The following is a 51,464-nucleotide window of genomic DNA, read 5'->3' on the forward strand; positions in this document are numbered from 1 at the left end:
TAATGCAAAAATGGTGTTGATGGATTTCTCTATCAACACCAAATATCATAGAACCCAACAAACTGCCTCGTGGTCCACGTTTCGGCGCCATAATGGCAAAAAAATCGGTTATTTCAGAACTTAAACGTTTCTGAAATAACCGATTTTTGAGTTATATCCCGGACCCTTTGTATTGACTTAAGTATTTAACAACTCTGCCCGATCAGCTAATCTGCCGCGTCCAGAGGTTTCATGGCATAAGTGCAATCGTCGGCTTCATCGAAAAAGGAAATTGGTTGGTGTTCGTTGGCGTGAATCGTCAGGTGATAGCCGAACTTATCCTGAAAAGTAAGCTGTGTGTCGTTAAGGTTCTTTACGGAAACCTGTAACTGGTGGTTATCAATCTGCACGTCAAGATTAGGACTAATTTCTAACCGGTGACGCCGCTGGTTGTGGGGGTCAACAAACTGCCACGTTCCGACATAAAATAACGGCGACTCGCTGGGCTGGGGCTTTTTCTTTCTGCGTAATGAGAACCCACCTGTTAGACCAGCCACGAGTGAAATGCCAAATAATGCGATCTCCCGACCTTTCACCGGTAATCCCTCCCTTGAATTTTGTAGTTACTCTCAATATACCATCTTTGGACAGAAAACAGGTGCTTTTTCTCCCGGATTTTAAGAAATTTAATTCATTGCTATCCCTAGCGCGGCCTGACTGTTAGAATAAAGTTAATGACAGATAATTGATGGAGGGATTGCAATGATTCGCATTGGAACTGTAGGAACGAACTGGATTACGCAACAATTGGTTGAGGCGGTTGCTTTATCGAAGCGTTACACGTTAGCAGGGGTCTTCTCCCGGCACCAAGACACGGCAGATGCCTTCGCTGACAAGAACCACGCTGAGAAGAGCTATACCGATTACGCAACGATGCTCGACCAGGCTAATCTGGATGTCGTTTACATTGCGTCACCAAACAGTCTACACTTCAAGCAGGCTATGGCCGCAATTGATCAGGATATTTCCATTATCGTTGAAAAGCCGGCTTTTAGTAATCGGCGGGAAATGGCCGCAATCATGGCCGAATTGAAACAACATCCGGCGGTGAAATACTTTGAAGCCGCTCGGCACGTTCATACCCCTAACTTCAAGGCTATCGAGAAGGCACTCACGGCATTACCAACCGTTCAGGGGGCCGCACTGACCTACATGAAGTATTCATCCCGGTATGACAATGTTTTGGACGGCGAACGGCCAAATGTCTTTACCAAGGAATTCTCCGGTGGGGCACTCCAAGATCTGGGGGTTTACCCGATCTACTTGGCCATTGCCCTGTTTGGCCAGCCTGAAAACGTGGCCTTCTTCCCAACGATCATTGCAACCGGCGCCGATGGCAAGGGCTTAGCCGTTCTTCGTTACGGTGACTTTGACGTGACCGTTAACTTTGGGAAGACCAGCAATGCCTATGCCTTATCTGAAATTTACGGTCTGAAGGAAACGATTACGATTGACAGCGCGGGTGAATTGACGCACGTGGAAGAACGTGACGCTAAGGGACAAGCCACGGACCTGAGTGCTGCTGACTTAGCTAACCCGATGTTGCCAGAAGCCGAAGACTTTGCCCGGATTCTGGAGAATCCAGATGACCAGCAAAACGTCGTTGACTATCAGCGGTGGTTGCAATGGAGTTTAACGGTCAACCAGGTACTCTTCGATCTGCGGGTTTCCGCTAATCTGAAATTCCCAGCTGATCAACACTAGAAAGAGGAAAATACATGTTAAAACAATTTGAGGCGCATTTTAAGGACTTGGGCTACACTGAACCGACTGCCATTCAAACGGCCGTCTATGAACCGTTAGTGGGAGACCAGAACGTCTTGGGCCTTGCACCGACCGGTTCGGGGAAGACGGTCGCGTTCACGCTACCAGCCTTGGCGAACCTGATGCCCGGAGAAGGGACCCAGCTGATTGTGCTGGAACCCTCACAGGAATTGGCGATTCAGACGAGTCGCGTGATGCGTGACTGGGCCAAGTTACTGGATTTAAAGGTGGTAGCCCTCACCGGGGGTGCCAATGTTAAACGGCAAACGGAACGACTGAAGAAGCGGCCAGAAGTGGTCGTGGGGACGCCCGGACGGGTTCTCAATCTCGTGACTGACCGAAAGCTCAAGCTGCACTTGGTGTCACTCCTGATTGTGGACGAAGCCGATGACTTATTGACCGGAGACACCTTGGATACAGTGCGTTCGATTGCTCAGGATATGCCAGCAGATGTGCAATTGGGCTTTTTCTCAGCAACTGATACGCCCATTTTACATGAGCTGGAGCAGTGGTTCGGTCAAGCCGTTAACCGGATTGACGTGCGGCAAGAAGATCAGACACAGGGCGTGGTGCGCCACGGCCTGTTGCAAGTGGGGATGGGCAAACGCGATCAGATGTTAAAGCGGATGCTCGCCATGCCTAATTTCCGGGCGTTGGTCTTCTTTAAGCAAGCCAATACGTTGCGGCAGACGGCAACGCGATTCTATCACGAGCACATGTCCGCAGCGAGTCTGACTAGTGATCTCCGGCAGGTTCAACGGGAGAAAGCCCTACAAGACTTCCGATTGGGTCGGACCCGGTTGTTACTGACGACGGATGTTGCGGCGCGAGGGTTGGACATTCCCAAGCTGCCAGCCGTCATCAACTATGATCTGCCAACTTCCGTGAATGAATACGTTCACCGGGTGGGTCGGACTGGCCGAATGGGTGAACCGGGTCAGGTGATTAGCCTAGGTGATGATCATGACCTGCGGGATTTAAAGAAGTTGCTTAAGGATACCGATTATGACCTGGTGCCCCTGTACTTTAGCGGTCGCTCGCTGACCACGGAAAAGCCCGTTGCAACGGTTGCGCCTCAAGCCAAGGCGGCGGAAAAGCCGGTCAGTGTTTCTGCTGAGGTTACCCAATCCAAGGGCGATCGGCAGCCGGTCGTGGTGGGCAAAACAACGCAGGCAAGCGGTGCCGCACAACCACAGAAACAACAGCCAAATCCAACGAAGAAAAAGAAGCATAAGAATCGTCATACCAAGAACAAGGGAATGCGTAAGAAGTGGCGCGATCGCGACGCTCAGCAGTAATTGTTCTTTAGAAATAAAATAATCCGTGGTAAACTTAATAGCGGATTATTTTTATTGGCCCTATAGCACAACTGGATAGGGCACTCGCCTCCTAAGCGAATGATCCCGGTTCGAGTCCGGGTGGGGCCATTTTTAAAGCGTGCAGCCGGCTACCTGAGGATGCACGTTTCGACACGGTCGCCTGAAAACCGATCAGAAGACAACAATAAAGGTGCGACCGGGAATATGATTTCCCTGGTCGCACCTTTGTCTTTCAATTAGGCGCCTTTAGTGTTGGGCATGATCAATGATCCAGTGGCCGCTGTTAGCTAATCGATACCAGTCATAGAGGGGCGTGTCCCGACCGCCGTAGTTGTATAGCCAATATTGCGAGGGGTAGACGTGCGTCTTGGCCTTTAACATGACCTGACTAGGGTGATTGGGCTTAACGGTTGAGACCAGTTTGTGACCGCTGCGCCAAGTATTGTAGCGGTAGAGATGGGTATCGTGGGTATTCATGTAATAATATTTCTTTTGATAGATGACTTCATAGACCTTTTTATCTGCAGTCTTGCGGGCGTAAAAGACCTTCTGGTTTGAGACGACGCGCCCGGTGGCTGTTTTCTGATGCTTAGCCGTTGTTGCACTTTTGTATAATTTCATATATTCATAGTTACCGTACATAAAGGCGCGGGCAAAGGTCTTATGCGAGAATGAATTGGTTGGTGTCACGGCGTAGTGCCAGGTCTTAGCCTCGGCCTGACTGGGAATTAAGAAGAACAATGCGATCATTGCGGTTACCAGTAGCCCAAATTTTTTAAGTGTCAAGATACAGACCTCCCTTGTATGAGTTAAGCATATCAAAGTTTTGGGTATTTATCATTATTTTTCTATAATCATTTTCTTAACTGGTGGGATTGCAGCTGGTTGCGAGTAGTCAGTTCTGACGAAGTGTAACGGTGAGGGGCTCGCGAATGGGCAGTGAGCCCGGCGTGATCCCATAAAAGCGCTTTACATTTGAAATCATCCGTGCCAGAATATATTATAAGTTTTGTTATAAACAGGGATAATTTCGTGCACGGTTATCGACTTAGTTATGACTGTATACATATAGAAGAAAAAATTATTGAGAGAGCGGGTTATTTAACATGGGTGTTGGTTATAAATTACTATTTCGGGCGATCTTTTGGTCAGCCTTAGCCTGGTATTTCTGGTTCTTCAGTGGGGCACAGGCCTCGGGCGGCGTTGGGATCATTCAAATGATTTTTGCTGTCTTATCCACGATCGCCGCGGCCTTCTACATCGTGATGTTCCTGATCGGCTGGATGAAGAGTTGGGGCATGTTTCAGGGAAAGGGCGACAAGAAAGATAATTAGCATTCCTGGGGAGGAATTGAATGTTTCATAAAGCGATGAGTGATGCCAATGCGTGGCTGAGTCTTACCCTGATTTTCGGAGTCATCAAGGACGTCATTGGCCTGTTTCAACACCGTGAGTTGCTGGTCGTTTGGCTCTGGCAGTATCATGATTGGCGTGTCTGGGGCTTATTTATCGGAATTCTAGCCGTGTATTGGGGACTGTGGGTGTTGATCTTTTGGGGATTGCGTAAGCTTAAACAGGTGATGGGCCGGAACGATCCCCCCGTCACAAAACAATAAAACGGTATCGAACGGGAAAATCCTTCAGAAATTTCGCGTTTGGTACCGTTTTCCTTTATAATAAAGATATTCAAACAAGAGGAGGATTTTCGATGGAAAATTCAGAATCAATGAATCCTAAAAAATTTAGTCGAATTTTAGTTGGGGTAGACGATTCCCCCGATGCACAGCTGGCCTTCCGCTACGCGATGAATCGGGCCAAGTTTGACAACTGCGAGTTGGTCATTTGTTCCGTGCTGGAGTCAGATAACATGAATATCTACCAGGCTTTGAGCAAGAACTATGTCCATGGACAACGCGCGGATCTGCAAAAACACTTACAACAATATCAAAAATTAGCAGAACGCTTTGGGATTACCAAGGTTACCATCATCATCGGGGAAGGGGACCCTGGTGAAACGATCGTGAAGAACATTATTCCCGAAGTTAAGCCAGATCTACTAGTGATTGGGTCACTCTCTCAGACGGGTGTTCGGAAATACTTTGGGAGTCAAGCGGCCTATATGGCAAAATATTCTCCAGTTTCCGTGATGATTGTTCGTTAGGCGGCTCACGGGGCTTTTCACGACTGCATGTGAAAATAATATACAAGTAAGCCCTTGCATTGGGAAACTTTTTTTCATACAATGGGTCTTATGCAAAAAGTTTCTCCCAGCTCAGCTGGGGTGGGAGAATCTGAATCGAGCATAGGAAAAGAGAGAAATTAGCATGCAGTTCGTCGTTTTGATTTTAGGTATTTTACTTTTACTATTTTTAATTATTCGCGTGAAGTTAAACACCTTTGTTTCACTGATCGTTACCTCAGTGCTGGTAGCGTTAGGGTTGGGAATGAACCCTGCCGACATTGCGACCTCGATTAAGGACGGGATCGGTAGCTCTATGGGCGAACTGATCATTGTCTTTGGGTTCGGGGCGATGATCGGTCGGTTAGTTGCTGATGCTGGTGGGTCGTACCGGATTGCCCGGACATTGATCAATATGTTTGGGAAGAAACGGCTTCAGGTGGCCATTGTGGTGGCTTCCTTCCTGATTGGGATTTCCTTGCTATTTGAAGTAGGGTTAGTTCTGGTCACACCAATCGTCTTCGCGGTTGCGTTGGAAGCTGAAGTGCCATTCCTCTACCTGGGGATTTCCATGGCTGCCGCACTGTCGGCAACGCAAGGGTTCCTGCCGCCACAACCAGCACCAACGGCCGTGGCCACGGTCTTGGGTGCCAACATTGGTGAAATGTTACTGGTTGGGATTATCGTGGCTATTCCCTGTGTGATCGTTGCCGGACCAATCTGGACGCGGGTCATCCGTCGGTTTAATCCAGATCTGTTCGTGATCAAGAAGTCCCTGCCTGCCTTTGGTGAGGTTAAGGAATTCGATTTGAAGGAAACGCCAGGTTTTGGGTTATCCGTTTTGACGTCACTGTTCCCAGTGGTCTTCATGGCAGCAGCCACGATTTACCAACTTGTCGCGGATGGTGGGGCAGCACCGAAGCATCCACAAGGCTTAGATGCCATTGTGGCGATGCTGGGTAATCCCGTTATTGCCATGGTGATTGCGTTACTGTTTGCCATCTGGTCCATGGGTTTCCACCGTCAACGGACGATGAAGGAAATCAGTGTGACCCTGGAAGATGCGATCAAGTCAATTGCCATGTTACTGATGGTCATTGCTGGGGGCTCAGCCTTCAAGGAAGTCCTGATTGATGGTGGTGTCGGTAAGGCCGTGCAACAGTTGATGATGCACTCTAGCCTGTCACCAATCCTCTTGGCCTGGTTGATCACGGTTATCTTGCGGATCTCTTTGGGTTCCGCAACGGTTGCCGGGATGACCTCCGCTGGGTTGGTCTTGCCACTGATGAACACGTTGAGTGCTGATCCCGTCATGGTTGCTTTGGCAATCGGTGCCGGCTCATTAGCGGCTTCTCACGTGAACGATGCTGGGTTCTGGATGTTCTCAGAATACTTTGACTTGAGTGTTAAGCAGACGTTCCAAGTCTGGACGACGCTGGAAACCGTTATTTCCGTCGTGGGTCTAGGCATGGTCATGTTGATGAATACGATTATTAACTAGTCATTTAAAGAAACCGGATTGCCCATACAGGGTGATCCGGTTTTTTAGTCGAATTGAATTGTAAGTCGTAACGAGGCAGTACATAAATTGAAAGGTATAAGCGGGAGCTAATTGTCGATTAACTTAGCGGCATGCTTGACTGCAAAAGGACAGCAAAAAGGGAGCTGGCTCACGGCCGGTTCCCTTAAAACTTACTTTTCTTCACGAATGATGTACATTGGACGGTGCTTGGTTTCCAAGTAGATCTTGCTAATGTACTGTCCGAGGATTCCCAGGCAGAACAACTGAATTCCCCCGATGGCCAGTAAAATCACCACTAGGGAAGGCCAGCCGGCAACGGAACCCCCAACGGTCAGGGCCCGAACGATCACAAAGATCAGGGCCACAATCGAGGCTAGGAACGAAAGACTCCCAACCCAGGTGGCGAGCCGTAACGGCGCGTTGGAGAAATCAATGATTCCCTCAATGGAATAAGCAAATAATTGCCGCAAACTCCAATGCGTCGTCCCGGCAGCGCGGGGTTGGCTCTCGTACGTCAGGTAGGTGGTCTTAAAGCCCACCCAGCTGAAAATCCCCTTGGAGAACCGGTTGAATTCTGGCAATGAGAGCACAGTGTCTACAAATTGCCGCGTCATTAACCGGTAGTCACGGGCGTTAGGTTCGATCCGCACGTCCGACAACCAGTTGATGACACTGTAGAAGCTCCGGGAGAGAAATGCCCGCAGGCGACTCTGACCACGACGTTCCTGCTGGATAGTACCAACACAGTCATAGTCACGATTTTCGATTAAATCGACCATTTCTGGTAAGAGCTCCGGTGGATCTTGCAGGTCAACGTCCATTACGGCGACCATTTCCCCGGTCGTGGCTTGTAACCCCGCCGCGAGCGCTGACTCTTTCCCAAAGTTTCGGGAGAACGACCGGAAGTGGACGGTCTCCGGATGTTCTTCGTGTAGCTGTTTCATTTCTTCTAAGGTGTGGTCGCTGGACCCATCATCCACAAAGATATACTCCGGTGTTACAGTGGGAGTAGGGGTGTTCATGGACTCGATCACCTTGCTAACGGTTCGGTAAAATAATGGAATAGACTCCTCCTCGTTATAGCAAGGAACGACCAGACTAAGCTTTTTCATCACAGACATTCCTTTCACACAACGATACCATCTTACCTCAAATATAGGGGGCTTGCCATTAAATTTTGCTTACAGACGGAAGTCAGGGAGAATTGTGACCTAATCTCCGGGATTAAAGCGCCTGTCACAGCAAAGGCGGGGGCGACATTTTGACAGCCAATTAAGACGTTTGAGCGGCTAAGTAGTCCGGGACGAGGACAATTGTTTCACTAGATACGATTAAGGTTGTCGCGGCTATGGGAATCGGGTAGAGTTCTCTGTAACCCCTCAGAAATGGTGTGGTTCTTTTCCGGATCAAGTGAGCGATCGCACGGGTGACGCGCGGCTTTAACGACTCGGCTGGTCAGTGATGCCACTGTCTGGGACGTGACCTCACTGAAATTGTTACCGTTTCAAAGTACAATCGGGCGCGGTTCTGCTATAATTGACCGTAATCAAACAACGATAACCTGGAGGAAATATAGTGACGAAACCAATTAAAGTAATGACGGTGTTTGGAACCCGTCCAGAGGCCATCAAGATGGCCCCCATTATCTTGGCCATGCAACAGCGCCCCACGGAATTTACACCAATTACCGTGGTCACCGCGCAACACCGCGAGATGCTTGATCAGGTGCTCGAGATCTTTAAGATCACACCGGATTATGATTTGAATATCATGCGGCCCCAACAGACGCTGAGTGGGATTACGACCCGCGTGTTGAACCAGCTCGATGACGTCTTGACCGAGGCCCAACCCGATATTGTCCTGGTTCACGGGGATACCACGACCACTTTTGCGGCCAGCGTGAGTGCTTTTTATCATCAAACCATGTTGGGCCACGTGGAGGCTGGTCTGCGGACCTGGGACAAGTACTCCCCTTATCCAGAGGAAATGAACCGGCAGTTGACGGATATCCTGAGTGACTTGTATTTTGCCCCAACGGACCTATCCAAGGCTAACTTGTTGAAGCAGGCACATCCCTTAGAGAACATCTACGTGACGGGGAATACAGCCATCGATGCATTGAAGCAAACGGTGGATGCTAACTATCATCACGCGGTCTTGGATCAGGTTCAACCGGGCCACCGATTAATTCTCTTGACGATGCATCGGCGTGAAAATCAGGGGGCACCCATGCACGCGGTCTTCAAAGCGGTTCGGGCCGAAGTGGAAGCTCATCCGGATGTGGAAGTGATTTACCCCGTACATCTGAGCCCGGCCGTGCAAACGGTGGCTCGCGAAGAATTAGGCGGCATGGCACGTATTCATCTGATTGATCCCCTGGACGTGGTGGACTTCCACAACCTGTCGGCGAAGAGCTACTTTATCATGACTGATTCGGGTGGGGTGCAGGAAGAGGCCCCATCACTGAACAAACCGGTTCTCGTTTTGCGTGACACGACCGAACGGCCAGAAGGAGTCACCAATGGCACCTTGAAGCTGGTCGGCACTGATCCGCAACGCGTGACGGCGGCCATGGAAAGCTTGTTAACGGATCAAGCAGCTTATGATCAGATGGCGCAGGCCAAGAATCCTTACGGGGATGGCCATGCGTCAGAACGGATCCTGGCAGCGATTCAAGAAAAATTCAATGGAGGCAATGCTAATGGCTGAGACGGCGTATGACCGAGCCGAAATCAAGACGACTGAACAATTGTATGAAATTATGCGGGAGATTCACCAGCACGCGGCTAAGCACAATGAACGGTTTGATTATAAAATCTTGCGCAACGTTCATTTTGCCAATAAGGTTAAGAATCCGGTCACGCAGGAAATGAATGACGGTGATTCGTGGCGGGTGATGCAGATTGATAATCTCCTGGTCACCTCGTTTGGGGTGATTAACGTCGAGAGTAAGTACTGGCGGGGCATGATCTTCCATGACCTGTCGGAAGAAATCTTCTCGTCAAGCCTGGATGACTTTTCCGGTGTGAACTTGAGCGGACGGGAAAAAGAGGTGCCTAAGGCCTTAGCCAGTCATTTGGATCGTTTCTTCTTGCCGAACCTCTCCGAAGAAAATGAATCTTTGACCCAAGGCTATACAATGAGTCTAGAGCAGGAGGGCCGGGGGCAGCGCTCGATTACGCTGCATACGGGAATCAGTAATCCCGCAACCCAGGCGGAGCTCTCCTCAAAACTGCTGGTGCGTTACATTAACAGTGAGATTACCATGCACCGGCAATTGGAAAATAAAAACGATCGAATTATCGACTTTGTTAAGCCTTTGGTTTACTATAATTACTACGACCGTTACAATCACAGTAACTCATTAGTGGTCGGTAATAAAACCAAGCTGAACCCGCACGATGCGTACAATTGTACGGCTGTCGCCAATTACGATGACCTCGCAACCTTTATCGAAACTTTTCGGCAGGCCAAACGCGTGCGGTTCAGTAAAAGAACCCTAGAAAAAATGATTGGGACGCTGAAGTTCGCTGAGGACTACGGGTCGTTTTAGGGTTCACGAAAGGGGCCACAACTTGTGTGGAAGAAATGGCGTCCGCATTTAGCGGGAATTAACCGGATCATTCAAACCATCAGCAAACACTATCAAATGGCGAACGTGTCCGATTCAGCGGCCGTCTTGGCATACTATACGCTACTGTCGCTGTTCCCAGCGTTACTGGTTCTCGCCAGTCTATTGCCTTTTTTCCATATCGAGACGCGAACGGTCATGGATGGCATTGAGCCTTTTTTACCGGATAACATCTATGATATCTTGGCACCAATTATTCATTCATTTTTAAATAATCGAAATGGGAGCGTGCTGTCCATTGGGGTAATTGTGGCCATCTGGTCCTCCTCACGGGCGGTCGCGGCCTTTCAACGGACCGTTAATGGCGCGTACGGCGTGGTGCGTAAGCAAAATGCCATTGTGAATCGGATCGTGGCTTTCTTTTGGATGGTTGCCCTGATTGCCTTCCTGTTCCTCATGATGCTATTTTTCAGTGTCGGTCAGGTTATTTTGGAACGGTTAACGCCATTGCTCCACCTACCGACGCAGCTTCTGTCCTACGTGAATGCCGCCAAGTGGCCGGTTACCTTTGTGATGACCTTCTTTATCCTGATGATTCTGTTTTACTTTGTGCCGAGCGTGAAATTAAAATTACGTTACGTCTGGCCTGGATCACTCACGGCGACACTCGGCTGGTTGCTCCTATCACAAGCATTTAGCTGGTACTTGAAGTTTTTTGTGCACAATATCGATAGTTATAAAACGATCGGAACCTTCATTGTCTTGATGTTCTGGTTGGACTTTACGGCGTTGATCCTGATGTTCGGGGCGGTGCTGAACGCCGCCATTCAGGACCTGGTCGAGGGCACCATTGAGGAGCAGGCGGTCTTCACCTATATCCTGCGGAATCGTCTGAAACGCAACAATAAAGGGGACTAACCGTATGTGGCCGTTTCTTTACCACAACGGCTTGCAGGTCGCCCGAGACCACTTTGATTTAAAAAAGTAGACAAAAAGAGTACGTCCCATCAAATCCCAATCGGCTTGATGGGGCGTACTCTTTCATTCAACTCACCGTTTGGCTTGGGCGTGAGCGACGAGTTGACTGGCAAAGTCATCCAACTCGTCGATAGCGGCTTGGTCGGGTTCCAGGTTGATCTTGACGCTGGTAGCTCCCTGCTGGGCACCGGTCAGCTTGAAGGCCGCCTCGAAGTGATCGACGGTCGTGTTGTAGAACTCGCCGTAGAAGGTGTCCCCGGAACCGGCGACGCCAAAGGTTTTACCGTGCAGGTCGAGTGCCTGCAGATCCTCGTAGAAGTCGAGGCCTTCATCGGGCAGCGACCCCTCATCGTAAGTGTACGCACAGACCACACAGATATTGGCCTGTTGAAATTCGGCTGCATCCGTCTGCGAGATTTCAGTCTCCGTGACCTGACACCCTAGGTCTTCCAGTTTTTCCGTGACGATGTCCGCCACGTCTTCGTTATTACCGGTGATTGTTGCAAAGACAACGTGTGCTGTTAGCAAAAACACTCACTCCTTTGGTCATGTTGGTTGCCGTTAATTATAGCAGGCCAAGGTGATGGTGACTAGGGATGGTTCGGCTGGGGGATGATGGCGGCGGTGAAAAGATGATTGACTAACTAAAGCGTCATTGGGGTCGTCATCTGGGGGAGAGAACTGGTAAAATAATGACAGAAAACGAGAAAAGGATGTGACCTGAATGGCCGTAATTACCATGATTGAAGCGCAGAAACGCAGTGGTCGGTTTAATATTTACGTTGACGGGCACTATGCATTTCCCGTTAGTGACAGTGTGTTGGTTGATTTCCGCCTGTATAAGGGGATGGAGATTGATAAGACGCTAGAAGAGCAGTTGACCGCCGCCGATGACGTGGCGAAGGCGTACAATCGGGCGCTAGATTATCTCTCGCACCAACTGCGAACGGAAAAGGAAGTTGCCGATAAACTGGTGACTTTGGAAATTCCGGAAGACACGATTGATCAAACCCTCAAAAAATTGCGTGACTTTGCGCTAGTGGATGATGCGCATTACGCCGCCAGCTATGTGCGTACTGTGATGCATACGGGAGATAAGGGCCCCCGTGTGATTCGCCAGCATTTGCGGCAAAAGGGTGTTGGTGAGAAGGTTATTGACGATGCGTTGGTCTTGTATACGCCAGCCGATCAACTGGCCGTGGGGACGGCCGTTGCGGAGAAGCTGGCCAAGCGTTACCAGCACAATTCCACACGTAATCAGGAACAAAAGATGCGGCAAGGTTTGATGACGCGGGGGTTTGGCGGTGATGAGATTAAAGCCATGCTCGATGCGGTTGATCTCACACCCGACGTGGATGAGCAACAGGCGTTGTTGGCCAAGCAAGGCGAGAAGCTGCTACGGCGTTATCACGCTTTGAGTCAATCAGAGCAACAGTATAAGACTAAGCAAGCCTTGTATCGTAAGGGATTCAAGCTTGATGACATTAGTCAATGGCTAGCTGATTTAGGGGAATCGGCTGAATAGATGGTCATCGTGTTTTCAGAGTAAGGGGGAGTAGCCATGAATTCTAAAGTATGGGGAACAGTTCTGGCATTTGCTGCAGTTCTAGGAATCAGTGGGGGTCTGGCTTGGTGGTTCAACGATCAAGCGAAGACGCAAGCGGAACCTAGGGCCAGCAGTAGCTCGATTGTGCGGCAGGTCCAACCCAAGAAAGTCAAAAAGGTAAAAAAAGTCGCTAAACCACGCCCGACCGCGGCGACCCGCGAAATTGATGCCGTCTTGCGGGCTAACCGGTTTGTGGGGACAGCACTGGTTGTGCATAACAATCAGGTGATTTATCAAAAGGGTTGGGGGTACGCGGATGCGGCCGCCCACAAGAAGAACGGTGCACACAGCGTGTATCAACTAGCTTCCGTACAGAAGTCCTTTACGGCTGGGCTAATCATGAAGCTGGCTAGTGAGGGGAAGCTGAGCCTGACCGATCCACTCGCCAAGTATTATCCATCGATTGCGGGGGCCAACGAGATCACACTGCGTGACATGCTGGATATGAAGAGCGGCCTCACACTATCGGCTTTTCCGGCGAAGCTGCGTTCGGAGAAGGGTATGATCAAATTCATCTTAGCCAATGTGGTTAGTCGCCCCGCACAGATTGGCAAGTGGGATTATTCGCCCGTTAACTTCATGCTACTATCGGGGATTATTGAAAAAGTCAGTCATCAAAGCTACCGTCACTACTTCAACGAGAACATCACCAAGGCGTGGAAACTGAAGCACACGGGGTTCGTCTTCAATATGGCGGACCAGGCGACCTATTCTCAGGGGTATCAAAATGCCAATAATGGCGATGTGACGGCCAATTATGGCCTGCGGTTTGGCGAGTCCACGGAATCCATGTACTATCAATTTGGAACCGGGCAAGTTTACATGTCCGCTCGCGATCTCTACACGGCACAACGTAATATGTTGCAAGGAAAATTGTATCCTGAAAATGACGTTAACGTGCTTCTGACACCGGGCACGTCGTCCATGTACGGTGGTGGGATGTATGACTATCCTGGATACATTCGGACACACGGGTTGGCCTATGGTTATGAAGCGACCTCGCTGTTGAGCAAGAATGGGACGGACGGCGTGGTTCTGTTAAGTAATTATTACCGCGTCAATCAGTTATCGCAGACGCCAGCTATTCAGATTTGGAATCTTCTACAAGCCGGCGAATTGGGAAAGTAGTATTAACACAAAAACAGGGACACGCGTCTTCGAGCTACCAGTCATTGCTGGCAAGTCAGAAGGGCGTGTCCTGTTTTGGTGGTTTAAGCGCTGAGTCAACTTGGGGGATCAGGGGTTCAGAGGTGTTGCGTAGGGCTTGTGCCAGGAGTATCTCCACTCGGTTAGTGATTCTTTTAGTTTCGTTTAAATTTACGGGATACCTCAGGATTTTGTCTAGGAATGTCACGCTTACTATTCAATAATACGGCCGAATCTGGTATAATATTGATTGAATTTTTATAGTTACCCGTTACTTAGAAAGTAGGGTTAATACATGACGCGCGAAGCTAGAGGACCTAAGGAAGGCGACTTCATTACGATCAAAAGCTACAAGCACGACGGAAGTTTGCATCGAACTTGGCGCGACACGATGGTACTCAAAACAAGCGAAAATGCCCTCATCGGCGTTAATGACCATACCTTGGTCACGGAAGACGATGGGCGGCGGTGGGTGACGCGAGAACCCGCTATCGTTTATTTCCACAAGCATTACTGGTTCAATATTGTTGCAATGATTCGGGATAACGGGGTGTCGTATTACTGTAATCTGGCTTCCCCGTACGTTTTAGATAAAGAAGCGCTTAAATACATTGATTATGATCTCGACGTGAAGGTCTTTCCGGATGGTGAGAAACGCCTACTCGACGTTGATGAATACCAAGATTTCAGTCAACGTTGGCAGTATGGTGAGGAGACCGACCGTATTTTGAAGGCAAACGTCTTGACCCTCGTCGATTGGATTAATCATCACAAGGGCCCCTTTTCTAAAGCCTATGTCGATCTATGGTATCAACGGTATCAGGAGCTGTTACGTCGCTCAAACTAGTGCGGCGCAGACCTGTAAGAGTTGTCTTCCGCATCACACAGGAGCAAGTCATTCGTGGCTCGCTCCTTTTTTTAAAAACACAGCGTTGCTGCCCGTCACCATGGTGAGGGGCAAGTAACGACTAAAAAATTAAAATGTCTGATGAAAGGGGCTTGCCCATGAAGTGGTTTGCCAACTCCCGACTGATGTTTTGGTCCGTGGAACTGTTGATTGTCGCTGCGCTGATTTGGGTGTGTACGCAGATTAGCTTTCTGTTTTCACCTATTGGGATTTTCTTGTCGACGATCTTTGCGCCACTGCTGATTTCGGGGATCTTGTTTTACTTGTTGAATCCGGTGGTTAAGTTACTGGAAAAGGTGCGGTGGAAGAAGTTCCATATCAATCGCACGGGGGCTGTGGCCCTGGTCTTCTTGTTGTTGGTATTGATATTGGTTGCGGGTGCGATGTGGCTGATTCCCCGGCTGGTCACGCAGGTGACAACGTTAGTGGGCAATATTCCTGACTTTGCTAAGTCGAGTGAAGCGGTTTTAAACAAGCTGATTAATCATCCCTTGCTGAAGGATATCGATTTTTCCAAATATCTGACGCAATTGCAAGCGGCACTCTCTAAATACGCACAGGGCTTCATGAGTGGGCTGACGAGCGGCATTGGCAGCATCATCGGTACGGTGACGACGGTCACGGTGACGGCCGTGACGGTTCCCGTCATGTTGTTTTACATGTTGAAGGATGGCGACAAGTTCATGCCGGCCATTCGGCGGTGGTTGCCTAGCAAGCACGGTGAACAGACGGCGGAGTTGTTGGGACGGATGAACAACACGATTGCCCGGTACGTGGGTGGTCAGATTGTGGAATGCCTCTTCGTAGGGAGCTTCACAGCGATTGGCTATTTCTTGGTCGGTGAAAAGTACGCGCTGTTATTGGGCTTTTTCGCGGGAATTTGTAATCTGATTCCTTACGTGGGCCCTTACATCGGTATTTTACCAGCCTTGATCGTGGCCTTTGCAACGAGTACCAGTCTGATTGTGTACGTGATCATTGTGGTGGTTGTGGTGCAACAGATCGATGGCAACCTGGTTTACCCCAACATCATTGGCAAGAGCCTGCAGATTCATCCCTTAACGATTATTATCATCCTGCTAGCGGCGGGAAATATCGCCGGGCTCTTGGGGATGATTCTAGCGATCCCACTGTATGCGGTGGTCAAGACGGTGGTGCAGTACCTCTACACCATCTGGCAACTCGAACATGCCGAAAAGAAGACACTGTAGCGGTTGGTCAGCTAAACGGACTTTTGGCGGCAAGATTAGTCAGCGACCTTCACCTGCGGCTGCCAGAGATTCCGGCGCTGTGGGGACCGCCTGCGGCCTGTGGAGCGGTCCTCCGGCTCGGTTTGAAGCCCGGCCAAGTTCACCGGTCTCCAAACACGTCCCACGCTGTAAGCCGAAAAATCGGCTAACACCGTTGTCACGGCTGCCTCCATCTCTGGCCGCCTCCGGTTAAGAAAGTTCTTACCCCAACATTGGTGTGAACATCGCTGAGCTGGCAACGTTCATCCCGGGTTATGGGCAACATTCTGTGTAGCCGTGAGTGAGTCAAATTTGGGCTCAGCCGTGGGATTTTCCAAGTGGGCTACTTGGAAAATGGCGACTTTGAAACGATGGTTTTTTCGGTTCAAAGCGAGGGAGAAGACCGCTCTATAGGCTTCTCCCGTCCTGCCCACCGCGTTCCAGCCCAAATTTGGCGAACGGTAAGGCGGCATTTTTCCACAATGTTACCGATTGAAACCGGCAGTTAGTAAGGTCGCATGTCTAAAGCGATGTGGGTGGACGCAAGGGTAAAGTTGGCAGAAATTATCAAGAAATGACTAACGTTTGTGGTTTGAAGTTGACGTGACCGCTGAATATGCTACTATTTAGTTTGTTATTGGATTTTTTGAAAAATAGAGCCCCGGGCATCATATTGGGGAAAATTAACCAGATAAAGTAGGAGATTCTACATGAAAAAAGTAATTACTTATGGAACGTTCGACCTGATACATAAGGGTCACATTCGGTTATTGAAGCGGGCCGCAGCCTTGGGTGACGATTTAACGGTCTGTGTTTCCTCCGACGAATTCAACGCGGAGAAGGGTAAGCGGGCATACACCTCTTACGAAGACCGGAAGTACATCCTGGAAGCCATTAAATACGTTGACCACGTGATTCCTGAAACCACTTGGGATCAAAAGATTCGCGACGTTCAGGAAAACAACATTGACGTTTTCGTCATGGGCGATGACTGGAAGGGTAAGTTTGACTTTTTGAAGGATTACTGTGAAGTCATTTACTTGCCACGGACTGAAGGAATCTCCACGACTAAAATCAAGCACGACCTTGGTCTTTCCGATGAAGAGACTTGGAAGGAAGACGAGAAATAGTGCTGGCAATGAAATCCTTAGTCGCAGACTAGGGATTTTTTCTTAGGGACACGTAGACGGAGGCAAATAAATGCAGCAGTTTATCTTTTTATTGACATCATTAAATGGCATGCACAAGCCAAACTTTTCCACACAATTGCTGAAGGCCCTCCAACGGGATGCTCAAGTCAGTGTGTTGGTGGCAATGGTTGACTTTGAATCAGTCTGGACGGTACGACAGTATTTGAACCAGTTAGCGCGAAAAGATCAGCGCATCAAACAGGTCCGGCTATTGACGCTGGCAGAAATGTTTGCGGATGAACCTGGCTTGGCCTTAACGGCTGAAGAACGGCATGAGATGAACCTAGAAAACGACGAACAACGACTATTTGCGGATAACCAGGAACAGGTTAAACGCTACCTAGATGCCGGACACATGGTTGCTGAGTTGCGGCAGATCGATGATGAGACACCAATGGTTCTGCGTCAGTACCAGGCCGATCAGTTGGCCCAAGTCGATACCTATGGCTTGGATGGGCAGATTGTGGGCATCGAAAAGATTGAAAATGAAGTGGCCCAAACTAGCTATCTGCTTAATCGGCACGGAGAAGCCGTCTTACGCTTTGTTCGTCATGAGCGGCCCGTTGAGCACATTTACAATTTAAGTGCCACCTCGGCGATGCTAGCTACCCAATTTGACGATGCTAAGCAGGTGGCGAGCGCAGCGACATTATCCAAGCGGCAATTGGAAAAGGCGGCTTCGGATGCCATTGATAAGACACAGGTGGTAACGGCGACAGAAGCTTACTACGGCGTCTTAGCCTACTCGAACTACCGGCGGTTTAATGACGTTTTTGCCTTTTACCAGGCGGTCTTAAGCCGGTTGTTGACCCCGGAAACGCGGTTGTACGTTGATCTAGCAGTCAATGCGCACTTCTCACCGCAAATGCCAAATCAGCTGATTTTTAACTACTAAGGAGTTTTTCCATCGTGCGTGCGATTTTATCTGGATTACATCATAAAAAGAATTTACAAGAACTTGAACTCGAACTGATCGATGTGCCGGAACCGTTTGACGATCTCGCGGTAACCTTCTTGGAAAAACAAACCAAGGCATCGATCACGATTCCAATCAGCAAGGTTGTCAGTGCACAGGTTGTACGCCTGCGTCTGAATGCCAGTGACTTACAATTTCCGGCGGAAGGGCAGAGCGAATTTAGCTGGGAACTATACCTTAACCTCCAGCAACAAAACACGCGGGGCCTGATCCAAGTCGAGAGTGAATATTTAAGCGACCGGCATCAATTGACCCTGACCAGTTACTATCAACTCAATAGTGACGCAAATGGGATGGCGTTGTTTAACATGCATACGGAGCAGGCGGAAGATGAGTTTGCGATCAACGCCATTAACCTGCAAGACGATGCACTTCAAGTGATTGGACCCAGTCGGATCAATAACCAGCCAATTACGAATCAACGACTGGTCCTGAAAAACGTTCAGGCGGATAGTTCAGCCGAGTGGCCCATTACCCACATGACGTTGCATGGCTTGTTTACGGGGACGATTCCGCTGTCCGATTTAGCGGCCGATAGCACCCAGCAACTCTTTATCCGGTCGACCGTGGGCAATCAAGACCTCGAACAACGGGTGGTCTTGGCCAAATCCCTAGCAGGTCAAGTGACACAAGCCATTACGGTTGGCCATCGCCTGGTCATCATTGATAAGCGATTTGATAACGGAATTCGGGTTCAGGAGATGGCTGCGCCGACCCTGCCTCAGCGTTTGGCCAATGTCCCATCCAAGGTTGGTGGGGCCACCAAGCTGTTGTCCATGCTGATGGACAAGGCCAACCTGTTCTACATGCGGCGCTTGTTCAAGCGGGGGCACCGCGCTTTTGATCAGCCAACCCTGATCTTTGAAAGCTTTGGCGGTCGGCAAGTCAGCGACTCCCCTTACGCGATTTACCAGTTGTTCACGCAACTTTATCCCGGGTTTACCTTCATCTGGTCCATCGACCGTTCACAGAAGAAGTTCTGTAAGGAAAATGGGATTCCCTATGTGATTCGGCGGACGTCCAAGTGGGTTCGAACCCTGGAAAAGGCTAGCTTCTGGATCAGTAACGCGCGGTTCCCATCATGGGTGAAGAAACCCAACTACGTGACCTACATTCAGACGTGGCATGGGACCCCGTTGAAGAAACTAGGATTGGATATTGAAAATGTATCGATGCCCGGCACCACGACCACGAAGTACCATGCGAACTTCGTGCGTGAGGCTAACCGGTGGGACGCACTGGTATCGCCCAACGATTATTCGACGCGTATTTTCCGGTCTGCCTTTGGTTTTAACAACCAGATCCTAAAAGTGGGTTATCCACGTAATGATGAACTCATCAACAGTACGCGTGAGGATGTCACGGCAATTAAGCAACAGCTGGGCATTCCGTTGGATAAGAAAGTGGTGCTCTACGCGCCAACTTATCGGGACAATCAATTCGCGGAGAAGGGGAAGTATACCTTTGAGTTGCCTTTCTCCCTCGACGAATTCCGGACGCGTTATGGCAAGGATGCCGTGTTGGTCTTACGGATGCACTATTTGATCTCGAATGCGTTGGATATTAGTGGTTATGAGGGGGTCGTCTTTGACTTCTCTAACCATCCTAACATCTCGGATCTTTATCTCATCAGTGACATGCTGATTACGGACTACTCATCCGTCTTCTTTGACTTTGCCTACCTGAAGCGGCCAATCCTGTTCTATCCGTACGATTACCACATGTACAAGGACGAACTGCGGGGCTTCTACTTGGACTACGAGAAGGATTTGCCGGGTGAAATTGCCCACAATGAAACGCAGTTACTCGATATGATTGGTGACAAGCTGAAGACGCCGGACATGAGTGACAATCAGAAATTTATGGCGTTCTACCAACGTTTCTGTTCGATTGACGATGGGTTAAGTTCCCTGAAGATTGTGAACTACGTCGTTCAACAAATCGAAAAGAACGGTTAGGCCCACTCTGTGAACGGACACTGGTCGTGAAGAACCAGTGACGATATCAGGGGATAAAAAAGCGAAGCCCAGTCGGCTTCGCTTTTCTGTCAATTAGTGGTCACGAGTTAGGTCTAACGTGGTGGCATTACCGGTGCATCTTGGTGGCTTGCCGATAGGCGTGGTGGCTGAGCCGCTGCGCAACGGCGCCTGGACGCACGGTATCTTTGAAATAGTCATCTAAGATCAGACGATAATTTCGCTTGATGAGGGTGACGTCCGGGTGTTTGTGGGTCGTCAGCTGTTGCTGCGCAGCCTGCGCTAGACGCAACGAAGAAGTGGCCTGATCCGTGTGCTTGATCAGGTAGGTGACATTCTTACTGGCCTTCTTGGCGTTCGGTGTGACCGGCTGATTGCGAGCATGACTACTGGCTAAAGAGGCATTCATGTTAGCCGTGAGACTGACAATCTCGTAGTACTGGTCCTTCTTGACCTGAACGTGGTCATAGGTCTTGAACAGCAAAACATTTAAGAGGGCCGCAATAATGACCAGACCAGCACCACTAATGATGATGGCCATGGCGGGACGCAGACCGCGCCGCTTGGCTTTAGCCACAAACAGGCCGACCAGTCCACCCACGGCCACGAGGGCGCCTAGACTAAATACAATTTCAATAAGCATCGCTTCGGTACTCGCCGACATTTTTTCACCCGTTTCTCAATGAATTCATTCCTTAATCATACCACGAAATGACCGGGACGCGGGTTAAAATGGGGCGGGGCCGTGAATTGTCACGGTAAATGTGTTAAAATCAAAACGCTGTGCAATTCAAATTTAACGGACAATTTAATTAAAATAAGAAATTTTGTGAGGACAAACAATATGAGTGAAAATAAGTTAGCAGCCGCGGTGGATAAACGCCGGACCTTTGCCATCATCTCTCACCCTGATGCCGGGAAGACGACGATCACGGAACAACTCCTGTTATTCGGGGGAGTCGTTCGTGAAGCCGGAACCGTTAAGGGGAAGAAGAGCGGTAATTTTGCGAAGTCCGACTGGATGGAAATCGAACAGAAGCGGGGAATTTCCGTGACGAGTTCCGTAATGCAGTTTGACTATCAGGGCAAGCGGATCAATATCTTGGATACCCCAGGACATGAGGATTTCTCTGAAGATACGTACCGGACGTTAATGGCCGTGGATTCCGCGGTCATGGTGATTGATTCCGCCAAGGGGATCGAACCGCAGACCAAGAAGCTGTTTCAGATCTGTAAGATGCGGGGCATTCCCATCTTTACCTTCATGAACAAGCTGGATCGGGATGGTCGGGATCCGATGGACCTGATCGCCGAATTGGAAGACGTTCTGGGGATCGAAGGTTACCCCATGAACTGGCCAATTGGGATGGGTAAGGAATTGAAGGGTCTGTATGACCGCTATCACCAACGGGTGGCCTTGTTCCGTCCGCAAGATGAGGCTCACCGCTACCTGCCATTGACTGACGATGGGGAATTGGTGGAACACAACGATTTGGAAGAAGACGGTTGGTACCAAGATGCCCGTGATAACATGGAATTGATTGGTGAAGCGGGTAATCAATTTGATGAAGCCAAGATTGCCAGTGGGGATCAAACCCCCGTGTTCTTTGGCTCCGCGTTGGCTAACTTCGGGGTTAAAACGTTCCTGGAAACTTATCTGGAATACGCCCCACAACCAGCGTCTCACCATACGCAAGAGGACCGCGACGTTGCCCCAACTGATCCTGAGTTCTCGGGCTTTGTCTTTAAGATTCAGGCTAACATGAACCCCAAACACCGGGACCGGATTGCCTTCGTGCGGGTCTGCTCCGGGGAATTTGACCGGGGGATGGATGTGACCCAGGAACGGACAGGAAAGAAGTTACGTTTGTCTAATGTGACGGAGTTCATGGCCGATACGCGTGAAAACGTGGAGAAGGCCGTTGCCGGTGACATCATCGGGTTGTACGATACCGGGAACTTCCAGATTGGGGATACCATTTATACGGGGAAGCAGGCTGTGAAGTTTGAAAAATTACCACAGTTTACGCCAGAACTTTTTGTCCGGGTTGCTGCCAAGAACGTCATGAAGCAAAAATCCTTCCACAAGGGAATCAATCAGTTGGTTCAAGAAGGGGCCGTTCAGTTGTACACCTCTTATTCAACCGGTGATTATATCCTGGGTGCCGTGGGACAATTGCAGTTTGAAGTCTTCCAATTCCGGATGCAGAACGAATACAATTCGGAAGTCATCATGGAACCTATGGGTAAAAAGACGGCGCGGTGGATTGATCCCGCTCAGCTGGACGAACGGATGTCTTCATCCCGGAACCTGCTGGTCAAGGACAACCACGGGGAGCCTTTGTTCCTATTCGAAAACCACTTCGCTGAACGGTGGTTTAAGGACAAATACCCTGATGTTGAATTAACGTCTAAACTATAATCTGAATTACTGAGGGAGTGAGACGTCAGACGGTTTGCTGGATCCAGCTGCCTTTTGCCCCCGCCTTTCGGTAGCATAATAGTAAAACAAGAATCGGCTTTTTTTCAGAATTCTGAAAAAAAACCGATTTTTGATTGTGCATTGGTTGTTTTTTGAAGATCCCGATTGGTAGATTGAAGTTGCAAGATCACAGTATTTGAACGAGATAACAACGAAAATCATGGACGGTAAGTAATCGTTCATGATTTTTAAATGGGTGAAAAAAGGCGGGCTGAACCGGATTAATGCGAGTTTGAAGTTTAGATGACTAAGAAATAGCGACATGTGGAAATTAAGACAGTTATTGCAAACTTTTGTAGCTGAATCACATGTGTAAGCGTTACAATTACTTGTGAGGTGGGGAAATATGCATAATAAAAAAAAGCATGCACTGCTTGTTTTCATTAGTTTACTAGTACTTTCAATATCGATTGGAATATTTTCAACAAAAACAATTGATGGTTATGCTCAGGAAAAGGGCATACTTATAACTGGTAGCGCAGTTTTTAAAGAAGAGAATAGTGACAAGCCATCACAACTAGTTCGTACATGGACCGTTCCTTTTGACAGAAATACCATTTCTGGAATCACTTACGATCGGTTTTTTCAAAGAGCAACTTTGGACTATTACGTTAAGCCATATACCTTTTATGATGAATTGAATATTCTTTTCCAATGTGGAAATAATGTAATTACGCTGGATCAGGCTATGGAAAAATACAAATCAATTTCTGCAAGAGAAAGTTATGAAGAAAGCCCCCAAGAGTTTGCCGATGACGTTAATTCGATTACTAACATTATCCCGCAAACGTCGGTTGACTACTCCAAAACTAAATTAGGTGCTAGTCAATCAGTTATTCCAATAGCTGATGGAGCTGATGGGACTACTATCGAACAATATAAGATACCTGATTTTGTCATCTATTTAGTTTCCAATGATTATACAATGACTATCAAATATGTTAAGCCAGATGGTTCGTCAGCAAAAGATGATCGCGTTGTTTCAGGATATGTAGGTGAAGATCCCACAATAATTGATAGTCCAGCCGTTCCTGGCTATGTACCTGATCAAAAGAGTGTCAAAGTCGACTTTGACAAAACTGGTGACTATAGTACGATTGTGCACTATACCAAGCAAAGTACGAATGCCGGTTCAACACCGGCAGCCGATCAAACTAGTTTAACGGCTAACAAAACAGCAGCGATTTCGGTTGGCCAATCGGTTGACGCTGCGACATTCAATGCTAAAGCGACTGATCGTGATGGTAAAGACATCCCTGTGATGATCGATACTAGCAAAGTGAATTTTAAAGTTGCCGGGACCTATCCCGTTACACTCAGTGCGGAAAATGGCAAGTCAGTAACGGCAACGTTGATGGTTAAAGCCGCAACGGCGGATTCAGAATTTGTTGCGCAAAAGAAGTCAGCAATTCTTGCTGTAAAGCCAATTTATTTATACCAAAAGTCGACGTTAAATAAACAACAACGACTCACAAAATATGCGAAAGCACCGCATGGCGAGAGGCCAATGTTTGTCGTCTTAGGCTATGCACACTCGAAAAGCGGATTATTACGTTACCACGTGAAAGACGTTAACCATGAGAGTAAGATTGATGGGAAGACTGGCTATGTAACTGCTAATTCAGACTTTGTGACACCGGCTTATTATCAGAAGACACTCAGACATGTGAAGATTTTAAGCAAGTCGGGCGTGAATGCGTATCGGAAGGTTAACTTAACGGGTGAGACTAAGCATCTAAAGAAGAATCAAACCGTAAAAGTCATTGGTTTAGAGCATCACAATTTAACCACCAGATTTAAGTTAAGTAATGGGAATTACATTTCCGCCAATAAGAACCTAGTGGAGACAGTTAAATAACTGATTCATAAAATCCCGGAAGTTGTTGCTAAGATTTATAGATATTTTGTTTAATAAGACCGAATCAAAAGAGGAGGTCTTTTTATATGTTTCAATAATACAGTAGTTTGTATGATGACATGTCCAATACCGTATGATAGTCAAAGGGCTACAGTTGAACATGTTATCATCGAACTTATTAGCTAATGGGTAACAAATTGAATTTAACAGTCATCAAAAGTTAACGGTAATCCCGGTCTTGTAAAACAAGCGGATTGCTATAGTTTACGTCATAAAAAAGACGTTAATGTCTTCAATTCATTCTCCGTTGTGGGACAAGAAAAAAGTATGATGTGGTCAATTTCAAATTGATAGCGCAAAGCTAGCCTCAAGAGAAAGTTGACGACTATCAGCGTTTGCCTTAGCATTAGAAAACGGCCGATTATCACACGAAAATCTAAGCCAGCTGTTATTAAAATTACAGGGGATTGTATTGTCTCTCATATAAACTAATAAAAGCGCCTTCAAATGGGCAGTTTAAAAGGTTTGGGGAGAAATATAATGGCTGAAAATAATAATAAAATCACGCTAATGGCGTTAGTCATGATGATTTTTACCACCGTGTTTGGTTTTGCAAATAGTACGGTGGCCTATTTCTTGATGGGATATTCATCGATTCTATTTTACTTAGCGGCAGCGGTGCTATTCTTTATTCCGTTTGCCTTAATGATGGCCGAATATGGTGCCGCCATCAAATCCGATGAAGGGAGTGGGATGTACCAGTGGATGGAAGTGAGTGTCAATTCACAGTTCGCGTTCATTGGGACCTTTATGTGGTTCGCGTCCTACATCATCTGGCTGGTCTCGACCTCGGCTAAGGTGTGGATTCCCTTCACCACGTTGTTCTTCGGGACGGATCAGACGCAGAAATTTGCGATTGCTGGGCTGAACGCCACGCAAGTCATTGGGATCTTATCCTGTTTATGGATGATCCTGGTCACGTACGTCTCCATCAAAGGGGTCAAAGGCATCGTCCGGGTCACCAGCCTGGGGGGAATTGCCGTGATGAGTCTAAATGCGATCCTGCTGGTCGTCTCTGGGGTCGTGTTGGCCTTGCGTCACGGTCATATGGCCCAACCACTACAGCACTTCATGACCTCACCACATCCCAATTACCAACAACCGATGGGGATTATGAGTTTTGCCGTATTTGCCATCTTTGCGTATGGTGGGCTGGAAGTCTTAGGGGGCATGGTTGATAAGACCAAGAACCCGGAAAAGACGTTCCCAAAGGCCATTGTCATCTCAGCGATTGTCATCACGCTGGGCTATGCGATTGGGATTCTCTGCTGGGGGATCAGCACCAACTGGAATGCCGTTCTGTCGGACCCCTCAACGAACATGGGGAATATCAGTTACGTCATGATGCGGAACCTGGGGGATGTCTTGGGTGAGTCGTTAGGCTTGAGTGCGGCGACGAGTACCACGATTGGGCTGTGGTTTGCGCGCTACACCGGGCTGGGCATGTTCCTGGCATACTCCGGGGCCTTCTTTACGTTGACCTACTCCCCCCTGAAGACGTTGATCCTCGGGACGCCCAAGTCAATGTGGCCGAAGAAGTTTACGGTGCTTAACGAAAACGACATGCCAAGCTATGCCATGAAGTTACAATGTGCCGTCGTGATCGTGATTATTCTGTTGGCCTCGTTTGCTTCTACGGATGCCTCGGCCTTCTATAACATTTTGACGCTGATGGCCAACGTTTCCATGACGTTGCCTTACCTGTTCTTGGTCTACGCCTTTCCTAAATTCAAGCATAACCACGACATTCAAAAGCCGTTTGAAGTTTACAAGTCACCGGCTTGGACGACCGTGATTAGTTGGGTCGTCTTCATTGTGGTGCTGGGGGCCAACACCTTCACGCTGATCCAACCTATCTTGGAAAATGATGATATTCAAAGTACCATTTGGATGCTGGTTGGGCCAATCCTGTTTGGCCTGCTCGGGGTGATCTGGTACCACGTGCGTCAGCGGAAAACGACGCAAGACTAACATTTCTGAATAAGTGAGAGAGACCGTGTGATCCTTTGGGGATGCACGGCCTTTTTGATGTGGAGAAAGAATAGGGAAGGGTATGTTCAAATTTAGAAGCGATTCCTTGAAAAATTGATTCATAATCCGATAAAAGATAAAGGCGTGCTATTCTTTAAAGGTGGAATAAGAGAATCATCTAGGAAATTTAGGGCCAACACCGTTTGGGGGCGGAAAGGAGCGGTTACTGATGAAATGGAGAACTTGGTTAGGACTATTTTTAGGACTGGGGACCGTCCTTCTTGGGGGAGGAACCATTCAGGCCGACACGGATTATGACAACGCGCTGAAGTCAGCGCCGCAGGGGATTTCCCTGGAGAATATCTTTACACCGGGGACGACCACGAATAACCAAGCAACGGTTGTCGAGACAGCGACTGCCGGCACCCAGGCTGCCAAGGTGAATAATGGCAAAAAGCAATTTGGGGCGTTGTGGTCGACCGCGGATAACGCTTTTGATTTAACTAAAAATGAAACGGCCTCGATGTGGCTGTACTTCGGAAATACGGGTAAAAAGGCGGCTGACGGTATGGCGTTAGTCTTTCAAAATGATGATCGGGGCCTCGCCGCCACGCCGACCTTTGGCAAGAATGTTTCGGGTGAGACGCTGGGAGTGTGGGGCGTGGATACCGATAAGAAGCAAGACAATGCGACCAAGCTCGCCGCAAGTGCCATTCAGAGGAGTTGGGCGCTGGAATTTGATACGCACTTGAATAACTCGACTAGCTATTCGAATGCGGGCGATGCGGATTCTTTTGACGGCAAGTTAGCGGGTCCCCACATTGCTTACAATTACCCTGGGGAAGTCGGCACGTATCAGATGGTGAAAGCCTCACAGCTTTTCCCGCTACCAGCGTCAGGCTACTACGCGACGCAAACACATGAAGGCACGATTACGGGGGACTATACGCTGTTAGCTAACGGTTCCTGGCACCATTTAACTTTAGATTGGAATGCAGACAAACAGCAGATGACGTATACCTTTGACGATAAAGATCCCGCGACTGGCCAGGAGAAGACCGGTGTGAGCAAGACGGCCGATCTGGATCTGACCAAGATTGATCCGAATCACTCGGGACAGATTCGCTGGGGCTTTACCGGCGCAACCGGGGACAGCTATGAAAACAATTTGGTTGTGATGGAAAAGATTCCGGGCTTGGTTGATGCTAAAGCCAAGACAACGTTGACGGATTTAACAACGAATCAGGCCGTGGCCAATGGGGACGTTCTAAAGGGGACCCATAAGTTCCGTTTGGATTATCAACTGAACTATCGTGATGGTAAGCAATCGTGGAAGGATGTTGCCGCGAACCTGAATTTACCAACATCGCTCGATTACGATAGTACGGCAACCATTCGCTATCAGAATGGGACGTCAGCAACGGTCAGTTTGGCGGATATGACGGCGGACAACCAACTGAGATTCACATTAGGTGAGGCGTTGGATGCCGATAACACTGCCGCGACGATTTCATTTACAGGAAAAGCAGACGACTTGAAGGGCGCAACGACGGTGCCCGCTAGTTCGAGTACCTTTTCGGCGGTCAATGGGGTCGTGACCACGGATACGCCGACATTTACGATTAATCCCACCTTGGAACTCAGCTTGTTCTCGTTGTCAGGCAGCAGCGTGCAAGTAGAGGCGGGAGAAGATGCAACCTTTAAGGGCCTCGTGGTGATTCCTGAAGGGGTCAATCTAAACAATACGGATATGACGGTTCATCCGACTCTGAATGGCGAGGCGCAACCCAAATTTGTCATGGCAGCGGGGGATGATAACAGTAGTGGCCGGTTCAATTATACGGTCAGTGCCGATCAACTAAAGGCTGGGGCCAATACTCTGAAGCTCAACGTTGAGGATCCGTATGGCAACATTTCCAACACCGTGACGTATACGATCAATGTTCCGGGACAACTCATTTTCCAGGAGGTTTCGCCGCAAAGTACGTTTGAAGAGACGGTCTTAACGGGGCAGAGCCAAAAGGTCAAACGGACGAAGGACTGGCAAGTTAAGATTCTTGATACCAGAGCGGCCGGTGCGCAGTGGTCCTTACAGGTGACGGGGACCGAGTTCAAGACCAAAGATGGTCGGCCCTTGGCTGGCAAGCTGTACTACCATGATAGTGACGAAAAAAGTCCCGTGACCACGACCCCAATGACGGTCATGAGCGGGGTGTCCAGTACACAAGATGACGTGACGGATGTTGTTGGCGGTTGGGATGATGAAGCAGGACTGATCCTTGAAGTCGGTGGGGATGCCATTCAAGGACAGTACCAAGCAGAGATTACCTGGACACTGAACAATGTTCCCTGACTAGGGCAATTTAAAAACGTGGTGACGGGTCGATGACCGGTGCCAGTACGAAAATAGAACGTGACGAAGAAGGCCGGGGTTTCCCGGTCTTCTTTTGCGTTGTTTTTTGACGCCGATTGTTTGTAGAGTAAATGAATTTTAAAACGGATAAGGTCTCACCGAAAAGGGATAACTCGCGCTTAGTGATCATAAAAAGACCCATTGTTACGTTCAAATACGCACAATGGGTCTTCGGGGGAGTTCATTTCAGTTATTTAGCGGGCGTCAGCTTGGCAGCCTGCGCTTGCGCCGCTTGTGCCACAATGTTGAGGTAGTTAAATGGGCGGTCGAAGTTTGGCTGGAAGAGCATATCAACCATGGCGAGGTCATCAATCGTGTTTTCGTTTTGGATGCAAACGGAAAGGGTGTTGGCTGATTGTGACACGTCATACTTACTCATCAATGCGCCGCCTAGAATTCGACGCGTATTTGGATCGTAGACCAGAGACATCAGGACGGGTTCGGTCGTAGGCATGAATTCTGGCCGGTAATTATCTTTGACGATGACTTGTTCAGCAGGGAGACCCTGTTGCTGAGCTGCAGCTAAGGTTAACCCCGTGGACACAATGGTCCGACCATAGAGCGCTAGTCCAGATGACGATTGCGTTCCCATGTATTTAACCGTGGGCTTAACCAGGTTCTTGCCCACCAAAATACCTTGCCGAACTGCGTTTGTGGCGAGTGGAATGTAGGCGTTCTGGTGCGTGGGGTTGTAGTGGACGGCAGCACTGTCACCGGCCGCAAAGATGTCAGGATTGGAAGAACGCATGTAGTCATCGGTAATGATGGCACCGTTCTGGGCCATGTCGACCTTGCCTTTGAGGAGGTCCGTGTTGGGCCGGAAACCAATGCAAAGAATGGCAAGATCGGTATCGTAGCTGCCTTTATCGGTCTTGATGGTTAAACGACCATCAGCATTGGTATCGAAGCTTTCAACCGTTTCACCTAGGGCCAATTGCACGTGGTTATCGCGGTAATCCTGTTCAATCACGTCGGTGAACTCACGATCAAAGTATTTGGGCATGACCCGTGACATGGCATCAATCAGGGTGACGTCATGACCGGTTGTCGAGTAGGCTTCGGCTAACTCGGCACCGATGTAGCCGGCCCCGATCACCGTAATATGGTGAGCACTCTTGGCATCTTCGATTAAGGTCTGTGCGTGGGCCCAGTTCTTGCAGAGCTTGACCTTAGCGTTATCGATGCCCGGAATCTTGGGAACAATTGGCCATGAACCAGAGGTCATCACGAGCTTGTCGTAAGGTGCAGTCGTTTGCTCATGGGTATTCAAATCTTCGACTGTAACCGTTTTCGATTCCGGATCAATATTGAGGACATTGTGGTTCATTTGAACATCTGCCCCTAATTCTGCGAGTTCCTTGGGACTCGAATAGAACAGCCCTTGTGGATCGGCGACTTTCCCCCCCAGATAGAGTGCAATCCCGCAGGACAGAAAGGAAATAACATCGTTACGTTCATAGACAGTGACCTCGGCATCGGGATATTCCGCTAAGATTTGTTTGATGGCAAAGGTACCAGCATGCGTACAACCAACTACTGTGACTTTCATGAATGTAGCCTCCCAGACAAGTTTTAATTAATTGATACAAATTTCACAAACCGCTTCAAAAAAATATAGGTAATTTGGTTACAACTTTATTTTAGACAATTTAATTCAAATGTCAACACTTTTGTGAAAGTGTTACCATTCTCTGCCGACGAATTGACCGTCGCTAGCCTTCCTGAGGGGTTAGGCGTAAACTAGATGCTGTAGTCTTGGGGCTTTACGAGAAGCGTAAGGCGATTAATAAAGGAGTGGTAGTGTCTATGAAAGCAGCAAAACATTTAACCGCTTGTACCACGGTACTGGTTGGAAAAAAGGCAACGGTCGATGGGTCGACAATGATCGCCAGAAATGACGATACGTTTTTGGCACTGACGCCGCAGCGATTCTACGTGCATCCAGCGGAACATGATCAACCCAAGCGGACTTGGGTGTCTAATCAAAACGGATTTACAGCCCCAATTCCGAGTGATGGTTACCGGTACTTGGCAACCCCTAACGTGGAAACGGATAAAACGGGTGAATACGCCGAGAGTGGTATTAATTCACAAAACGTGGCGATGAGTGCGACTGAAAGTGTCTATGGGAATCCCCAAGCCTTGGCTTTCGATCCCTTAGTGGCCAATGGGTTAGCGGAAGATTCCTTACAGACCATGGTCTTGCCTTACATCAACTCCGCCCGCGATGGGGTTCGGTACTTAGGCAAAATGATTAAAGACTATGGCTCGCCAGAGGGCAACGGCGTGTTGTTCTCCGACAATGATGAAGTCTGGTACATGGAGATTGTAACGGGGCACCACTGGGTGGCACAACGGATTCCTGATGATGCCTACGCGGTTGCCGCGAACCAAGTGGCCATTCAGCAGGTGACGTTTGACGATCCCGATAACTTCATGTACTCCGAAGAAATTCAGGAATTCGTGAGCGCCAATCACTTGAACCCGGACCAAGATGGCTGGAACTTCCGTCACATCTTTGGGACGAGTACCGAAAAGGATCGGCATTATAATACGCCACGAGTTTGGTTCGGCCAACGGTGTCTGAATCCGGAAATCAAGCAGGATCCACAATCGAGTGACTTGCCCTTTATTTGCCGGACCAGCCACAAGATTAGCGTGGAAGATGTTGAATACATTTTGAGTTCACACTACAACGAGACCAAGTACGATCCACTGGGCCCCGGTGACGATGCCGATCGCCTAAAGTTCCGGCCAATCTCGATGAACCGGACACAGAACTCTCACGTCTTGCAGTTACGTAACGATGTGCCTAAGGAAAGTTCCGCTATCATGTGGCTGTGCTTCGGGGTACCGGCATTTAGTCCTTACGTGCCATTCTTTGCCAACGCTACGGATACGGATGCCTCATACAGCAGCACACCCGTCCACTTGGATGATGTGAGTGCTTACTGGATGTACCGGAAGTTATCCATGATTGTGGAGTCACACTACATCGACTTCATCGAACAGGACACGGATTACGTGACGGCGGCTAAGGAGAGCTTACGGACGCACGTTGCTCAGGCACTCGAGGGTGCTAAAGACTTGCAGGGTGATGACTTAACGGCCTTCCTGACGGCGCAAAATCATCAGGTGACGGCAGATATGCGGCAAGTGACGACGAAGTTCACCAATGACTTAATCGAAAAGGGCTTAACGCTGTCTCATCTGACGTTTAACATGGACAAGAATCTTTAGGATTTAGCCCCTTACTTATACAAACGAAATTTTTAGCGAAACGGTCTCAATTTTTTGAGATAAAAAGTGAAATGAGCGTGTCACTTGCTGGTAAAAGGCAAGCGACACGCTCATTTTGGGTCGTGGCGATTTAATTTTTCTCGTAGATGGCACGAAGACTCTTACGATCCGCCGCGGAGAGCTGTGTTCGCCCCTCATCGATGGGGGTCATGACGGAGGTCTTGTCCGAACTATGGTCGAGCCCTAAGGCGTGGCCCAACTCGTGAATGGCCACAGAAAGTCTATAGGATTGCGGGTAAGTCGCGTTGAGCTTGGCGGTAGCCGTATTCGTGGTCAGGATGCCTTGCCAGCTGATGCGTTGCGTGATCTGCGGACCACCGTGACCCAACTCAATGGTTGACTGGCGACCGGTTTCCTTACGGTGGTACACCCCGAGTGTGATGCGATTGGTTCGCGTCGACCCCGGACCCGCGACGAGTTTGACAAGCCCCGTCTGATTGTAGGTGGCGATCGCCTGCTCGAAGACGGCTTGGGCCTTAGCCGGTGTGTCGTGGGCATACTGATACGTATACCGTGGTTGCAAGAGGACGCCTTGCATTGCCGATTCAACGGGGGTATCCGCGGCGCCGGTCTTGGTCGTGGCATCCTTGAGATTACGGAGGATATACCCGCTGGTCTGGTAGTTATCGTTTTTTTGCGTGGAACTTGACGTGAAGAGTCCGGCAATGGCGGGCCGATAATAGGTGAATTGGGCCGAAAGTGTCTGCCAATTACTGAGAATAAAGAGACCGACTGCCAACAAAGTCACAATAAGCAGTCGTCTGAGGATTTTCACACCGATCCTTCCTTTCGGGTTCTCCCGTCTGATTTCTGGTGAGGAGACATATTTAGGTTGATTCTAGGGGATATCATGGACCATAGCAACTAGTTGGCCTCATCAATGAAGGGACATGACCGTTTAAGGGCAATTATAAAATAAATTGTAATCAAACGCGGCCGTGAGCAGGAAACTGCTAAAGGGCAACAGTGAATGGTCGGTGAAAACGAACATGCTGTTAATAGAAAATACAATGTTCGATTTTTCTTCACATTTCCCCCGTAGTCTGACCAAATATTTACGGTTTAATAAGATTATAGTAATTGAAATGATAATTTATTTATTCAATGGAGGAGCGACTTATGAAGAGAAAAGAGATGACAAACTTAAAGTTAACCGCACAGCAGGGTCTGACCACGCAAGAGGCCAGTCAGCGTTTGAACCAATATGGGAGTAACCAATTGGTCGCAGCCAAAAAAGCCTCTATTTGGCGTCAAATTGGGCACCATTTGGCCGACGTTTCCTCGCTGGTCTTATTGTTTGCGGTCGGCCTGGCCAGCTATATGGCCCTATTTCAGGGTGGGGGTTGGACCAAATCCATCGTGATTGGGGCCATTCTGGTGATCAATGTGATAATCGGGATGTACCAGGAGGCCTCGGCCGAAAAAGCACTGGCGGCGCTCCAGTCGATGAGCCTACCCACAACGACGGTTCGTCGAGAAGACATTGCCCAGTCGATTGACGCTAAGGATGTGGTTCCCGGAGACTTAGTCTTACTCAAGGCCGGTGACCAGGTTCCCGCCGATGGAATTGTCCTATCTGGTACAAATTTAGCGGTGGATGAAGCCGTACTGACGGGTGAAAGTGTTCCGGTCGATAAAGTGGCTTTGCAGAAGCTGACGGGGCTTAAGGCCGATCAGCAGGTCTTCTCGGGAACAGCGGTGACCGCAGGAACGGCCGTGATCCAGGTGGTGACGACGGGGATGGCCACGGAACTGGGCCAGATTGCGGGGCTCCTGAATAAAACGAAAAAACGGGCAACGCCCTTGCAGGGACGGTTGAACCGCCTGTCGGGATGGTTGACGGCCTTTGCGGTAATGGGAGGAATGGCCATCTTCGCGCTGAGTATCTGGATGCAAAATCAGGGCCTCGCGGATAGCCTGATGATTGGAATCTCCCTGGCCGTGGCGGCCGTGCCGGAAACGTTGCCGATCATCGTGACCATCAGTCTGGCCCACGGGGTGAAACGAATGGCGAAACGCAATGCCATTATGCGCCGGGTCAATGCCGTGGAAACGATTGGTGGCGTTGACGTGATTGCCTCTGACAAGACGGGGACGTTGACGCAAAATCAGATGACGATTACCCGCTACTGGACGCCGCAATCCCCAACGGCGCAGGCGGCTTCTGAACTCACCCATGATGGCCGTGAGTTAATGCGTTACCTGGGTCTGGCGACCAATGCCGAGATCCAAACGGTGAACGGCGAAGAAGAGACGGTTGGGGACCCGACCGAACTGGCGATTGTCCGGTGGTTAGCGAAGAACGCGGCCAGCCGCAAGGGCTTTGAGGAAAGTGCGCCCCGGTTAGCGGAAAATCCATTTGATTCCACCAAGAAAACGATGGCTACGTTGCACCAGCTGAAAGATGGTCGCCGCTTAGTCGTGGTTAAAGGGGCCTTTGATCGTTTACCCGTAGCTTGGCCGGCCGGTGGTTTTGAACAGGCGAAGCAAATCCATGATGCGTTCGGCCAACAAGCGCTGCGGGTTCTAGCGGTCGGTTATAAGGTGGTTCCGGCGGGAACGGATGTGAACTGGGAGATGCTCACACAAGGTCTGACCTTCGCCGGTCTTGTGGGGATGATTGATCCACCACGGCCGGAAGTGATTACGGCAATTCGTGAGGCCAAAGCCGCTGGCATCAAACCGATTATGATTACGGGTGATCACATGGTGACGGCCGAGGCCATTGCGAAGGAAATTGAACTATTGTCACCAGGGCAATTGGTAATGTCGGGTGATGAATTGCGAACACTAACGGACGCAGAATTAGCGGCGCAGATTAAGCAAGTTGCCGTCTATGCTCGCGTCTCGCCAACCGATAAGATTCGGATTGTCCAGGCTTGGCAGAAGACGGGCGCAACGGTGGCCATGACGGGTGATGGCGTGAATGATGCGCCGGCACTTAAGGCCGCCGATGTCGGCATCGCCATGGGAATTACCGGGACGGAAGTGTCCAAGAGCGCGGCGGATATGGTCTTGACGGATGATAATTTTGCCACGATCATTTCGGCCGTTAAGGAAGGCCGGACCGTCTACCAAAACATTCTAAAAGCCGTGGAGTTCCTGGTGGGAGTCAACTTCGCGCAGATCTTCCTGATGGTCGGGGCCGTGCTCATGGGCTGGGGAGCGCCGCTATTGGCAGAACAGCTCCTCTTGATCAACGTCTTAGCGGATGGGATTCCGGGCTTCTACCTGAGCCGTGAGCCAGGCGAGAAGGCAGCGATGAAGCAGCCACCGGTAGCCAACGACGAGAGCCTGTTTGCTCGGGGCCTCGGGGGTCGGTTAGCGACTCGGGCCGTGACCTTCACGCTTCTGACACTCGGTGCCTATGGCTTGGGCCGCTTTGTCCTCTCGGCTAATCAGCCGGCCATCGGCATGACGGTGACGTTCCTCATCCTGGCCATTGGTTCCATGATCGATATCTACGCGATCAAGGACCGCCAGCCGTTGACTTGGGCCAGTCTTAAACGTAACCCGCGCCTCAACCAAGCGCTATTCGTGATGATTGGCTTGCTGATTGTGGTTGCGGTCGTACCGGGTCTGCAGGGCATCTTTGGCCTCGTGACCTTACCGCTGAGTGCCTGGGCGGTAGTCGCCGTCGGGGTATTCGTCCCAACGGCTGTCCTGGAGTTGAAGAAGCGTTGGGGACAACGTCGCCAGTTGCAGACCACGCGTTTATTAGAAGATTAATCGGCAGGTCAAATTTGGTAGGAACCACGCTGAAACGGGCCTCGTGACCCGTTATTCGCGAAATTCTAGTTGTATGCGATGCCAACTTGTGATACTCTGACAACAGTTGCATAAATCTAAAAACAATAGAGACGGACAACGCCAAATTGGCAACACATGTCCAGCGAGCTAAGGGTAGTGCAAGCTTAGCGATGCGTCCAATTGGGATAACCCCGTCTTCGTTGCAGGCTGAAATTTCGAAGAGTAGGCCGCGCCGTGACCGACACGTTATCAACCGGAGCGTATGTTCGTACGCTAGTTTAAAGTTGGTTTTGTATTAAAAACAATTTGGGTGGTACCGCGGAAAGATCTTTCGTCCCTAGTAATTAGGGATGATGGGTCTTTTTTTATGGGTCCACAGAAGGAGAATATGATGACAGAAGTTTTAGTAAAAGATTTATTTAGTGATCGTCAATTTGCCGAAGACGAACAAGTCGTCTTACACGGTTGGGTGAAGACCGTGCGGGGTTCTAAGCGCGTTGGCTTTATTGAATTAAACGATGGGTCTTGCTTGAAGAACGCCCAGATCGTGATGAAGAGTGACTTGGAAAATTACGATGAAATGACGAAGTTGCCTTTGAGCTCAACGATCAAGGTCGTGGGGACGGTTGTTTACACGCCGGATGCCAAACAACCTTTTGAAATTCACGCCGAAGAAGTTGTGCTGGAAGGGGCCTCTGACAATGATTACCCCCTGCAAAAGAAGAAGCACTCCTACGAGTACTTACGGACGATGGCACACTTGCGGCCACGGACCAACACCTTCTATGCGGTTTTCCGGATTCGGTCATTGACGGCCTTTGCTATCCACCAATACCTGCAAGAACATGATTTCACCTACGTGAACACGCCGATCATTACCAGTAGTGATAGCGAAGGCGCTGGGGAAATGTTCCGGGTAACCACGTTGGACATGAATAACCTGCCTAAGACTGACGATGGCAAGGTTGATGATAGCCAAGACTTCTTCAAGAAGGAAACCAACTTGACGGTTAGTGGTCAACTCCCAGTTGAAGCTTTTGCCTTAGCCTTACGGAACGTTTATACCTTCGGGCCAACCTTCCGGGCTGAAAACTCCCATACGGCACGGCACGCCTCAGAATTCTGGATGATCGAACCAGAAATGGCTTTTGCTGACCTGCAAGACGTGATCAACGAATCCGAGGGTTTGTTAAAGCACGTTGTGGAATATCTGTTAAAGCATGCCAAGGACGAGTTGGAATTCTTGAATGGCGCAGTTGATGAAGATTTATTGAACCGTCTTCACCAAACGACCAGCGAGAAATTCGCGCAGATTACCTACACGAAGGCGATTGAGCTTTTGAAAGAGGCACCTGTTAAGTTCGACGTTCCCGTATACTGGGGTCTTGACTTACAAGCTGAACACGAACGCTACTTGTGTGAACAAATCTACAAACGCCCAACCTTCCTGACGGACTATCCTAAGGAAATCAAGGCTTTCTACATGCGTGATAACGCAGATGGCAAGACGGTTGCGGCCGCTGACTTACTGGTTCCACGGATTGGGGAACTGATTGGTGGAAGCCAACGTGAGGAACGTCAGGCTGAAATGGCTAAGAAGATCAAGGACAACCACTTGCCACAAGAAGAATACCAATGGTACTTGGATCTGCGTAAGTACGGCGAAACCAAGCACTCTGGCTACGGTATCGGGTTCGAACGGTTACTGATGTACGTCACGGGGATGGAAAACATCCGCGACGTGATCCCTTACCCACGGACACCAGGTAACGCCGAATTCTAAATGAAACACTGGCCATACAGTGAGTCCATACTGATCGGGTTTAGTCGTGCCTGGCGCCTTACCGGCTGGCAGATATGGGCTGGAACGGTGCGGACACAACTTGAAGCCTCGAAAGACCCGAGTCTACAAGCTTGGTCTTCTACTAAGCTAGTGGGAAAGACACCCACTAACTAAGTAGAACGACGCGCCTGAGCCCATATCTGTCAGCCTCACGGCTCTGATGGTGGCATGAACGGCGTGTTTGCGGAGAACAGGTATTGTCAGGTTGGTTGACGTAACCGTGACTCATGGCAAAGTAGTGTGTTTAGCCGCAGGAGGTCAGGGATGGAGCCAGCTGTGTCGATGGCGTTAGCTGGTGTCTTTTACCAGCTTAGGCCATGGGACGTCTTTTAAGACGTGTGAACTTCACGGCTTAAAAGCGAGTCGGAAGCCCGCTCTTTGGCTGGAGCGGCCCCACAGCAGGTGGAATCCCTGACAGCCGGAGGCGGCCGGAGCACGCAGTTTCATTTTGAATGAAATATTGATTTAAAGCTAAAATAGGCTTCTAAGCAGTCGTGATGATTGCTTAGAAGCCTATTTGCGTAAGATTTAAATGGTATTCGTGGGTACCAGCCGCGCATAGCGGGCGTTGATGTAGGCCTCTGGCCCAATCTGGTACCAGGTCAACTGTTGGTCATCCACAATCCGGCCCCGGATTTCCAGGGATTCACCATGCGCCAACTGGCCGGCCGTCTCGCCGTAAGGTTCGGTGTAGATGGAAACCGCTGAACCCGGAACGTAATCCACTGACCCTAGCCGGTCGAAAGGTTCTGGCTGCCAGAGTCGCTTTTGTGGTAAGGCGGGGTGGGCCAGCTGATGTTCACGCCGAACCGTGTCAGTCGCATTGAGCCATTGGTTACCGCCCAGGTTGCACCAAACACCGCCATCCGTCAAGGTAATCACCATGAACAACCGCCAGAGAGAATCGGCAGGGAATTGGTAACCATAGTCGTTACCGTTAGGTTCATCGTAAACGTGATGATCAGCCTGTAAGAAGACGTACTGATGCACGCGTTGGACGGTTTCCCAGCTGTCCCGCCGGTAGAAGTAAACGACGCGTTTGGCCTGATGGCTAAAGGTGCCACGCTGAGGACCCTGTGCCTGAAAGATGTGATAACCCGCGACAGTAGGTGGGGTCAGGCTGTAGTTTAATCCCAGCTTTCCCCGATGGATTTGCGGGAGCTCTAGAAGGCGCCCGGAATCAAAGTCCACTAGGTAGCCAATGATGGGCTTACCCAGTAGCCGCCGATAGATAGCCGTCGTTAGGCCGTATTCGCTGATAAAGTCTTGGGTAAAACCATGAATGCGTGATAGGGCATATCCTGGAATCTTAGGGAGATGGTAATTGACTGGTGTATTTAGGGCACCAGTGATGACCAAAGCTGGCTGTAAGGCCTGGTTGTGCTCGTCGACTAGCCGGACAACGAGGGTCGCTGTCGGTTCTTGGGCCGACTGGGCTGGTTGGTGCAAGGTGATGGCTGGATCCGTTAGCACGGGTGCTGTGCTTGCCGGTTGGCTAGGCTTGACCGGTTCGGAGGGCGCCACCGGTACGCTGGGGCGACGGCGAACAGCCACCGGCTGCGGGACAGTCTCGCGCCGGGGCTTGGGTTCAATCAAACGTCGTAACCAGTCAAAAAATGCCATGCCATTCACCTCCAGAAGTTTCCTTTAAAATCTAGTATACCATTTTTACCCGCTACGCCAACCTGTGAACGCTATCGGATTTTCAAGATGGGAAAAGAATGACGGTTGTCGTGAAGAGAGCGGTCACATTCGCAGAGAAAAGGGGACAATGACGATGTGTTTTGACAATAAAAAAGGTGTCCCACCATTGCTGGTTGGACACCTACAAAACGTCTTTTAGTTGTCGTTTGAATCAGAGGCGTCGGTTGTCGCTGTCGCTGAATTGGCTTCATTGTCAGCAGCCAACGTGATCTTACCGTCTTCGATCTTAGCCACGAGATTCTTAACGTCCGCGTGGTCCAGGTAAAAGTCGGCAATCCGGTCCTCAATCTCTTCTTGAATGACCCGACGCAACGGCCGTGCCCCCATGGTTGGATTGTAACCCTTCTGCACGAGTTGTTCTTCAACGGGTTCCGTGACGTGGATGTGGAGGCCTTGACCGGCCAGCATCTGATTAACGTCATCGATCATGAGATCAACGATGTGCATCAGATTATCCTTGCTCAATGAGTTAAACTCAATGATGTCATCGAACCGGTTCAGAAATTCCGGCTTGAAGTAGTTGGTCAAATTCCCCAAGACGGAGTGGGTCGTTCCTTCAGCAGCGGCACCGAAACCAACGTTGGCTTCAGCATCACCGGTACCGGCGTTACTGGTCATGATGATCAGCGTATCCTTGAAGGAAACGGTCCGGCCTTGAGAATCGGTCAACCGACCGTCGTCAAGAATTTGTAAGAACATGTTCATGACGTCGGGGTGGGCCTTTTCAATTTCATCCAACAGGATCAGCGTGTAAGGATGACGCCGAACTTGCTCAGTGAGTTGACCGGCTTCTTCATAGCCAACATAGCCAGGTGGTGACCCGATCAGCTTAGAAATGGAATGCGGCTCCATGTACTCGGACATGTCGAACCGAACCATTGCATCCGCTGAGCCAAAGAGTTCATTGGCTAATTGCTTGGCCAATTCCGTCTTCCCAACACCGGTTGGACCAACGAACAGGAAGGACCCGATTGGGCGACCCGTCCCATTCAAACCAATCCGGTTCCGGCGAATGGCCCGGGCAACCTTGTCAACGGCTTCGTTTTGGCCGATGACATGCTTTTCCAAATCAGAGCCGAGACTCTTCAGTTGATGTTGTTCCTTAGCCTGTAATTCACCGACTGGAATGCTGGTCTTTTCCTCAACAATGTCTTGCATGTCCTTGACCGTCACCTCAGCTGAGGCATTTTGGTCGGCATCCTTGGCATTTTCTTTAGACTTTTCCAGCTTGGTTACTTGGTCACGGTAGTAGGCGGCTTTTTCGTAGTCTTCCTGCTTCAAAGCGGCCTGCTTTTGACTTTCAGCGGACTTAATCTTTTCATCGATGGCCTTAGGATCAGCGATGTTGATGGTCAAGTTCTTCCGCGACCCGGCTTCATCCAACAGGTCAATGGCCTTGTCGGGTAAGAACCGGTCTTGGATGTACCGATCGGATAGGCGAACGGCCGCTTCAATGGCCTCATCCGTGTAGTGAACGTGGTGGTAGTCCTCGTATTTCTTCTGAATACCCTTTAAAATCTTAATGGCTTCATCAGCACTGGGTTCATCAACCGTAACGGGTTGGAACCGCCGTGCCAACGCTTGGTCCTTTTCAATATCGCGGTACTCACTCAACGTGGTTGCCCCGATCAATTGAAAATCACCACGGGCGAGGGCTGGCTTTAACACGTTACCAGCATCCATGCCACCCTCAGCGTTACCGGCACCCATGATTTCATGAATTTCATCGATGAAGAGGATGATGTCGGGATTAGCCTGAACTTCCTTCATTAACTGTTGCATCCGTTGCTCAAATTGGCCCCGAATTCCGGTGCCTTGAACCAATGAGACAACGTCTAAGCGAATAATCTGTTTGTTAGCGAGCTTTTGAGGAACGTTGCCTTCGACAATCCGTTCCGCAAGGCCTTCAACGACCGCCGTCTTCCCAACACCGGCTTCCCCAATTAAAACGGGGTTGTTCTTCGTCCGGCGGTTAAGGATTTCGATGACTTGCGCTGTTTCCTTGTCACGCCCAATAACGGGATCGACCTTACCATCCTTTGCCAACTGGGTGAGGTTCAGACCGTACTGACTGAGTAAGCCATTACCTGAACCGCCCTGGTTGCCAGAAGGCTGGGTAGGCTGACCCTGACCGGAAGCTTGACGGAAATTAGCTTGGTTGTTGTCGCCACCTTGCATTGCCCGGAAAATATCATCCAGGTTATTAAAGCCGAATGGATCTTGTGCCATACGGCCACCTCCATTTCCAGAATCGTTTGATTGCTGTTGCTTTAGCAGCTGGTAACAATTTTGGCATAGGTCAACTTGTTGCCGCTGCCCATTTACACTCATGTAAAGGTGAATCGTTGCTTCATTGCGGTGGCAATTTTGACATAGCATCTTGTCGTCTCCTTTCTTGCCTGGAGTTCTCGTGGGAAATACCCACTGGATCTTCAAAAGGTGTTTGACCTTTCTTGACCATTGACCACATTATACCGCGTTCAGCTGACCGTGCAAGTAATTTGTTTGCCCGATAAAGACGCGGTATGGCAGGGGATTTCCAGCGAACGACTACATTTTAGCACTCTAGTCAATAGAATGCTAAAATGACCCTTCCAAATTTGAAAAAAGTTTGGAAAAAGCTTTGACCAACACCAAGTTTGCCCGTAAGATAAAGGAGAATGGCCTAGATGGGCAGGGTGAGAATCTGGTCGTCCAACGCATGGCCTTAGTCAACATAAAGTAGGGAGAGAAATAACGTGGATCGAGATTTTACGGACTTAATGAATCAGCTGAAGGATAAAAAGATTGATCAGTTTGAAGTGACACCAGCAGACTTTCCCGCTTTTCAAAAAGCCTTCATGGCGTTTGAGACACGAAAACGCGTGGTTGGTCAGGCGGATAAGAATGGAAAACTCACGTATCACTACGATCATGACGCCGGAAATGACGGCGAATAATGATTTTTTGATGAAAGCGGTTCATGTATAACTTGTAATTTACCGCTTAGATTGATATTCTTAGTAGGTAGGCGTGACTCGTTGAATGGTTGTTTGGCCAATGCGCAAGGTCAAGGCGAGCTGCGTTCGGTAAGTAGTCAACCTAAGCTTAAAGGAGATCGATCAATTATGGAAAAACGCGAATTTCATGTTACAGCAGAAACGGGTATTCATGCACGTCCAGCTACTTTATTAGTACAATCAGCAAGTAAGTTCAGTTCTGAAGTTAGCTTGCAGTACCAAGACAAGTCCGTTAACTTGAAGTCTATCATGGGTGTTATGTCTTTAGGTGTTGGCCAAAACGCTGACATCACCATTACGACTGACGGTGATGATGAAGCTGACGCAATGACTGCCATTGCTGAAACGATGACTAAAGAGGGTTTGTCTGACTAATGAAGACGATGCTCAAGGGGATTGCTGCCAGTGATGGGGTGGCTTGTGGTCGGGTCTACCGATTGGACGAACCAGACCTTCACGTGTCACAGCAGACAATCACTGATCTTGATTACGAATTAAATCGTTTCCATCAGGCCCTTGAAGCAACCGTCTCAGAGATTGAGACGATAAAAACTCGTGTAAATAAAAACCTGGGTGCTGACCGTGCCCAGGTTTTTATTGCGCAAATGGCGATGTTAAAGGACCAGGATCTGGTGGGAGACGTGGAAACCCGCATCCGTGAGCAGCACGTTAATGCGGAATTTGCGGTTGCGCTGGTCTCCTCAACGGTTGAAGATGAATTAGCCGAGTTGGCCGACAATCCCTATCTACAGGACCGACTCACAAATTGGCAAACGGTTGCCAAGCGGTTGACGGCTCATCTGTTAGGGGTAACCTTACCAGATCTGGCGTTGGTTAACGATCCGGTGATTGTGGTGACCCATGATCTGATTGCTAGTGAGGCGGTTGCCGTTAATCCCAAACAGGTCTTAGGGTTTGTCACGGATGCCGGCGGTCGAACTTCACATTCGTCAATCTTGGCGCGGTCGTTGAACATTCCCGCTGTGGTGGGAACGCAGGCGGCAACTCATGAGTTGGCAGATGGCGACCTGATTGTGATCAACGGGACGCAGGGTAACGTCATGGTAGGCCCAACTGCGGATGAAGTGACGGCTGCTCGGCAGACCATGGCCCAGCGGGTTAAAAATCAGCGGCGCTTGAAGCGGCTGACGCATTATGAGACGGTCTCTCAGGATGGTGTGGGGGTAACCCTGGCAGCCAATATGGGAACCGTGACGGATTTGCCCCGCGTGATGGCGAGTGGTGCCGAGGGTATTGGCTTGCTGCGAACGGAATTTCTCTATCTGGATGCGCAGCACCTACCAACGGAAGATGAACAGTTTGCTATCTATCGGCAAGTGCTCGAGACGCTAGGATCGCGGCCAGTTGTGATCCGGACGTTGGATGTGGGTGGCGACAAGACGCTACCTTATCGACCGTCACAAAGCGAGGCCAATCCCTTCATGGGTGCTCGTGCGATTCGCCAAAGTCTCGCGCACCAGCAGGTCTTCCGTAGCCAATTGCGGGCCCTGATTCGGGCGTCGGCGTTTGGTCACTTAAGCATTATGTTTCCCATGATTGCAACGTTGGATGAGTTGCGGCAGGCCAAGGCCATCTATGACGATGAGCGGTCTAAGCTGACGGCTAAACGGGTCCCTATGGGGAAGATTGCGGTGGGCATGATGGTCGAGGTGCCAGCGGCGGCATTGCTGGCCGATCGGTTTGCCAACGAGGTTGACTTCATGAGTATTGGGACCAATGATCTGATCGGCTATACCTTAGCGGCCGATCGGACCAACCAAAACGTGGCCTACCTGTACCAGCCGTATCATCCGGCCATTCTGCGGCTGATTGATAACGTGATCTCGGCCGGACACGCTGCGGGCATTCCCGTGGCCATGTGTGGCGAAATGGCCGGCGATCCCATTGCCTTGCCGTTACTTCTGGGAATGGGCCTTGACGAATTCTCAATGGCGCCGGGGTCGATTCTCAAGACGCGGCAACGGATCAGCCAGCTGGATGCCCACGAGTTGGCTTCATTAGCTGAGACGACGGTTAACTCGGCCAGCACCAGTCAAGAAGTGGTGACTATGGTGCAGGCGGCGGTGCCGGGTGTCTTAAAATAAGAACGTGAATGAGGACGTTTCCTGATGGGGATGTCCTTTTTTTATGGGCTTCTAAGCGAGGGCAGGTGGCCGACAACCAGCGGTGCTCGTCACTGCCGATGCCTAGGCACACTGGGCACCAGTAGAATGGGATAACGATGGCCAAATGATGAGATTTTCTTGCGATAGCGGTTGAGGTTTGCAATCCCCTAGTCAAACCCATATAATTGTGATGATTGTACAAAGCGAAGCTCTAAATCTTTTAGCCAAACACAGACGCAAGGGGGATTGGCGATGAACATTGGCTTATTTACAGATACCTATTTCCCTCAAGTGAGTGGGGTAGCAACGTCTATTAAGACGCTGCGTGATCAATTGGAAAAACAGGGGCACCAGGTTTACATCTTTACGACGACTGATCCGAATGTTGAACGAAACGTGTATGAGCGGAATGTCTTCCGTTTCTCAAGCATTCCATTCGTTTCGTTTACGGAACGGCGGATTGCCGTCCGGGGGTTATTTCAGGCGTATCAGATTGCCAAGGAATTAAACCTGGATATCGTCCACACCCAGACGGAGTTTTCAATGGGGTGGATCGGTAAGTTTGTGGCGCGGAATCTGGAAATTCCGTGTCTACATACCTACCATACGATGTACGAGGATTACTTACACTACGTGGCCAACGGGAAGATTCTGAAGCCCGTTCACGTGAAGCAGGGGACACTGGCCTTCTGTTACCATCTCACTGGGGTGGTGGCGCCGAGTGACCGAGTGTTGACGACCTTAACTGATTACGGGGTCAAAGCCCCAATTCGTGTGATTCCCACGGGGGTTAACTTGCATCAGTATGAACAACCAGATACGGCGAACTTACGGCGGGAGCTGGGGTATCAGCCGGATACACCGGTTATTCTATCGCTGAGTCGGCTAGCCTATGAGAAGAACATCAAAGAGAGCATCGCGGCAATGCCTAAGATTTTAGCGGGCGTGCCTAATGCCCAACTGCTGATTGTGGGGGATGGTCCGGCAAAGGAAGATCTCGAACAACAGGTGCAGGATGCCGGGCTGACGGATCACGTCACGTTTACGGGTCAGGTGAATAACAATGATGTTTTCCGTTATTACCACATGGCTAACGTCTTTCTATCGTCGTCCGATTCCGAGTCGCAGGGGCTGACGTATATCGAAGCCATGGCGGCCGGAACCAAGATTGTCGTGATGACGAGTCCTTATACGGACGAACTGCTGTCAAAGCGGACCTTGGGCGTCACCTTTAAGACGGAGGATGAGATGGTGACCAACGTCATCGATTATCTGAAGCATGGTGATGAGGAGCAGGATCCAGACTTGCTAGCGCGTAAACTGTCTGAAATTTCCGCGGACACCTTTGGTCAGCGTGTGATTTCGTTCTACCAGGATGCCCAGGCGAGTTATGAGGCCCTGCATGAAGATACCCCGGACTTTAGTGATTAGAGGAGCAATTGAATGCTAAAAATTAACATGTTCTCCAAGGCCGATTCCGTTAAGGGACAGGGCGTGGGGAGTGCTTACAATGAACTGATGAATCTACTGGCAACGCGGCTTAAGGATGAGTTCACGGTGACGGTCAATAAGTATGGTCGGGTTGATGTGACCCATTACCACACGATTAACCCCACCTATTACCTCTCAACCTTTTTGCCGGGGCGTGGCCGGAAGATTGGTTACGTTCATTTTTTGCCGGAAACGTTGGAGGGAAGTTTGAAGATTCCCCAACCGTTCCGGTCACTCTTTTATAAATACGTGATTGCGTTTTACCGCCGGATGGACCACATTGTTGTGGTCAACCCGACCTTTATTCCTAAGCTCGTGGCTTACGGCATTCCGGCTGAACGGGTGACGTACATTCCTAATTTTGTGAGCCGAAAGGAATTTTACCCGGTTGATCAGGATCAAAAACTGGCGTTACGGCAAAAATATGGTTACGACCCCCAGCGGTTTACGGTACTGGGAATTGGCCAGATTCAAGAGCGGAAGGGACTATTTGATTTCATCAAATTAGCACGAAACAATCCGCAAATTCAGTTCATCTGGGCCGGGGGCTTTTCCTTTGGGCGGATGACGGATGGTTATGCACAACTGAAGAAGGTGGTCGATGATCCACCTGCTAACCTGAGCTTCCCAGGGATCGTTGATCGAGATAAGCTGGTTGATTACTATGACTTGGCAGATCTCTTCTTACTGCCTTCATTTAACGAACTGTTCCCGATGTCCGTGTTGGAAGCCTTCAGCACGGGAACACCGGTACTGCTACGTGACTTGGATCTGTATCAGGCCATCATTGCGGGGGACTATCAACCGGCACAAGACTATGATGACATGAATGAACAGCTACACAGCTTGCCGAATGATCCTGCAGCCTTGGCCCACTGGCGTGAAAAGAGCCTGGCCGCTGCGGATCGATACTCTGAGGAACACCTCACTGAGATTTGGCGGAAGTTTTATACGCAGCAAGCAAAAGAGGGGTAAGTTGAATGTCACGACGAAATAAATGGGTACTAGCTTTAATGTTACTCTTGGGGATTGCCATTTTCGCTTATTCACTCCGTGACATTAAGTTCTCCGTACTGGTCAATGATTTCGTGCATATTAATTTCTGGTGGTTTGGGGTCGCCATTTTATGTATGCTACTGTATTTAGGTTTAGAAGCCTGGATCGTCAAGGTTTTTATCTCCGATCGTATCGAAGGGTTCACGTTCAAAGATGCGGTACGTATTCCGTTGGTGGAGCAACTGTTTAACGGGATCACGCCGTTTTCTTCCGGTGGGCAACCCGCTCAGTTGTTCGCATTAATGCAGACGGGGGTGGATGCCGGGAAGGCCAGCTCCGTCCTGTTGATGAAGTTTGTGGTCTACCAATCGATGATTGTGATCAACTTTATTATTGCGCTGGTGATTGGTTTCCAGCAAATTCAGGACAAACTGCACGCGCTCTCGTGGCTAGTGATCTTTGGTTTCACCATTCACTTGGCGGTTATTGTGGGCCTGCTCATGATTATGTTTTGGTATTCTTTTACCAAGAAGATGGTGGGCGTGCTGCTCTATCCCTTCCACTGGTTCATGAAGGCGGAACGTTTTCTCCGCATCGAAGCAAATCTGAATAGTAAGATTGATTCGTTCTACGCGGAGAGTGTCCGGATTAGCGGAAAAGGAAAGCTGATGCTACGGGTCTTTGTCATCACGTTCTTCCAACTGGCGTTTTACTACCTTATTCCCTACTTCATCATGCTGTCATTGGGCTATACAACGGCCAATATTGTCATGGTGACGAGCTTCCACATCCTGATTGTGATGGTGATTTCACTGTTTCCAATCCCAGGGGGCTCTGGTGGAGCCGAATATAGCTTTGAAATGATCTTTAGGAGTTATATTACCTCTAATAGTAAACTCGTCTTAGCCATGATTCTATGGCGGCTATTGACCTATTACTTTGGGATGCTGGCTGGTTTGGTGGCGATGGTCATCCGACCAGATAAGGTCACGGAAGAGTCAGATTTATGAAATCCATGAGTTTTTTGCATTAGGGCGTGTCATCGAGCGCTAAGTTTGGTAAAATCATTATGGAAAGCTAGAAAGGGGACCAATCATGGAAGAATCTCAATTGATTGGCATCATCAACCGCCTAAAGGCGATGCAAGAGGATGCCACCGACGAGCCACAACCCCGTCGTTTTGAAAAAGAGGGCGTTGAGCAGGCAACGGTTGTCTTTAACCAAGCCACGCACACCTACACCTTAACTGAACACAATCCGGAAACAACTTTTGAATTTGATAACATCGATTTAGTTGCTATCGAACTCTTTGATTTATTGACGGATAACTAAAACAAAACTATGGGCTGCCATAGTTTTGTTTTTTTATAATGGCGAAAGATTGAATTTTTTCCAAAGGTTCTGTAATCAGATTGATTACCTCGCAATATCCGCTATACTTGAGAGATGTTAATTATTATGTGGAGGCAGTCGTAATGGCGAACTTTTTTAAGCGGAAGACGAACTGGTTGAACACCCGGATGGGCTTTTTCCTGTTAATCGTCGTTTTATTTTGGGTAAAAACTTACATTGCCTATCAGACCGAGTTTACGTTAGGTGCTAAGGGGAGTGTTCAACAGTTTTTACTGCTGATTAACCCACTACCGGCCGCCCTGTTGGTATTCGGGATCGCCCTATATTTCCGGGGGCGGTTAGCTTACTGGTTGATGTTGATTATCGATGTATTGGAATCAACTTGGATTTTTGCGAATGTGGTGTACTACCGTGAATTCTCCGATTTCTTATCCTTTGGGATCATGAAGGGCTCGAGTTCGGTCGGTAACAACCTGGGGAAGAGTTTAGCCCAGATCACCCATTTATATGATTTCTTTGTATATGTCGATATTATAATCTTGATTGTGTTACTGGTTACGCATGTGATCAAAATTGACGCCCGGCCATTTAAGCGCCGGTATGCGTTCTCACTGACGGTGTTATCCTTTGCGCTGATGTTTGCTGAGTTTGGGATGGCAAATGCGGACCGTTCTGGCCTGTTGACGCGGACGTTTGATAATAACTATATCGTGAAGTACTTGGGACTTAACGAGTATGCCGCGTTCAATGCCTATCAGACGCAAAAGGAAAGTGCAACTCGGGCAAGTGCCAATGCTTCGGATATGAAGAGTGTCCTGAAGTATCTTAAGCAGAATCGGGTTAGCCCAAATGTGTCGTACTATGGCAAGGAGAAGGGCAAGAACGTCTTTATTATTCACCTGGAGAGTTTCCAACAGTTCCTCATTGACTATAAAGTTGATGGGAAAGAGGTTACGCCTACGCTGAATAAGTTCTACCATAACAATAATACCCTGTCATTTGATAACTTCTATAATCAAGTGGCCCAAGGGAAGACCTCTGACGCTGAAATGATGTTGGAAAACTCGTTGTTTGGGTTACCACAGGGCTCGGCTATGACGACCTATGGGACTCAGAATACGTTCCAAGCGGCACCGGCTATCTTAAGCCAAGAGGCGGGGTATACAACGGCGGCCTTTCATGGGGATGTCCCTAGTTTTTGGAACCGGGACAATACCTACAAGTCATGGGGCTATCAGTACTTCTTTAGTTCGAGCTACTATACGGAGAAGCCGGGGTATAGTGTCGGCTATGGCCTGAAGGATAAGATCTTCTTTAAGCAGTCTGCACAGTATATTGAGCAACTCCCACAGCCGTTCTATGCGAAGCTGATTACGTTGACGAACCACTATCCTTACGAGTTAGATAAGAAGAATACGGACTTCCCAGCGACGAAGACCGGGGATAAGACGGTGGACCCGTACGTCCAGACTGCGCACTATCTCGATCAATCGTTTGCTGAGTTCCTGACCTACTTGAAGAAGGTCGGCTTATATAAGAACAGTGTGATTGTTGCCTATGGGGATCACTACGGTATCTCGAACAATCACCGACCCGCAATTGCACAGTTGCTGGGTAAAGATAAGATCACGAGCTATGATCTCGCACAATTCCAAAAGGTACCGTTCATGATCCATGCAAATGGACTGAAGGGGGGCATTAGCCATACGTACGGTGGCGAAATTGATGTCTTACCAACCCTACTGGACCTGCTAGGGGTTAAAAACACGGATACGGTCCAATTTGGACAGGATCTTTTAGCGAAGAATCGTAATCAGACGGTTGCGTTCCGAGATGGTAACTTTGTTTCACCTAAGTATATGAAGATTGGTGGCACGGTTTACGACACGAAGACGGGAGAAGTCTTGTCTTTAACGGCCGCACAAAAGAAGGCAGTGGCCAAGATTCAAAATCACGTGACTACGGAGCTCTCACTGTCCGATCGGGTGATCTATGGCGATCTGCTACGTTTCTACACACCGAAGAACTTTAAGAAGGTCGATAAGTCTTCATTCACTTATAAGCTGAAACCAGCAATGGAGAAGCTGGGTGATGCAGAGAAGTCTGAAAAGACGAGCGTTCTGGCCAAAAATAACGGTAAGAGCACGGTCTCTAAGTATAAGACGGATGCACCAGAATTGAAGTAATTAAGAGAGTCGCGACCACAATGGTGTGGTTGCGACTTTTTTGATACGCTTGTGTTGGACGTATGACCTAGACCACTTTTGCAAGCGTAGGGGAATTCCACGATCGGATTGGGTATTTTTGCAGCTTTAAAACGCTGTAAGACCGGGGATGAGCGTTAATCCGCAAACAAATTTCAGTAAATATTCATTTTTTACTTGACCATAGTCTCAGATATTGGTAAACTATTTTCTGTTGTCAATTACAGGACAAACATTGTAACGGCAACGAATTGCTGCAAAATAATTAATTTAAAAAAAGGCTTGACGGTCTGATTGATAATTGATATAGTAGTAATCGTTGTTGAGAATATTTATTCAACCGAGCTTCAAAAATTCAATATTTATTCAAAATATATTGAAAAAATCGGTTGACAGTAATTTGACGACATGATATACTTTAAAAGTTGTCACGGAGCAAGTGCTTCACTGATAACTTGGTAGACCTTTGAAAACTGAACATTGTTTCGACAAACCAAATATGTGTAGGGCGGT

40 protein-coding genes and 1 tRNA gene are annotated in these 51,464 nt (G+C 49.2%); 32 read left to right on the forward strand and 9 right to left on the reverse strand.

The features are described 5' to 3' along the window. Positions 1 to 206: 206 nt before the first annotated feature. A complete protein-coding gene (locus FD28_RS00815) occupies positions 207 to 575 on the reverse strand; it encodes a DUF4828 domain-containing protein (RefSeq protein ID WP_057731622.1) in 369 nt (122 codons plus the stop codon). A gap of 166 nt (positions 576 to 741) precedes the next feature. On the opposite strand from FD28_RS00815, the gene FD28_RS00820 reads away from it, so the two are divergent. The 3 genes from FD28_RS00820 to FD28_RS00830 all read left to right on the forward strand — a co-directional run bounded on the left by FD28_RS00820 (position 742) and on the right by FD28_RS00830 (position 3,230). Continuing rightward, complete coding sequence (locus tag FD28_RS00820) at positions 742 to 1,743, forward strand: Gfo/Idh/MocA family protein (RefSeq protein WP_057731625.1); 1,002 nt, start codon at positions 742 to 744, stop codon at positions 1,741 to 1,743. A 14-nt stretch (positions 1,744 to 1,757) separates the two neighbouring features. Then, positions 1,758 to 3,101: a DEAD/DEAH box helicase gene (locus FD28_RS00825; RefSeq protein ID WP_057731628.1), complete on the forward strand. Its 1,344-nt coding sequence runs from the start codon at positions 1,758 to 1,760 to the stop codon at positions 3,099 to 3,101. A gap of 56 nt (positions 3,102 to 3,157) precedes the next feature. After that, positions 3,158 to 3,230 (forward strand) — tRNA-Arg (locus FD28_RS00830). A gap of 138 nt (positions 3,231 to 3,368) precedes the next feature. On the opposite strand, the gene FD28_RS00835 is transcribed toward FD28_RS00830, so the two are convergent. Next, positions 3,369 to 3,908, reverse strand: a complete 540-nt coding sequence (locus FD28_RS00835; protein ID WP_057731631.1) for a hypothetical protein — start codon at positions 3,906 to 3,908, stop codon at positions 3,369 to 3,371. Between the two features lie 320 nt (positions 3,909 to 4,228). On the opposite strand from FD28_RS00835, the gene FD28_RS00840 reads away from it, so the two are divergent. From FD28_RS00840 to FD28_RS00855, 4 genes are all read left to right on the forward strand, one after another. Then, a complete protein-coding gene (locus FD28_RS00840; protein WP_057731634.1) occupies positions 4,229 to 4,456 on the forward strand; it encodes a hypothetical protein in 228 nt (75 codons plus the stop codon). A 20-nt stretch (positions 4,457 to 4,476) separates the two neighbouring features. Continuing rightward, positions 4,477 to 4,737 carry a hypothetical protein gene (locus FD28_RS00845; RefSeq protein ID WP_057731636.1) on the forward strand — a complete coding sequence of 87 codons (261 nt, stop codon included), beginning with the start codon at positions 4,477 to 4,479 and terminating at the stop codon, positions 4,735 to 4,737. 92 nt (positions 4,738 to 4,829) lie between these two features. Further along, entirely contained in the window at positions 4,830 to 5,282 is a 453-nt protein-coding gene (locus tag FD28_RS00850; RefSeq protein ID WP_057731639.1) for a universal stress protein, read from the forward strand. A gap of 163 nt (positions 5,283 to 5,445) precedes the next feature. Next, positions 5,446 to 6,801: a gluconate:H+ symporter gene (locus FD28_RS00855; protein ID WP_057731641.1), complete on the forward strand. Its 1,356-nt coding sequence runs from the start codon at positions 5,446 to 5,448 to the stop codon at positions 6,799 to 6,801. A gap of 191 nt (positions 6,802 to 6,992) precedes the next feature. On the opposite strand, the gene FD28_RS00860 is transcribed toward FD28_RS00855, so the two are convergent. Continuing rightward, positions 6,993 to 7,934, reverse strand: a complete 942-nt coding sequence (locus FD28_RS00860; RefSeq protein WP_057731644.1) for a glycosyltransferase family 2 protein — start codon at positions 7,932 to 7,934, stop codon at positions 6,993 to 6,995. Positions 7,935 to 8,397: 463 nt separating this feature from the next. On the opposite strand from FD28_RS00860, the gene wecB reads away from it, so the two are divergent. The 3 genes from wecB to FD28_RS00875 are packed head-to-tail and all read left to right on the forward strand — an operon-like array spanning position 8,398 to position 11,311. After that, positions 8,398 to 9,531 carry a non-hydrolyzing UDP-N-acetylglucosamine 2-epimerase gene (wecB, locus tag FD28_RS00865; protein ID WP_157059799.1) on the forward strand — a complete coding sequence of 378 codons (1,134 nt, stop codon included), beginning with the start codon at positions 8,398 to 8,400 and terminating at the stop codon, positions 9,529 to 9,531. Further along, positions 9,524 to 10,375: a nuclease-related domain-containing protein gene (locus tag FD28_RS00870; protein WP_057731646.1), complete on the forward strand. Its 852-nt coding sequence runs from the start codon at positions 9,524 to 9,526 to the stop codon at positions 10,373 to 10,375. The genes wecB and FD28_RS00870 overlap by 8 nt, the downstream gene beginning before the upstream one ends. Positions 10,376 to 10,399: 24 nt before the next feature. Next, on the forward strand, positions 10,400 to 11,311 hold the full coding sequence (locus FD28_RS00875) for a YihY/virulence factor BrkB family protein (protein ID WP_057731649.1): 912 nt from the start codon (positions 10,400 to 10,402) through the stop codon (positions 11,309 to 11,311). Between the two features lie 132 nt (positions 11,312 to 11,443). On the opposite strand, the gene FD28_RS00880 is transcribed toward FD28_RS00875, so the two are convergent. Next, positions 11,444 to 11,899 carry a flavodoxin gene (locus tag FD28_RS00880; RefSeq protein WP_057731651.1) on the reverse strand — a complete coding sequence of 152 codons (456 nt, stop codon included), beginning with the start codon at positions 11,897 to 11,899 and terminating at the stop codon, positions 11,444 to 11,446. Between the two features lie 196 nt (positions 11,900 to 12,095). Here FD28_RS00880 and recX point away from each other — a divergent pair, with 196 nt between their 5' ends. From recX to FD28_RS00915, 7 genes are all read left to right on the forward strand, one after another. After that, positions 12,096 to 12,896 (forward strand): recombination regulator RecX, encoded by an 801-nt coding sequence (recX, locus tag FD28_RS00885; RefSeq protein WP_057731654.1) that lies wholly within the window; start codon positions 12,096 to 12,098, stop codon positions 12,894 to 12,896. Positions 12,897 to 12,932: 36 nt separating this feature from the next. Next, the gene (locus FD28_RS00890; protein ID WP_057731657.1) at positions 12,933 to 14,105 is read left to right on the forward strand and encodes a serine hydrolase domain-containing protein; all 1,173 of its coding nucleotides are present in this window, start codon (positions 12,933 to 12,935) and stop codon (positions 14,103 to 14,105) included. 313 nt (positions 14,106 to 14,418) lie between these two features. Beyond that, entirely contained in the window at positions 14,419 to 14,970 is a 552-nt protein-coding gene (ntdP, locus tag FD28_RS00895; RefSeq protein WP_020089703.1) for a nucleoside tri-diphosphate phosphatase, read from the forward strand. Positions 14,971 to 15,128: 158 nt separating this feature from the next. Beyond that, entirely contained in the window at positions 15,129 to 16,241 is a 1,113-nt protein-coding gene (locus FD28_RS00900; RefSeq protein WP_057731660.1) for an AI-2E family transporter, read from the forward strand. Positions 16,242 to 16,969: 728 nt separating this feature from the next. Next, complete coding sequence (gene tagD / locus FD28_RS00905) at positions 16,970 to 17,389, forward strand: glycerol-3-phosphate cytidylyltransferase (protein ID WP_057731663.1); 420 nt, start codon at positions 16,970 to 16,972, stop codon at positions 17,387 to 17,389. 70 nt (positions 17,390 to 17,459) lie between these two features. Continuing rightward, complete coding sequence (locus FD28_RS00910; RefSeq protein WP_057731665.1) at positions 17,460 to 18,344, forward strand: hypothetical protein; 885 nt, start codon at positions 17,460 to 17,462, stop codon at positions 18,342 to 18,344. A 14-nt stretch (positions 18,345 to 18,358) separates the two neighbouring features. Then, positions 18,359 to 20,383, forward strand: coding sequence for a CDP-glycerol glycerophosphotransferase family protein (locus FD28_RS00915; protein WP_057731667.1), 2,025 nt, complete (start codon positions 18,359 to 18,361; stop codon positions 20,381 to 20,383). Positions 20,384 to 20,510: 127 nt separating this feature from the next. On the opposite strand, the gene FD28_RS00920 is transcribed toward FD28_RS00915, so the two are convergent. Then, positions 20,511 to 21,044, reverse strand: a complete 534-nt coding sequence (locus FD28_RS00920) for a hypothetical protein (RefSeq protein WP_235806821.1) — start codon at positions 21,042 to 21,044, stop codon at positions 20,511 to 20,513. A 201-nt stretch (positions 21,045 to 21,245) separates the two neighbouring features. On the opposite strand from FD28_RS00920, the gene FD28_RS00925 reads away from it, so the two are divergent. The 4 genes from FD28_RS00925 to FD28_RS00940 all read left to right on the forward strand — a co-directional run bounded on the left by FD28_RS00925 (position 21,246) and on the right by FD28_RS00940 (position 29,125). After that, positions 21,246 to 22,823: a peptide chain release factor 3 gene (locus FD28_RS00925; protein WP_057731669.1), complete on the forward strand. Its 1,578-nt coding sequence runs from the start codon at positions 21,246 to 21,248 to the stop codon at positions 22,821 to 22,823. A 406-nt stretch (positions 22,824 to 23,229) separates the two neighbouring features. Further along, positions 23,230 to 24,741, forward strand: a complete 1,512-nt coding sequence (locus FD28_RS00930; protein ID WP_057731670.1) for a DUF5776 domain-containing protein — start codon at positions 23,230 to 23,232, stop codon at positions 24,739 to 24,741. A 540-nt stretch (positions 24,742 to 25,281) separates the two neighbouring features. Beyond that, positions 25,282 to 26,772 carry a glutamate/gamma-aminobutyrate family transporter YjeM gene (gene yjeM, locus FD28_RS00935; RefSeq protein ID WP_057731671.1) on the forward strand — a complete coding sequence of 497 codons (1,491 nt, stop codon included), beginning with the start codon at positions 25,282 to 25,284 and terminating at the stop codon, positions 26,770 to 26,772. 229 nt (positions 26,773 to 27,001) lie between these two features. Further along, a complete protein-coding gene (locus FD28_RS00940) occupies positions 27,002 to 29,125 on the forward strand; it encodes an L-type lectin family protein (RefSeq protein ID WP_057731672.1) in 2,124 nt (707 codons plus the stop codon). Positions 29,126 to 29,375: 250 nt separating this feature from the next. On the opposite strand, the gene FD28_RS00945 is transcribed toward FD28_RS00940, so the two are convergent. Further along, positions 29,376 to 30,734 carry an FAD-dependent oxidoreductase gene (locus FD28_RS00945; RefSeq protein ID WP_057731674.1) on the reverse strand — a complete coding sequence of 453 codons (1,359 nt, stop codon included), beginning with the start codon at positions 30,732 to 30,734 and terminating at the stop codon, positions 29,376 to 29,378. A 257-nt stretch (positions 30,735 to 30,991) separates the two neighbouring features. Between FD28_RS00945 and FD28_RS00950 the strand changes: the two genes are divergently transcribed. Further along, positions 30,992 to 32,425, forward strand: coding sequence for a C69 family dipeptidase (locus FD28_RS00950; RefSeq protein WP_057731676.1), 1,434 nt, complete (start codon positions 30,992 to 30,994; stop codon positions 32,423 to 32,425). 130 nt (positions 32,426 to 32,555) lie between these two features. Here the strand turns inward: FD28_RS00950 and FD28_RS00955 are convergent, their stop codons facing one another. After that, positions 32,556 to 33,233 carry a matrixin family metalloprotease gene (locus tag FD28_RS00955; RefSeq protein ID WP_162255536.1) on the reverse strand — a complete coding sequence of 226 codons (678 nt, stop codon included), beginning with the start codon at positions 33,231 to 33,233 and terminating at the stop codon, positions 32,556 to 32,558. 371 nt (positions 33,234 to 33,604) lie between these two features. Here FD28_RS00955 and FD28_RS00960 point away from each other — a divergent pair, with 371 nt between their 5' ends. After that, entirely contained in the window at positions 33,605 to 36,214 is a 2,610-nt protein-coding gene (locus FD28_RS00960) for a cation-translocating P-type ATPase (protein ID WP_057731678.1), read from the forward strand. Between the two features lie 412 nt (positions 36,215 to 36,626). After that, positions 36,627 to 38,018 (forward strand): asparagine--tRNA ligase, encoded by a 1,392-nt coding sequence (gene asnS / locus FD28_RS00965; protein ID WP_057731683.1) that lies wholly within the window; start codon positions 36,627 to 36,629, stop codon positions 38,016 to 38,018. Between the two features lie 588 nt (positions 38,019 to 38,606). On the opposite strand, the gene FD28_RS00970 is transcribed toward asnS, so the two are convergent. Together FD28_RS00970 and FD28_RS00975 are read right to left on the reverse strand one after the other, a co-directional pair. Then, positions 38,607 to 39,701, reverse strand: coding sequence for a MucBP domain-containing protein (locus tag FD28_RS00970; RefSeq protein ID WP_057731686.1), 1,095 nt, complete (start codon positions 39,699 to 39,701; stop codon positions 38,607 to 38,609). Positions 39,702 to 39,917: 216 nt separating this feature from the next. After that, positions 39,918 to 42,161, reverse strand: coding sequence for an ATP-dependent Clp protease ATP-binding subunit (locus tag FD28_RS00975; RefSeq protein WP_057731688.1), 2,244 nt, complete (start codon positions 42,159 to 42,161; stop codon positions 39,918 to 39,920). 359 nt (positions 42,162 to 42,520) lie between these two features. Here FD28_RS00975 and FD28_RS00980 point away from each other — a divergent pair, with 359 nt between their 5' ends. The 8 genes from FD28_RS00980 to FD28_RS01015 all read left to right on the forward strand — a co-directional run bounded on the left by FD28_RS00980 (position 42,521) and on the right by FD28_RS01015 (position 50,933). Beyond that, the gene (locus tag FD28_RS00980; protein WP_057731691.1) at positions 42,521 to 42,721 is read left to right on the forward strand and encodes a hypothetical protein; all 201 of its coding nucleotides are present in this window, start codon (positions 42,521 to 42,523) and stop codon (positions 42,719 to 42,721) included. Positions 42,722 to 42,889: 168 nt separating this feature from the next. Further along, positions 42,890 to 43,156, forward strand: coding sequence for a phosphocarrier protein HPr (locus tag FD28_RS00985; RefSeq protein ID WP_057731695.1), 267 nt, complete (start codon positions 42,890 to 42,892; stop codon positions 43,154 to 43,156). Beyond that, a complete protein-coding gene (gene ptsP, locus FD28_RS00990) occupies positions 43,156 to 44,886 on the forward strand; it encodes a phosphoenolpyruvate--protein phosphotransferase (RefSeq protein ID WP_057731698.1) in 1,731 nt (576 codons plus the stop codon). The genes FD28_RS00985 and ptsP overlap by 1 nt, the downstream gene beginning before the upstream one ends. Positions 44,887 to 45,159: 273 nt before the next feature. Beyond that, entirely contained in the window at positions 45,160 to 46,338 is a 1,179-nt protein-coding gene (locus tag FD28_RS00995) for a glycosyltransferase family 4 protein (RefSeq protein ID WP_057731700.1), read from the forward strand. 12 nt (positions 46,339 to 46,350) lie between these two features. Then, the gene (locus FD28_RS01000; protein WP_057731703.1) at positions 46,351 to 47,373 is read left to right on the forward strand and encodes a glycosyltransferase family 4 protein; all 1,023 of its coding nucleotides are present in this window, start codon (positions 46,351 to 46,353) and stop codon (positions 47,371 to 47,373) included. A gap of 5 nt (positions 47,374 to 47,378) precedes the next feature. Continuing rightward, positions 47,379 to 48,404: a lysylphosphatidylglycerol synthase transmembrane domain-containing protein gene (locus tag FD28_RS01005; protein WP_057731705.1), complete on the forward strand. Its 1,026-nt coding sequence runs from the start codon at positions 47,379 to 47,381 to the stop codon at positions 48,402 to 48,404. A gap of 85 nt (positions 48,405 to 48,489) precedes the next feature. Beyond that, positions 48,490 to 48,726 (forward strand): YkuJ family protein, encoded by a 237-nt coding sequence (locus tag FD28_RS01010; protein WP_020089680.1) that lies wholly within the window; start codon positions 48,490 to 48,492, stop codon positions 48,724 to 48,726. 143 nt (positions 48,727 to 48,869) lie between these two features. After that, positions 48,870 to 50,933, forward strand: coding sequence for an LTA synthase family protein (locus FD28_RS01015; protein ID WP_057731708.1), 2,064 nt, complete (start codon positions 48,870 to 48,872; stop codon positions 50,931 to 50,933). Positions 50,934 to 51,464 lie beyond the last annotated feature (531 nt).

This window comes from Levilactobacillus hammesii DSM 16381 (assembly GCF_001434395.1).
Lineage (GTDB): Bacteria > Bacillota > Bacilli > Lactobacillales > Lactobacillaceae > Levilactobacillus > Levilactobacillus hammesii.

Excerpts from the sequence above, each read along its gene's own strand:
- ntdP (WP_020089703.1), top strand. The coding sequence starts at position 14,419 with ATGACGCGCGAAGCTAGAGGACCTAAGGAAGGCGACTTCATTACGATC.
- FD28_RS00860 (WP_057731644.1), bottom strand. The coding sequence starts at position 7,934 with ATGAAAAAGCTTAGTCTGGTCGTTCCTTGCTATAACGAGGAGGAGTCT.
- FD28_RS00920 (WP_235806821.1), bottom strand. The coding sequence starts at position 21,044 with ATGCTTATTGAAATTGTATTTAGTCTAGGCGCCCTCGTGGCCGTGGGT.
- FD28_RS00890 (WP_057731657.1), top strand. The coding sequence starts at position 12,933 with ATGAATTCTAAAGTATGGGGAACAGTTCTGGCATTTGCTGCAGTTCTA.
- FD28_RS00985 (WP_057731695.1), top strand. The coding sequence starts at position 42,890 with ATGGAAAAACGCGAATTTCATGTTACAGCAGAAACGGGTATTCATGCA.
- FD28_RS00825 (WP_057731628.1), top strand. The coding sequence starts at position 1,758 with ATGTTAAAACAATTTGAGGCGCATTTTAAGGACTTGGGCTACACTGAA.
- yjeM (WP_057731671.1), top strand. The coding sequence starts at position 25,282 with ATGGCTGAAAATAATAATAAAATCACGCTAATGGCGTTAGTCATGATG.
- ptsP (WP_057731698.1), top strand. The coding sequence starts at position 43,156 with ATGAAGACGATGCTCAAGGGGATTGCTGCCAGTGATGGGGTGGCTTGT.
- FD28_RS00970 (WP_057731686.1), bottom strand. The coding sequence starts at position 39,701 with ATGGCATTTTTTGACTGGTTACGACGTTTGATTGAACCCAAGCCCCGG.
- FD28_RS01000 (WP_057731703.1), top strand. The coding sequence starts at position 46,351 with ATGCTAAAAATTAACATGTTCTCCAAGGCCGATTCCGTTAAGGGACAG.
- FD28_RS00960 (WP_057731678.1), top strand. The coding sequence starts at position 33,605 with ATGAAGAGAAAAGAGATGACAAACTTAAAGTTAACCGCACAGCAGGGT.
- FD28_RS00950 (WP_057731676.1), top strand. The coding sequence starts at position 30,992 with ATGAAAGCAGCAAAACATTTAACCGCTTGTACCACGGTACTGGTTGGA.
- FD28_RS00850 (WP_057731639.1), top strand. The coding sequence starts at position 4,830 with ATGGAAAATTCAGAATCAATGAATCCTAAAAAATTTAGTCGAATTTTA.
- FD28_RS00995 (WP_057731700.1), top strand. The coding sequence starts at position 45,160 with ATGAACATTGGCTTATTTACAGATACCTATTTCCCTCAAGTGAGTGGG.
- FD28_RS00975 (WP_057731688.1), bottom strand. The coding sequence starts at position 42,161 with ATGCTATGTCAAAATTGCCACCGCAATGAAGCAACGATTCACCTTTAC.
- FD28_RS00900 (WP_057731660.1), top strand. The coding sequence starts at position 15,129 with ATGAAGTGGTTTGCCAACTCCCGACTGATGTTTTGGTCCGTGGAACTG.
- FD28_RS01010 (WP_020089680.1), top strand. The coding sequence starts at position 48,490 with ATGGAAGAATCTCAATTGATTGGCATCATCAACCGCCTAAAGGCGATG.
- recX (WP_057731654.1), top strand. The coding sequence starts at position 12,096 with ATGGCCGTAATTACCATGATTGAAGCGCAGAAACGCAGTGGTCGGTTT.
- FD28_RS00910 (WP_057731665.1), top strand. The coding sequence starts at position 17,460 with ATGCAGCAGTTTATCTTTTTATTGACATCATTAAATGGCATGCACAAG.
- FD28_RS00820 (WP_057731625.1), top strand. The coding sequence starts at position 742 with ATGATTCGCATTGGAACTGTAGGAACGAACTGGATTACGCAACAATTG.
- FD28_RS00925 (WP_057731669.1), top strand. The coding sequence starts at position 21,246 with ATGAGTGAAAATAAGTTAGCAGCCGCGGTGGATAAACGCCGGACCTTT.
- asnS (WP_057731683.1), top strand. The coding sequence starts at position 36,627 with ATGACAGAAGTTTTAGTAAAAGATTTATTTAGTGATCGTCAATTTGCC.
- FD28_RS00940 (WP_057731672.1), top strand. The coding sequence starts at position 27,002 with ATGAAATGGAGAACTTGGTTAGGACTATTTTTAGGACTGGGGACCGTC.
- FD28_RS00845 (WP_057731636.1), top strand. The coding sequence starts at position 4,477 with ATGTTTCATAAAGCGATGAGTGATGCCAATGCGTGGCTGAGTCTTACC.
- FD28_RS01015 (WP_057731708.1), top strand. The coding sequence starts at position 48,870 with ATGGCGAACTTTTTTAAGCGGAAGACGAACTGGTTGAACACCCGGATG.
- FD28_RS00870 (WP_057731646.1), top strand. The coding sequence starts at position 9,524 with ATGGCTGAGACGGCGTATGACCGAGCCGAAATCAAGACGACTGAACAA.
- FD28_RS00945 (WP_057731674.1), bottom strand. The coding sequence starts at position 30,734 with ATGAAAGTCACAGTAGTTGGTTGTACGCATGCTGGTACCTTTGCCATC.
- FD28_RS00840 (WP_057731634.1), top strand. The coding sequence starts at position 4,229 with ATGGGTGTTGGTTATAAATTACTATTTCGGGCGATCTTTTGGTCAGCC.
- FD28_RS00855 (WP_057731641.1), top strand. The coding sequence starts at position 5,446 with ATGCAGTTCGTCGTTTTGATTTTAGGTATTTTACTTTTACTATTTTTA.
- FD28_RS00930 (WP_057731670.1), top strand. The coding sequence starts at position 23,230 with ATGCATAATAAAAAAAAGCATGCACTGCTTGTTTTCATTAGTTTACTA.
- FD28_RS01005 (WP_057731705.1), top strand. The coding sequence starts at position 47,379 with ATGTCACGACGAAATAAATGGGTACTAGCTTTAATGTTACTCTTGGGG.
- tagD (WP_057731663.1), top strand. The coding sequence starts at position 16,970 with ATGAAAAAAGTAATTACTTATGGAACGTTCGACCTGATACATAAGGGT.